The sequence below is a fragment of the Rothia nasimurium genome (assembly GCF_928381705.1).
Classification (GTDB): Bacteria; Actinomycetota; Actinomycetes; order Actinomycetales; family Micrococcaceae; genus Rothia; species Rothia nasimurium_G.
Genome location: NZ_CAKMSR010000003.1, coordinates 1 through 57671 on the forward strand (window position 1 = coordinate 1; position 57671 = coordinate 57671).

Here is a 57671-nt window from a genome sequence, read left to right on the forward strand (position 1 = left end):
GCGTCTTGGGTTGCTTGGTGGAATGCTGGTCGGTTGCATCAGAGTCTTGGTTATCGGACTCCGCAGGAGGTGGTTGATGGTGCTTTAGTGGTCTTATAATTGTCGGAACTAAAGCCAGTACATATCAGTGATAAATAGTATTTATGCTTCTAATGTAGTCGTTCGTTGAATTGATTAGGATAACCGATAAAGCTAAGCCCCATGCAAGCTCTCTAAATCGAACTCGCTGAGCTGTCTGAGTTGACTCAGAGCATCGGATGAGCCTTGGAAAGCCCGTCGCGAGCAAGTTGATGGGAATCGTTATTCATGATGTGCAACAAATGAGCTCAGCTAATCGGTAAGTTTAATGACAGTCATATCTACCACTATCTAAGGAGCCACAATGGCACTTTCCCCCAGCACCGGCGCAATCCTTGCCTGGACTCTTATCAGCGAATGCCCGCACCCTGCCAACATCGGTGAAATCCTAGCCCCAGGGGAACAACCTGTGGCCTCATTTAAGACCTTTCGCGACTCCGCGACCTTCACCAACAAGCGCATGATTGTGCGTGATGCTCAGGGGCTTACTGGCAAGAAGATTGAGATGTACTCTCTGCCTTATAAGTCCATCGATATGTGGTCTTCAGAGAACGCAGGCACTTTCGACCGCGACGAAGAGCTTGAGCTCTGGACCCGCGTAGGGCACATCAAGGTCAAGATTCGCAAGGGGCTCGACATTCGCCGTATCGACCAGCTTATCAGCGCAGGTATCTTAGGGGGTCTTTAACCCGCTCAGAGAGTTTACTGGTGGATAATTTGGAACAAATTCTGTCCTTCTTCAACAGTGGCGTGAGCGCCAACGTCTTTTCTCTACTGTCGCTCATTGTGGCCTTGGGGGCGCTATTTTTTGCTTTCAAACAGACTCGCGCTGCTAACAAAGCCAATGAGATTGCCGAGCTTGCGGCTAAGTCTGCTAAAGAAGCTAACCGGATTGCCCAAGATGCAAATGGGTATGGTGCCAAATCTCTTGAAATCTCTAAGGAGGCAAACGCTTTATCGCGTGAAACCAACGATTACACGCGCAAATCATATGAAAGGGAATTGGGGAGAGGGTTCATCTCTCTAGAATGGATTTTAGTACCTTTGCACCCTGAAACTAGGCAACGCTGCACAAACGTCCCTAACATGTATATCACAGTGCCAAATTGGCAGATTCAGCTTACAAACACAGGAATCGGCAGTGCCTACAGAGTATGCGTAAGCGTGAGGGCATTTGGGCACTTTAGTTCATACGAAGCTCTTGAACTCAGCGGCGGAGAAACAGCTACATGGAACCTGCATACCGAGCTCCAAGAAAGGCTTTATCGTTACTTTCAAGAAGTCACGAACCAATTTGACGACCTATTACCTTGGAATTTAGAAGGCTTTGGGACTTCAGTCAGATGGAAAGATTTTGATGGGATCAAGCAGTCTACCTCTGAAGAGCAAGTAATCAAGATAGCCTTCACAAACCGCCCTAATGCTGAGTAATAGACATCGAGTACCCTGAAGAACGTCACAAATGCCCCGGTTCTCATGAGTGAGCCGGGGCTTTCCTACGTTATAGAATCTAGAGCCAAGCTGGCCGGTGGAACAGGCGGTAAAAGAACTTACCCAATGTCCCCATTTGCTCGTATCGCTGAATCTCTTGGGAACGAGCGTTCAAATCATCAATTATCTGCTGGCTTTTACGCATCCGCTCTTCATGTTCTGCTTGCAGACGTGGCTTAGCTTCCTCCCAGTAGGTCAGATTTTTTGCGTTCTCTTCCCTGAGGGCGTTCATTGCTGCCTCAAGCGAGTGAGCATTGTAATCAGTTTGAGTCATTCTTCCACCTCCCAGCAATGAGATCTTCAAGTAGCTGAATCCAGCTATCTAAAGAAGCCTGGTACACTTTCAAGCTTGCAACGGATTCTGTTTCTCTAGATTCTACAGAACTAAGCAAGTAATCGAGGTTCTTTTGAGCAAGTTCACGTTGGAATTGTGCAAGTTGAGCAGGGCTAACGGTCTCAGCTAAGTCTGAGATACGATTATCATTTAATAGCTTTTTCAGTTTGACGTGGGAAGAATTTATAGAGTTCAGGAGAACTTCGACTCTTCGCCACACATCTTGTTCTATGAACTTCTTATGATCTGCCAACTCTATTGCTAGCTCGGTATCGTTTGCAGATAAACCTTTATCCTGCGCGAACTGGTCAATCATCTTCCCAGCAGCCATCGATTCCAATGAGGGGCTACCGTCGAAGCGTGAAACTGCCCATTGGATGCGATCTTTGAAGTCAGCTCGTTTTGCCTCTTCTTTTCGAGCTTTATTTGTTCCCCATGCAATCCAGGCAGCAACACTTGCTGCAAGGACAGCTAGAGCGTTTGTGTTCCTTGAAATCTCACCGATAAGTCGCCACTGCTCTGATTCCAGGTCAACAACAGACGTGAAGAACCAAACAATGATGTTGATACTAATCGCGAACGCAACAATGAACCAGAGTGTCACTCCAAGTGGGTATAGCCAGCGCCATCTAGAATTTGCCATCTTATCTACTTAGCGACTTCAATCCCACCGGGGGTCCACTGGACTGTGAGAGAGGTGGGCAGGTCACCCAGGGGGGCGGCAGAGGGTTGGGTATTGTCGTCCTGATAGAACCATTCAAGGGGGATGTCGGTAGCTTCCGCGGCTCTTTCGATTAGTTCGTCGGGCACACTGCGAGCGCCTGATTCATAGCGGGAGTATGTGACTGTTGATACGCCTACCTTTTCTGCGAACGCCGCTTGTGTAAGGTCGACGTGCTCTCGTGCTTTGCGTAGGCGGTCGAGGATGGTAAAGGTTGGTAGGGTCATGGTTCTATTTTGCCTTAGTGGATATATTTTTGCCAGAACTGAGCAATAAGAGATGGTTTTATTTCCGTCATGGTGTACTGTTTATGATTAATGGATATTGTTATATCCATTCAGGAAGACGTTTTTACTTTACGGTTCTTGATTCCTGGTCTTGAGGCTTGCGACCTCGGGCGAACATAAGCAACCGCCCGGTTCGCTAGCGCTCACAGGGGAGATTCATGCCCCGCCTTGCGGCGGATTCCGTTCGCTCTTGTGTGCTGACGCACCCGATCACTCCATCGAGCCAGATTTCGCCGAAATAAGCAATCGCCGAATAGTGTTAGTTCTCAGGGCCTAGAAGAAAATCGAAGAAACCTTGGCTTCGAAATATCCCACCTATCCCGGAACCGGGCCCTGCAACATCATAGGAACCATAAACATCATGCACACCAAAATCTATGGAACTATTTTCTATACCTTTGCACTGGTCGTAGCCATCTGGCTTTATCCTCGACACCCGGTTCTCTGCGGGATTGCAATCGGGCTCTTTGTCCTGGCGCTAGTGCTGCGGGGAATAGCCCTCATCTTGCGCCACAATAGCAAGGATAGGAAGGGCAGAAAGGAAACACTATGAAGCAGAATAGAAAAACACTGATAGCTCTCAATGTAGCCATTCTGGTGCTATCAGTAATACTGGTCATCATGCAGATAGGTCAGGGTAACTCCGGTATGGCAATTCTCTGGGGTGTGCTGGCAGCAGCTAACTCGGCAACTTTGGCACTGCATCTCAAAGCAGGCGGTCGAAATGGCTAAGACCGTCATCGTGAGCACCATCGAGCTAGCCACCTTCCTAGGTCTTACTAAGCAAGGGCTATACAAGCGAGGTGAGTTACCACCGGCTGACTTTATCTCTGTTGGAGGGCGTGAATGCTGGCTTCCAGAAACTGCTGAAACCTGGGATAAAGCCTATCGGGAAAAACACGGAGCAGGTCGTCCTGCAAGTAAAACGGAACTAAGTGAGAAATAGCGGTTATCTACCTGGTTACGACGGGGCAATATTCGGATTCTCAGCGAGGTTATGGTGCTCGTGTCAACAAAAAACCCTCTCCTGTCAACGGGAGAGGGTTTGTATCGCTCTGACGAGGCGTTTTGTAGTGCCCAAGGTGGGACTCGAACCCACACTCCGAAGAACCGCATTTTGAGTGCGGCGCGTCTGCCAATTCCGCCACTTGGGCAAGTGCGAAAGCTCTTCTACAATACACGTTTTTGCCCGCTAAAAGCCAATCGGCCCTCACCCTGGAAGAAAGGGCCCGCCCCCGACTAAGATAGGAACCGAAGAGGGTACGCACCGTCACCCGTTGCATGCACGCCCACAAGGTTGTGCGCGTGCGAAAATAGATAGCGAACCTCAACTAAACGCTGAAACGACCTAAGGAGCAGGGTATGTCAGAGCAGACCACCCAGGAGCCCGAGAACCACGATCAGCAGCCCGCACGCACCGTCGTCGTCGCTGAAGACGAGGCGCTGATTCGCCTCGACATCGTCGAAATCCTCAAAGACCAGGGCTTTAACGTCATTGCCGAAACCGACAACGGCAAGAAGGCTGTAGAGCTGGTCGAAGAGCACCGTCCTGACCTGGTCCTCATGGACGTCAACATGCCCATCATGGACGGCATCGAAGCAGCGGGTCAGATTAGCGAGCAGCAGCTGGCCCCGGTCGTCCTGCTCACCGCCTTTAGCCAGAAAGAGCTGGTGGACCGCGCCACTGAGGCAGGTGCCATGGCCTACGTGGTCAAGCCCTTCACCCCCAACGACCTGATTCCCGCTATCGAGGTGGCCATCAGCCGCTACGAGCAGATTCGGGCTCTCCAAGACGAAGTCACCAGCATCAAGGAGCAGTTTGAGACCCGCAAGCTGGTCGACCGCGCTAAGTCCCTGCTGATGACCAAGATGGGGCTCAGTGAGCCTGAGGCCTTCCGCTGGATTCAGAAGACCTCCATGGACCGCCGTCTGTCCATGCGAGAGGTGGCAGAAACCATCGTCAAGCAGGTGCAGTAGGGGGTTACCCCGCAGCCTATAGCAAAGCCCGCCCCAGCGTGAAGCTGGAGCGGGCTTTGCTGTATCAAAAGAAGGGGGCGGACGCCTGCCGGTGGGGTAGGCGTCCGCCCCTGCTTCGTGGTGCTAGAGGGCGTCCTTGTGGTCACTCTTAGTTCCGATTCCCCAGAGGGTAATGGCGGCGCTGATGGTCACAGCGGCCCACCAGAGGCCGCCCTGGCTCAGAGCCGTCACCGTGAAGATGAGGGTCAGTACCAGGAAGATATTGCCGATGAGTTTGCGGCGTGCGGTCATGGTGGGCCTTTCGTGAACTGGAGGTTAGTGGGCTGCTGCCAGGCTGCCGTCGCGTTCGTCGGTCTCGGGCAGGTCGTCCTCGTCCGCGCCGAAGGCCTTAGCCACGCGCTCGGTGAGTGAGGCGATAGCGGCGTCGCCGGTGACGTTGGTGGCGGTGCCAAAGGAGTCCTGGGCCAGGTAAAGGGCGATCATCAGGGCAATCATGGATTCATCGAAGCCCAGCATGGACTGGAGCAGGCCGATAGCGGTCATCACGGCGCCGCCGGGCACGCCGGGGGCTGCAACCATCATGAGGCCCAGAACCAGAACCACGGGGATCATGGCGGTGAAGCTGAGGGAGCCGCTGGTCATGTACACCACGGCAACCGCGCAGGAAGTAATGGTGATCATGGAGCCTGAGAGGTGGATGGTGGCGCAGAGGGGGATCGCGAAGTCCACGATCTTGCCCTTAATACCCACGTTTTTAGCGGACGCCACGGTCACGGGGATGGTGGCGGCTGATGACTGGGTGCCGATTGCGGTGAAGTAGGCGGGCAGCATACCGCGCAGCATGGTGATGGGGTTGCGCTTGGAGACGGCGCCGGCGACGGTGTACTGGATAGCCAGCATGACCCAGTGCAGGATGATGACCATGATGAAGACCTTGCCGAAGACCGCAAGAATCTGGCCGACCTGGCCTGCCATGGTCATGTTGGCGAAGACGCCGACGATGTGGACGGGCAGCAGGGGGATGATGACGTAGCCCAGGAGCTTTTCGATGATGGTCTGGAAGTCCTGGAAGAGGTTCAGCATGTTCTTGCTGTTCAGGGCGGTGATGCCCAGGCCCATGATGAAGGCCAGAATCAGGGCGCTCATGACCGACATGATGGGGTCAAGGGTGAATTCCAGGTAGCCGGCTGAGAGGGCTTCTTCGGGGTTTTCGAAGGCGGTGAGCTGCTGGCCCCTAAGGATGATGGGGTAGAGGAAGTGGGCCACGGTCACGGCAAGGAAGCCCGCTGCGATAGATGAAGCGTAGGAGAGACCTACGGTGGTGCCGAGCAGTTTGCCTGCGCCCTTGGCCAGTGAGCCGATACCGGGCACGATGAAGCCGATGATAATCAGCGGAATCGCGAAGCTCAGGAAGGCGCTAAAGACGGTGGAGAAGGAGACAAAGAGCTGGACGACGAAGTCGGTGGGAATGGCTGTTCCCAGGGCGTCGTTGATTCCGGAGATGAGGCCGGGGGTGAAAGCACCGATGAGGATACCGCCGAGGATTGCGACGATAATCCACACGAGCAGAGGAATCTTCTTCATGGGGTTCCTTGGTGTTGTGTGGTCTTGTGTGCGTTTGCACGGACTGCCAGTTTACCAGGGTGCCGCCAGGGGTGCCCGGAGTTAAGGGGCGGACGCCGGGGCTAGGGGGAGATTGCTAGGACAGGTCGATGATGTTGTTGGTAATGCGGGCGGTAGCAATGAGCTTGCCAGCTTCGTCGCTGATATCAATGGCGTGGACGCAGACGGTGCGGCCCAGCTTGACCGCCCGGCAGGTCGCGGTGACGGTGCCGGAGCGAACCGAGCGCAGGTGGGTGATGTTCAAATCAACGCCCACAGCAGCCTTCTTCTGCTCGGCCACCGAAAGAAAGGCAGAGATAGACCCCAGGGTTTCTGCCAGGGCGGCAGAGGCGCCCCCGTGAAGCAGGCCCACCGGCTGGGTGTTGCCCTCCACCGGCATAGTGGCGACGGTCAGTTCGGGGGAGGCTTCCAGAATCGTGATGCCCAGCTTCTGCGCCAGGGCCCCCGCGCCTAGCCGTTCAAGTATCTGCTGGTAGCGGGCGTCCTGCTCCTGGGTCTCGGTCATGGGTGCTCCTTAGAAAATAGGGGGAGATTGTCTGCCTTCAATCGTAGGGCAGGGGCAGGCGGTAGGATGGTAGGCGTGATGACTAGACCTGAAACTTCTGCACCTGCACCCGGTAAGCTCATGCTCATTGACGGGCATTCCCTGGCTTTCCGTTCTTTCTACGGCACCCCGGTGGATGTCTTTGTGAACGCTGAGGGCCAGCACACCAATGCGGTTCATGGCTTCCTCTCAACCCTGATTTCTCTGATTAAAAATGAGCAGCCCAGCCACATTATTGTGGCCTTTGACCTCTCTGGTGGAACCTTCCGCACCGAGGAATACGGTGAGTATAAGGGTGGGCGTAATGAAACCCCGCAGGAGTTCTTTGGTCAGATTGAGCTGATTCAGAAGGCCCTGGCGGCCCTGAATATTCCTTCGGTGACCCTGCCGCGCTATGAGGCTGACGATATCGTCGCAACCTACACCCGTCAGGGGCGGGAGGCTGGCTTCGAGGTGCAGATTGTGTCGGGTGACCGCGATGCCTTCCAGCTGGTGACCGATACCGTTACTGTGCTGTACCCGGTCACGACCGGCCCTACCAAGGGCATCCGCTACATGACCCCGGCTGCCGTCGAGGAAAAGTATAAGGTTGCACCTCACCTTTACCCCGATCTTGCTGCCCTCACCGGCGAGCAGGCAGACAATCTGCCGGGCGTGCCCGGCGTGGGCCCTGGCTTTGCCGCCAAGTGGATTAACGAATACGGCGACCTCAAGGGCGTGCTGGATAATGCCGAGAAGATTAAGGGTAAGAAGGGTGAGGCCCTGCGCGAGCATATCGATGATGTGCTGCGCAATCGCCGCCTCAATCGCCTGGTGGACGACCTTGACCTGCCGGTGACCCTCGATGATGCTGAGGGCTACGGCCCTAACGCTGAGGAGCTTGAAGAGCTCTTTGACTACCTAGAGTTCAATTCCATCCGCAAGCGCGTCGCTGAGCTTTTTGAGGGCATGCAGCAAACTACACCTGCGGTTGAGATTGATATTGAAGCGGTAGAAACCATCACCAGCGCGGACGCCCTCACCGCCTTCCTGGCAGCTGCCCCCGAAGCGCTCGCGGCGGTTGAGCGGTCGGTTGAAGTACCTGAACGTCTGGCGCAGGCCATCACCCTCTGGCCCGTGGTTGATGAGCAGGCCGGTGAAAAGGGGCTGGCCCACAGCCAGGCCCTGCACGGCCTCATGCTGGTTGCCGGTGCCCGCGCAGCCTACCTTGATTTTGAGAAGCAGGCGGACGGCGTCCGCGCGGCCCTGCGTACCTGGCTGGGGGATGCGTCCGCCCCCAAAATTACCTTCGATGTCAAGCAGAACTTTAAGTCGCTTGCGGCCCATAACCTGCCCCTGGCAGGCGTTATCGAAGACCCGGTGCTCTCCTCCTACGTCTGTGGCTTCATTCCCACCGCCCGTCGCCGCGGCCCCCGCGAAATGCTCGAAGACCTCACCCGCGACTACCTGGGGCAGACCTACCCGGCCGCCCCTGAACAGGAAGACCAGGGGGAGCTCTTCTCGCTCGAACCTGCCGTTGATACCGACTATCAGGCCCTTGCTGCCCGCCACGTACAAGAACTGGCCTACGCCCTACACCTTGACCTGGTTGCCAAAAACCAGCTCGGCCTCTATGAAGAAATTGAGTTGCCGGCTGCGTCCGCCCTGGCCCGCATGGAAATTGCCGGTGTAGCAATCGACGCCAGCGCCATCTCGGAACTCAAGGGCTACTACGGCGAACACGTCACCCGCGCCACCGAAGCGGCCTACGAGATTCTGGGTCACGAGGTCAACCTTTCGTCCCCCAAGCAGCTGCAGGGCGTCCTCTTCGACGAGCTAGGCCTACCGACCACCCGCAAGCTCAAAAGCGGCTACTCCACCGACGCCGACTCGCTTGCGGGAATCCTCGGCCAGGTAGACCCCGAAAGCCAGGGGGCCTCCTTCCTGGGCGAGTTGCAAACCTACCGCGACTACACCAAGCTCAAGCAGACCGTTGAGGGGCTGGGCAAGGCAACCGCCGCGGACGGCCGCATCCACACCACCTACCAGCAGAACGTCGCGGCTACCGGTCGCCTCTCATCAACCGACCCCAACCTGCAGAACATCCCGATTCGCACCGAAGAAGGACGCAAGATCCGCGATGCCTTTGTCGTGGCCCCCGAACCGGTTGACGGTACCGACTACACCACCCTGCTGACCGCCGACTACTCCCAGATTGAAATGCGCATCATGGTGCACCTGTCGGACGACGAAGACCTCATCGCCGCTTATCAGGCGGGGGAGGACCTGCACCGCTTCGTCGGCTCAGAGGTGTTCGGGGTAACGCCAGAAGACGTGACCCCCGAGATGCGCTCTAAGGTAAAGGCCATGAGCTACGGCCTTGCCTACGGCCTCTCACCCTTCGGCCTGTCAAAGCAGCTGGGGATCAGTGTGGACGAAGCGACCAGCCTGCGCACCAACTACTTCCAGCGCTTCGGTAAGGTCGGCAGGTTCCTGCGCTCCATCGTGCGCGAGGCCCACAAGACCGGCTACACCGAGACCATGTTTGGCCGCCGCCGCGCTCTGCCCGACCTGGCCTCGTCCAACCGTCAGCGCCGCGAAGCCGCCGAACGTGCAGCCCTCAACTCGCCCATTCAGGGAACTGCCGCCGACATCATCAAAATCGCCATGATCAACATCGACGAGCGCCTTCGCCGCGAAAACCTCGCCAGCCGTATGCTGCTGCAGGTGCATGACGAACTGATCCTCGAAGTTGCCGCGGGTGAAGAAAAGCTCGCCGAGGCAATCCTGGTTGAAGAAATGAGCGGGGCCGCCTCCCTGCGTGTCCCCCTGGACGTCCAGGTTGGCTGGGGCCGCTCCTGGCACGAGGCAGGGCACTAGCAGGGCGGGCAAAAGGTGCGCGGACGCCGGTGCAACACACCCGGGCGCGGGTTAAGACCAACATCACCCCACTTTCCCGTGAACACGCGGTGAAAACGCCCACCAAACCATTGACCGGCACCCGCACGCGCCCTAGACTTGAATCTGTGCGTGTACAGTGCCCGCTTTGGCGTGCGCCGCACCCGCACACCATATTGTCCGTATCAACGCTCAATACAGAGAACCATGCGGACCTTACCCCGCCCACAGCCACAAGCTACACCGCGGGACCCAGTAAGGCCCTGCCTGTATTGACCTAGAAAACTATCCATATTGGAGCCCTACTCTCTATGAGCACCAACGTTCCCCAGGTTGCAATCAACGACATCGGCAACGAAGAAGAATTCCTCGCAGCAGTCGACGCAACCATCAAGTACTTCAACGACGGCGATCTCGTTTCAGGCGAAGTTGTCAAGGTTGACCACGACGAGGTACTGCTCGACATCGGCTACAAGACCGAAGGCGTCATCCCCTCACGTGAACTTTCCATCAAGCACGACGTAGATCCCGACGAAGTTGTTTCTGTTGGTGACACCGTTGAAGCTCTTGTCCTCACCAAGGAAGACAAGGAAGGCCGCCTGATTCTCTCCAAGAAGCGCGCACAGTACGAGCGCGCCTGGGGCGACATCGAGAAGGTCAAGGAAGAAGACGGCGTCGTTACCGGTACCGTCATCGAGGTCGTCAAGGGTGGTCTTATCCTCGACATCGGCCTGCGTGGCTTCCTCCCCGCTTCACTCGTCGAAATGCGTCGCGTCCGCGACCTGGCACCCTACATCGGCCAGGAAATCGAAGCCAAGATCATCGAGCTCGACAAGAACCGCAACAACGTTGTTCTGTCACGCCGTGCATGGCTCGAGCAGACCCAGTCAGAGGTCCGCTCAACCTTCCTCAACCAGCTCGAAAAGGGCCAGGTTCGTACCGGCGTTGTCTCCTCCATCGTTAACTTCGGTGCCTTCGTTGACCTCGGCGGCGTTGACGGTCTCGTCCACGTATCCGAGCTCTCCTGGAAGCACATCGACCACCCCTCAGAGGTTGTCGAAGTTGGCGACGAAGTCACCGTTGAGGTCCTCGAAGTTGATCACGACCGTGAGCGCGTCTCACTGTCACTGAAGGCTACCCAGGAAGATCCCTGGCAGGCATTCGCTCGCACCCACGCACTGGGTCAGGTTGTACCCGGTAAGGTCACCAAGCTCGTACCCTTCGGCGCATTCGTTCGCGTTGAAGACGGCATCGAAGGCCTCGTCCACATCTCCGAACTCGCCGTTCGCCACGTGGACCTGGCAGAGCAGGTTGTCTCCGTCGGTGACGAACTGTTCGTCAAGGTTATCGACATCGACCTCGACCGTCGCCGCATCTCCCTGTCACTGAAGCAGGCCAACGAAGGTGTAGACCCCGAGTCCACCGAGTTCGACCCCGCTCTCTACGGCATGGCTGCAGAGTACGACGAAGAAGGCAACTACAAGTACCCCGAGGGCTTCGACCCCGAGACCAACGAATGGCTCGAAGGCTTCGAAACCCAGCGTGCAGCATGGGAGCAGCAGTACGCTGACGCCCAGGCTCGCTGGGAAGCTCACAAGGTACAGGTTGCTAAGGCTCTCGAAGCCGACGCAGAAGCAGCAGCTGCTGCCCCCGCGTCCGCTCCCGCCGAAGCTGCACCCACCTCATACTCATCCGAGAAGCCTGCCGAAACCGGCACCCTGGCTTCCGATGAGGCACTTGCGGAACTCCGTAAGAAGCTGACCGGCAACTAGTAGGTGAAGGAAGCGGAGTTCCGATTCCAGCGAAGATTTATTTCCTCGCGCGCTCGGAATCTTCGCTTCCATCCCCGCAAGAAGCTGACCGGCAACTAATTCTCTGAATTAGTCACAGCAATCAAGGGCCCCTTCCACCTTCGGGTGGGAGGGGTCCTTATCTGTAGGGTGCAACGTGCGTGCGAGGGCGTAGAGGCGGGCGTCATGCCTATAGTTCATGCTCAGGCTAGGGTTAGTTAACCTTGCGTTAACCTTTTCCCCAGACTATTAACAGGGCTCAAATTTTGCCTTAAGACCGTATGAACACAACCTCAAAGGGGGACTCGTGGATTCCAGCGCGAATTCGGGTTCACATCTCGCAACCCCCGCGTTGCAACGAGACACCACCGACAAATGGTGGCACCTCGCCTTCGGCGGCCTCATGGCTGTCTCACTGACACTCTTTACACTCTGGTCCCTCAACTACGTCGACCAGTCAGCTCGCACCCTCGTCCTTATCGCAGCCGTCCTCCTGGGTCTCTTCATGGCCTTCAACATCGGCGGTAACGACGTAGCGAACTCCTTCGGAACCTCCGTGGGCGCGGGTACCCTGACCATCAAGCAGGCCCTGCTCATCGCGGCTGTCTTCGAGGTATCGGGCGCTGTGATCGCTGGCGGTTCGGTGACCGACACCGTGCGTTCAGGCATCGTCGACCTGGGTGCTATCGACCTGGACCCCATGCAGTTCGTCTACATCATGATGGCAGCCCTTCTGGGCGCAGCTATCTGGCTGCTGGTCGCCACCAAGATGGGCTGGCCCGTCTCTACCACCCACTCCATCATCGGCGGTATCGTGGGTGCGGCCCTGACCATCGGCTTCACCACCGGCACCGGCGGCATGGACATGGTGCAGTGGAACAAGATTGGTCAGATTGCCATTTCTTGGGTTCTTTCGCCGCTCCTGGGTGGTCTGTTCGCCTGGGTTCTCTTTGGCTTTATCAAGAAGTACATCCTGGGCTACAACGAGAAGGTCGATGCGGCCATGCTCGAAATCAAGAAGCACCAGGAAGAAGAGCGCGCAGCCCACACCCCGCACGACGGCTTCCAGCGCATTACCGACTTGCAGCAGGACGCCTACTCCAACGCTATGCTGCGCAAGAAGAAGTTCAAGCTCAAGAAGCTTGACCCTGAGGCCCCTGAGAGCGAGTACTACCGCCAGGTGCACAAGCTTGACCAGAAGGCTAAGCGTGCTGACTCCCACCGGGCACTTGAGGTTTATGTGCCTATCCTGGCTGCCTTCGGTGCGGCTCTGATTGCAGCCATGCTGCTCTTCAAGGGTCTGGATAACCTGGAGCTGGGTATCTCAACCATGGGTAACGTCATGATTATGGTGATGGTTGCGGCTATCGCCTGGGTGAGTGTTTCAGTCTTCGCCCGCAGCCTGCAGAAGCAGGAACTCTCCCGCGCCACCTTTACCATCTTTGCCTGGTTGCAGGTCTTTACCGCAGCTGCCTTCGCCTTTAGCCACGGTGCCAACGACATCGCCAACGCTATCGGCCCCTTCGTGGCGATTCTCGATGTGCTCAAGACCGGTGCCATTGGTGACGAGGCCGTTGTGCCCATGCCCGCGCTGGTGGCCTTCGGTATCGCCCTGATTGTGGGTCTTTGGTTCGTTGGCCGTAACGTGATTGCTACCGTTGGTCACGGCCTGACCAAGATGCACCCCTCATCGGGCTTTGCCGCTGAGCTGGCCGCTGCCGGTGTGGTTATGGCTGCATCTGTTCTGGGTCTGCCCGTTTCGTCCACCCACATCCTGATCGGTGCAGTGCTGGGCGTCGGTATCGTCAACCGCTCAGCTAACTGGAAGCTCATGCGACCCATTGCCCTTGCCTGGATTATCACCCTGCCCATCTCAGCCGCTATCGGCTCGGTAGGCGTGTTGGCTATTTCAGCAATCTTCTAGGCTAGATCAACCCACTGGGTTTCACCCCACGAAATGTGCCCTGCGCCGGCTGTCAGCTCGGCCAGGGCCGTTTCTGTTTGGGCGCGGGTTGCTGCGTCATCAAAAACGCCCAGGGTGATGTGGGCGCCGCTGGCTGTGTAATCTGTACCCAGCACCGTGTAGCCCAGCGCGCGCAGGTCGTTCTCGAAGCGTCCGGCCTCCGCGTGGGAAGCGGTGACGGTGCCCAGTCGCAGGCGTTCGCGGGGAACGAGGGGAGCGGCGTCCAGGGTGGCGACGACTGCGTCCGTATAGGCGCGCACCAAACCGCCAGCCCCCAGCTTGATACCACCAAAGTAGCGCACCACTACAGCGCAAATATCTGAGAGGTCGGTGGTTTCACCGTCGCGTCCTTCGGTGCGCCGGGCTAACAAGGCCTGGAGCATGGGAATCCCTGCGGTGCCGGCGGGCTCGCCGTCGTCGTTGGAGCGCTGGGTCTGCCGGTCTGCCCCGATAATAAAAGCAGAGCAGACGTGGCGGGCATCGTGGTAGGTCTTGCGCTTGGACTCAATAAAAGCGCGGGCCTCTTCTTCAGTTTCCACGCGCTGAACATAGCCGATGAACTCACTGCGCTTAATTTCTAGCAGGTGCCGGGTTTGGTCTCGGCTGGCGAGTACGGTGTAGCGGTTAGCGCGGGTTTCATCAGTCATGGTGTCTATTCTAGTGTGCAGCTGGCAGGGCGCGTAGGCTGGTGGTAGGCTTCGGGCACCTGCCCGGTGACGAGAGGAAAGGACGCCTGTGGTACAGCGTATCGGTCTGACCGGTGGTATTGGGTCGGGTAAATCAACGGTAGCGAGGATGCTGGTGGAGTGCGGTGCTGTGCTGATTGATGCTGATGCTATATCCCGCCAGCTCATGCAACCGGGGCAGGAGGTGCTGGCTGAGACCGTCCGCGTCTTTGGGTCGGGTATCTTGGCACCTCATGGGGAGCTTGACCGCGCTGCCCTGGCCTCCCTGGTCTTTTCTGATGAGAACGCCCGCGCCAAGCTCAATGCCATCGTTCACCCGGCGGTGCGGGCTGAAGCTGCGCGGCAGCGTGAGGTGGCGGTGCAGAAGCTGGGGGAGGGCGCCGTTATTGTTGAGGACATCCCCCTGCTGGCCGAGACCGGCCAGGCGGCAGACTTTGATGCGGTGATTGTGGTGGAGGCGCAGCACGGGGAGCGGCTACGCCGCCTGGTTGAGATGCGCGGTATGAGCGAGGCGGACGCCCGCGCCCGCATTGCTGCGCAGGCCTGCGACGAGCAGCGCCGGGCTATTGCCACCTGGGTCATTGATAACTCGGGAAGTTTAGAGCGCACCGCTGCGCAGGTGCGCGAGGTCTTTGCCAAAATCACAGCCGGTTCGTTACATGAATAAATTTTTAGCAAGGAGTATTTGAACTTTTGGTCTAAAAAACCCGGTTGTGACCAGTGGAAACAGGCGAGAACAAGGAAAAGTATAAAAATCAAGTAGACTTACCTCTCCTGGAAAACAACCCCAAGCCCGCTTATCATTGATACGTTGCCCAGAGACCGGGCAGCCGCTGTGCGGGCGGTGGATGCAAGGGGCCCGCACGGTCACACACATACTTCCACCGGGATAATCCTGTGCTGAACAAGCTACACGACAGACTGGGGCTGCGAACCAACCCCGTCATTTTCTTCTCATCTGCACTCTTTATCATCGTCTTCACCCTGCTGATGATGATCTTCCCAACGGCCATGTCAGATGGCATTGGTGTTATCTCTGACTTCATCATCACCTACCTGGGCTGGGTCTACACCCTGGGTATCGCCATCTTCTTTTTCTTCCTGATTTACATGGCGATGAGCCGCTTTGGCCGCATCAAAATCGGTGATGACGACGCTGAACCCGAGTACTCCGGCCTTGCCTGGTTCGGTATGCTCTTCGCAGCTGGTGTTGGCGCCGTCCTGCTCTTCTGGGGCGCGGCAGAGCCCATCACCCACTACGCCAACCCGCCCTACGACGGGGTAGAGCCCCAGTCGGATCACGCGGCTCTCGAAGCACTCGCTATTGCTAACTGGCACATCGGCCTGGGCGTCTGGATTATTCTCACTATTCCCGCCCTGGCTTTCGGATACTTTACCTACAAGCGCAAGCTGCCCCCGCGCGTCTCATCCATCTTCCAGCCCCTGCTGGGCGAGCGCATCCACGGCCCTATTGGTAAGACCATTGACTCGGTTGCCATCGTTTCTACCGTTTTCGGTATTGCGGTTTCGGTGGGTCTGGGCGCTCTGCAGATCAACTCGGGTATGGGCATCATGTACGGTGTGCCCCTGGGTGGCTGGATTCAGGCCGCTATCGTTGCTGTGATTACTGCCGCCGGTATTACCTCGGTGCTGATGGGTATGGATAAGGGCGTTAAGCGCCTGTCCTACATCAACATTCTGCTGGCTATTTCCCTGATGATCTTCATCCTGATGACCGGCGCAACCCGCTTCGTCACCCTGGGCACCATCGAGTCAGCCGGCTACTTCCTGCAGAAGCTGCCCGTGATGATGCTCTTCAACGACGCCTTTGCAGATACCGGTTGGATTGGCTCCTGGACGGTCTTCTACTGGGCTTGGACCGTGACCTGGGCGCCCTTTGTTGGCCTCTTTATTGCCAAGATTTCTCAGGGCCGCACCATCCGTCAGTTTGTTGTCGGCGTGTTGGCTGCCCCTACCACCTTTACCCTGATGTGGGTTGGTGTCTTTGGCCTGAGCGCTTTCAATATCGAGCGCAATGAAAACGGAACCCTGGTGCAGACCGTAGTGGAAGAAGGCGACATTCCCGCTGCCCTCTTCGAGTTCCTGGGCCACTTCCCGCTCTACCAGCTGGTCGCTGCGGTGACCCTCGTGGTGATTACCATCTTCTTCATCACCTCCATTGACTCAGCAGCCCTGGTCATGGACGCGATTGCTAACGGACATGAGGACCCGGCCCCCAAGAAGCAGGGTATTTTCTGGGCTGCCTCCATCGGCGTTGTATCGGCTTCCATCCTGGTAGCAGCAGGCGATAACGGTCTGACCGCCCTGCAGAACGTCATTATTGTGATCGGCTTCCCGGTGTGGCTTATCGGCTTCATGCAGATGTGGATGCTGGTGCGCGCCCTGCGCGAGGACGCCGGTGAACTGCCTCCCATGCGCACCCGCCAGTGGAAGCAGGTTATCCCCATCGAGGAATACCACCGCCGTGCTCAGGAAGACTTCTCGTCGATTGAAGAGGTCACTATTCGCCCCGAGTACGAGCTGGGCACCGAACCCGAGTTCGAGGGTCTGGTTCCCAATACCGGTCAGATTCCTGTGGTAACGGCCGAAGATATTGCTGAGGACGCCGCCGCGAAGAAGGCAGCCTCCAAGCCGGCTGAAGAGCAGGGCACCCACACCGCTGTGGTAACCGGTGACCTGCCCGCTACCGATATCGACCCGAAGAAGTAAGGTCTGAGCGACCGCTTGTTAGCCCCCGATGAAACTAGTACATATGTTCTAGTTTTGTCGGGGGTTTTTCGGTAGGGTAGAGGGCATGAGCCTTGCCCAAGAAATTAACCGCGTCGTTGCACCTTTTGAAGTTGTCTCTGAGTATCAGCCGGCTGGCGACCAGCCTAAGGCAATCGCGGAGCTGACCGAGCGCGTCCAGAACGGTGAAAAAGACATCGTGCTCATGGGTGCCACCGGCACCGGTAAGTCTGCAACGTCTGCCTGGCTCATTGAGGCCGTCCAGCGCCCCACCCTGGTTATGGTGCAAAACAAGACCCTGGCTGCCCAGCTGGCCAACGAACTGCGCGAGCTGCTGCCCAACAACGCTGTTGAGTACTTCGTCTCCTACTACGACTACTACCAGCCCGAAGCCTACGTGCCGCAGACCGACACCTTCATCGAAAAAGACTCCTCCATCAACGAAGAAGTCGAACGCCTGCGCCACTCTGCCACCAACTCCCTGCTGACCCGCCGCGACGTTGTGGTGGTTGCTACCGTCTCCTGTATCTACGGCCTGGGCACCCCCGAAGAATACGTTGCCCAGATGGTGACCTTGCGACAGGGCGAAGAAATCGACCGGGACGAGCTGCTGCGCCGGTTTGTCTCCATGCAGTATGCCCGCAACGACCTAGACTTCCACCGCGGCACCTTCCGCGTCCGCGGCGACACCGTCGAAATCATCCCCATGTACGAAGAAAACGCGATCCGTATCGAGTTTTTCGGCGACGAAATCGAAGCTATCTACACCCTGCACCCGCTCACCGGCGACGTCATCCGCGAAGAAACCGAAATGTACGTCTTCCCGGCCTCCCACTACGTCGCCGGCGCCGAACGCATGGCCCGAGCCATTGCGTCCATCGAGGACGAGCTGCGCGACCGCCTGCAGGAGCTGGAGTCTCAAAACAAACTGGTTGAAGCCCAGCGCCTGCGCATGCGCACCCAGTATGACCTTGAGATGATGGAGCAGATGGGCTTCTGCAACGGCATCGAAAACTACTCCAGCCACATCGACGGGCGCGCTCGCGGCACAGCCCCGCACTGCCTGCTGGACTACTTCCCCGATGACTTCCTGCTCATTGTCGACGAATCCCACGTGACCATTCCCCAGATCGGTGCCATGTTTGAGGGCGATATGAGCCGCAAGCGCACCCTGGTCGAGCACGGCTTCCGCCTGCCCTCAGCCATGGATAACCGCCCCCTCAAGTGGGAGGAATTCCTCGACCGCATCGGCCAGACCGTTTACCTCTCAGCTACCCCCGGTAAGTACGAGCTGGCCCAGGCCGACGGGGTAGTGGAGCAGATTATTCGCCCCACCGGCCTGGTCGACCCCGAAATCGTGGTCAAGCCGACCGAGGGGCAGATCGACGACCTGCTCGAAGAGATCCGTGTGCGGGTAGAGCGCGACGAACGCGTGCTGGTCACGACCCTGACCAAGCGTATGGCTGAGGACCTCACCGACTACCTGCTGGAACACGGGGTTAAGGTGCAGTACCTGCACTCCGATGTTGATACCCTGCGCCGTGTGGAGCTACTCAGCGAGCTGCGCCAGGGCGTCTTCGACGTGCTGGTGGGCATCAACCTGCTGCGTGAGGGTCTAGACCTACCTGAGGTCTCCCTGGTCGCCATTTTGGACGCTGACAAGCAGGGCTTCTTGCGCTCCACCACCTCACTGATTCAGACCATCGGCCGAGCCGCCCGTAATGTGGGCGGTCAGGTGCACATGTACGCTGATAAAATCACCGACTCCATGCGCACCGCTATCGACGAAACCAACCGCCGCCGCGAGATTCAGCAGGCCTACAACCGCGAGCACGGCATCGACCCCCAGCCCCTGCGCAAGAAAATTGCTGACATCACCGACACCCTGGCCCGCGAGTCAGAAGACACCGCAGAGCTCCTTGCCGCCCGCAAGGGGGCATCGGGCAAGCTGGCTCCGGTCAAAAAGAGCAGCAAGTACGCGGCGACCAGCCCCGAAGCCGAAGAGCTCTTCAAGAAGGCAGAAGCCCGGGTACGCCAGGACGGCCTTGCGGCAGCTCCCGCCGAAGACCTGCTGGGTCTAATCGAAGAGATGCACGCCCAGATGATGCAGGCCGCTGAAGAGCTCAAGTTTGAGCTGGCGGGTCGCCTGCGCGATGAAATTGCCGATCTGAAGAAGGAACTACGCGCTATGCAGGAAGCCGGGCACGCCTAAGCACCCGGGGGTCTTTAGAAGCTCGCGGGCTTAGTGTAGACTGGTGCAGTTTGTGTCAGCACCACCTCGGGAGGTTCGATGAGCCAGAAAACCGCGCGTCCCAGCGTCGCCCGCATGCCGGGTATGCCCCAGATTCTGCTTACCTTCGGGCTGACCATTTGCAGCCTATCTATCCTGCTCCCTGCCTCACCGGCTTGGGCGCTCGCAGGTGGGGCAGGCTCCCTGGGTGCGGGTGCCACCAACGCGGTACTCATGGCTGTCACCGTAGCCACCCAGTTCAGCGTCCCCGCTCTCACTCGCCGCTTCTCCTGGGCGCTCGTGCTGCCGGTGGGTACCCTCTTTATGGGGCTGCCCTCCCTCATTCAGGCTCTGAGCCCCGATCTGCTCAACGTCCTTGTTACCTCGGGTCTGCGCGGTATCGGCTTCGGTATTGTCACTGTCTGTTGCTCATCGGCTATGTCCTACCTCATTCCCGTCGAGTACCGGGGGCGGGCTGTCGGGCTCTACGGACTAGCGGCAGCTGGTGCTCAGCTTTTCTTCACACCCGTTGCCCCCTGGGCTCTTGAAACCTTCGGTTACCGTTCGGTAATTTCGGCCGGAGCAATTGCCGCCATCGCAGCACCTTTTGCCCTACAGCTGGGGCGACTGGTTGATCACTTTATGGATGAACAGCGCAGCGGGCAGCAGGGGAGCGAACCCGCTCCTGTCACTTCAACAGCCACCATTATCGCCCGCATCTGGCCTGCCCTGTTAACACTCACTCTGGTCACCAGCGTTGGCGGTGCTTTCATGACCTTCTCTACCGAAATCGCCCCCACTGCCACCCTGGCAACCGGTGCCCTACTGCTACTGTGTGCCCTGGCAACTCCCACCCGCCTCTACGGGGGCTCACTGACCGACCGTTTCGGCACCCGCCTGCTCATGACACCCGTCCTGGCGCTCAGTGCTCTCGGTGTGGCTCTGGTCGGCTGGGGCAACGGTGCAAGCCTGCCCTCCATCATCTTCCTCTTGGCCGGGGCAACGCTCATCGGCTTTGGCTACGGCTTCCTACAGTCTGTCACCATGGTGCGTGCCCTGACGGACGCCGGTGGGCCGGACGCCACCCAGCGCGCCTCTGTCGCCTGGAACTCCCACTTTGATGTGGGAACCGGGCTGGGTTCTCTTGCTATCGGAGCCGCCGCGCAGGCAACTAGCTTTACCGCTGCCTGGACGGGCGCGGCCGTCCTTCTGCTGGCATGTGCCCTGTTGCTCGGCCTGAGGGATGCCCGTGCGTCTGTTCAAAAGTAAGAAGATGGGTTATAGTTGTAGACCGAGCAAGGGAGTATCCCACTAATTCCTGCATCGTCAGCACGTTGATCGAAGGCGCCCAACCGGGGCAGGAAACCACCCCTCAGCGGTGGTGGGAGAGACTTGTGGATTTTGGCAAACCCCAACCACAAGAAAGGCTCCCAATGCATATCACTGGGTTGCAGTGGGGTGTAACGATTGCGTTCATCCTGGCACTGCTTGCTTATGACTTCTTCTTCCACGTGCGTAAAGCGCATGAACCCACCATCAAGGAAGCCGCGATTTGGTCGGCCGTCTACGTGGGTATCGCCCTACTCTTTGGCCTGGTCATCCTCTTCTGGGACGGCACCCAGTTCGCCGCTGAATACTACGGCGGCTACATCACCGAGAAGGCTTTGAGCGTCGATAACCTCTTTGTCTTCCTGATTATCATGGCCTCCTTCAAGGTGCCGCGTGAGGACCAGCAAAAGGTTCTGCTCTTCGGTATTATCTTCGCGATGATCGCCCGCACCATCTTTATTCTGGTGGGCGCGGCCGCTATTGAGCGCTGGAGCGGGGTCTTCTACCTCTTCGGCCTGGTCCTGATTTACACCGCCGGTAACCTCATCAAGGGTGAAGTCACCGACAAGGAAGAAGAGGACGAAGCCAACAACTTCGTCGTTCGCCTGGCCAAGAAGATGTTCAACACCGTTGACTACTACGACGGCGACAAGCTCTTCACCGTAGAAAACGGCAAGAAGGTCATGACCCCCATGCTGCTGGTCATGGTAGCTATCGGTGGTACCGACATCCTCTTCGCCCTGGACTCCATCCCCGCAATCTTTGGTCTGACCCAGGAAGCCTACATCGTCTTCACCGCAACCGCCTTCTCCCTGATGGGTCTGCGTCAGCTCTACTTCCTGATTGACGGCCTGCTGGACCGCCTCATCTACCTCTCATGGGGCCTGTCCATCATCCTGGCCTTCATCGGTGTGAAGCTGCTGCTGCACGCCCTGCACGAGAACACCCTGCCCTTCATCAACGACGGTCACCCGGTTCACGTTGTTGAAGTAACCATCGGCTTCTCACTGACCGTCATTGTGGGTGTGCTGATTGTGACCGTCCTGGCCTCCCTACTCTCACCCAAGGGCAAGGCCCTGGCAACCATCCAGCGTGTTCAGACCCTGTCTGAGAAGTACCTGAACCTGCCCGCCGATGCTTCTGAGGCTGAGCGCGCTGAGATTCAGAGCAAGCTTGATGCTGAGGTAGCTAAGTCCCGCGAGATTCCGCAGAAGTACCGCGACGAGCTGATTGAGTCTGAGAACGAGTACCAGGACCTGGTACGTCGTGCCCGCACCGCTCACGCCGAGCGCAGCGCCTAACCGGCGGTAGGCGTCCGCCCCAATAATCAGGGGTGCGGACGCCCGCCCCGGCTTCACGACCGCTGGCCCCATCCCGAGAGGGAAGGGGCCAGCGGTCTTTGCGTGTGGCGGTGTCACAAGAGCTGGGGCTCTAGAACTAGATTTCAGGTTTGAGTAGAATTGACCTTAACCCCTGTTTCTGCCCAAGAAGGGAGTTTCCATGTCTGCAGCCGATTATCTACCCCTGGTCTTTTGCCTGCTCTTGCTGGGCGGGCTCTTTCTGACGATAGCCCGCATGGGTGCAGCCGGCACCCTGCGCCGTAACGGACTGGTGGGAATCCGCACCACAGCAACCATGCAGTCGGATGCCGCCTGGTACGCGGCCCACAAGGCGATTGCTCCAGTTCTGCGAATCTGCGCCTGGGCTCAGATTGTTGGGGCGGCCGTCGTCCTAATCCTGGGGCTGATGGCTCACAATTCTGCAGTTATTCCGGTTGGTCTCGCCTTTCTGATCCTTCCCACCATCGCCATGATGGTAGCTGCCATGACAAGAGGAACGTCCGCCGCCAACGACGCCCACCGGGCCTGGGAACAAGACCAGCAGACCTCCCCAACCCATCGCTGAACAAAAAGGCCGAGAGGTGCAGCTACACCCCTCGGCCTTCTTGTTATAGCTAAACTCAGTTAGCGCATATCAGCCAGCAAATTCTTCAGATGGCCCAGAATCAGGGGGCCGTCAGCGCCTAGACCGTCATGGTGGTGGGTCTTCGACGTCCACACGCGGGTGTTACCCACAAACTCGGCGGTCTTCATCGAGTGGGCGTAGTCCACGTACACATCGGGCACGTAGGCCGCTGCAACCAGGGGAACCTCGTTGCGGGCCAGCTGGTCGTGGTCGTAGAGGCGGCCCCAGTCCTTCTTCTCTGCCAGCAGCTGGGCAACTTCAGCTAACGGACGCAGAGCCGGGTCCTCCTCGTAATACCAGGGGAAGATATGCTCACCGGTCAGCAGCAGGGGAGAGACGTCCTCGGCAAAGTCCGGGCGCTCCGCGTACATGCGGGCAGCAGACCAGTTCGTCGGTGAAGCGGACGGCGAGGTGCCCCCCAGCTCCTGTGCGGGGCCGTCCGCATAAATCGTCTCGTGCAGCAGGCCGTAGAGGGGGCCAGCCTGGAAGCTGACCTGGGCGCTGACCTCCGTCAGGAACTGGTCAGAGAGCCAGTTTTCCGATTCAGCGAAAGCCGATTCCAGAACATAGTGCAAACCCCTAGCCCGGCCATTACCACCCAAAATATTGCCCAGCATCTGGAAGCGGTGCGGGGTGAGGCGCTCGCCGGTGGGCAGGTATTCTTCGTTCTTGGCCAGGTGCTCGCAGATGCGGACAGCCAGCTCCCTGTCTTCGGGGTACCAGCCGTAGTATTCCTCGATGCGCTCCTTCATACGGTCCAGGGTGGAGCGGTAGACCTCGTCCACGTGGGAGCGGATGGGGGCAAGCCCGGCGGTCATACGGGAGTCCTTGAGGGACTCGGGGGCGAAGGAGAGGTAGGAGAGAGTCAAGAAGCCGCCGAAGCTCTGGCCCATGGTTGACCAGCGCTTATCTTGGCGGTCGGTCAGGAGGAATTCGCGGACGACCTCGGTGTCGGCAATGATGGAGTCGGCACGGAACAGCTCACAGAACTCAGCCTGCACTTCGGGGCTGCCCTGGGCGGTGATGACGCGGGCTGAGAGCGGGGTGGAATTGCCGGTGCCGCGCTGGTCCAGCAGTATCAGGCGGTGGGTCTTGGCTAGCTCGTGGACCCAGCCGCCTTCCGAGATGGGGCGGGGGCTCTTGCCGCCGGGGCCACCCTGCAGGTAGACCATGTAGGGGCGCTCGTCCACGGGGGTGGTCAGGGCGTCAGAGGTATCAATGACTTCGCGGGCAAAGACGGTGATGGTCTGATTGGCAAAGCGGGAGTCTAGGGCGGCTGCCTCGCCCTTGCCGTAGATGAGCCCGTGGGTGAGGGGCACAGTGAACCAGTGGTCAACCAGTTTGAGGGAGTCGATGGTGTGGGTGGCGCCGACGCGGTGGGACGGCTGGGGCAGGCGGGGGTGGGTAGGCATGGGGCTCCTTTGCACGCGGTGCGGTCTTTCTTCTACCGTTAGGCTACCCTAGCTTTTCTGCCCCGGCTTTGATGTGGGGCGTAAGAAGTTCTAATGTGACCGCTTTAGAAGCGAGAATCGCTACCCCCACCTAGTAGGGACCAGATAACTACCGATAGTATGTCATGCCCATCAGGACTTCGGTAGGAATCTGGTCCCTTACTGGGAAACTAGAAAGCCCCCACGCTCTCAATCAGCACCACGGGCGCGCCTTCCTCGTCTGAGGCGGCCAGGTCGACCCGGGCGACAATCCCGAAATCGTGGTTGTCGTCGGGGTCGGCAAAGATCTGGCGGACCTTCCAGACCCCGGGGTGGGCCGCCGTGTCGTCGTCAATCTCAATCAGACGCGGGGAGCGGGCCTCGGCGTCCGTAAAGATATCCTCATACTCCTCAAAGTAATCATCCATGGCCTCGGCCCAGCGGTCGGCGTCCCAGCCCGAGCGCTCACCGTCCAGCTCACCCAGCAGGCGGTCGCGCTCGTCCGCAAAAAGCTCAACCCGGCGGAAGAGAGCATTGCGCACCATCACCTTAAAGGCGCGGACGTTGCTCGTCACCTTGGGAGCTGACTCGGCAACTAGCTCTTCAAGAGAGTCCTGAACCGGAGTGCCTTCCTCTCCGGCTGCCAGGCGCTCCCACTCGTCCACCAGGGAGGAGTCGGTCTGACGGATAACCTCGCCCAGCCACTCGATCACATCGGTCAGCTCGTCGGTCAGGGCAGATAGGGGCACAGTCTGGCGCAGGGCCTTGTAGGCGTCCGACAGGTAGCGCAGCAGAATACCTTCGGACCGCTCCAGCCCGTAAAACTGCACATAGTCACCAAAGCCCATGGCCCTTTCGTACATATCACGCACCACGCTCTTGGGCTCAACCTCAAACTCCTTCATAAAAGGAGCGCCCGCCGAATAGGTCTCAAAAGCCTGTTCCAGCAGGTCAGCGAGGGGTTGGGGGTAGGTGATTTTGTCGAGCTCAGCCATGCGCTCGTTGTAGTCCAGCCCCTCAGCCTTCATCTCGGCCAGGGCCTCACTCTTGGCCTTTTTCTCCTGGCCAATGAGCACCTGGCGGGGCTTTTCCAGAGTGGACTCAATCACCGAAACCGCATCGAGGGCATAGGACTCCGACTCCTTATCGAGCAAAGACAGAGAAGCCAGCGCGAAAGGGGAGAGCGGCTGATTCAGGGCGAAGTTCTCCTGCAGCGAGACAGTCAGGCGCACGGTACGGCCGAACTCGTCCGGCTCCGGCAGGCGCTCCACCACACCCCCGTTCAGCAGCTCCCGGTAGATACCAATAGCCTTGCGCTTGAGGGCCCGCTGCTTGATGGGCGGCTCGTGGTTAGCGGTCAAAAAGAGCATGACGGTCTCAAAGGGGTCAGCCTCACGCTGTAGCATATTGAGCATCATGGAGTGAGTCATCTGGAAAGAGGAGGTCAGCGGCTCAGGCTCAGCAGCAATAATCTGCTCAAAGGTCTTCTCGCTCCAGGCCACAAAACCCTGCGGAGGCTTCTTCTTTTTGCCCCGCAGCGACTGGGCCATCTTCTTCTCGTCCCCGTTGAACTTCTCCCGGGCCTTGGCCTCAAGGCGGTCGTTCTCAATTTCGTGTTCGGGGGCCTGGACCACCACGTAACCTGCGGTATCAAAGCCAGCCCGGCCCGCGCGTCCTGCAATCTGGTGGAACTCACGGGACTTGAGCCGGCGGGTACGCTGCCCGTCAAACTTTGACAGGGCAGTGACCAGAACAGTGCGGATGGGGACGTTGATACCCACACCCAGCGTATCGGTACCGCAGATGACCTTGAGCAGGCCCGCCTGGGCCAGCTGCTCCACCAGGCGGCGGTACTTGGGTAGCATGCCAGCATGGTGGATGCCGATGCCGTTCTTAATGTATTTTTGCAGCTGCTTACCGAAGCCCGCCGAGTAGCGGAAGCCTGCGGTCAGCTCGTTAATCCGCTCCTTGTCTTCTTTCGACGCAATGGCCAGGCTCATGAGTGAAGCGGCAGTATCAATGGCCTGTAGCTGGGAGAAATGCACAATGTAGACCGGGGCCTGGTGGGTGCTCACCAGCTCGTCTACCTTCTCCACCAGGGGCTCACGCGAATAGGTGTAGTTGAGGGGGATGGGGCGGGTTTCGCTGGTGACCAAGGACGTCTGGCGGCCGGTTAGCTCGGTCAGCTCCCGTTCAAAGCGGCTGGTGTCGCCCAGGGTTGCGCTCATGAGCAGGAACTGAGCCTGGGGCAGATCTAGCAGGGGGACCTGCCAGGCCCAGCCACGCTGGGGGTCAGAATAGAAATGGAACTCGTCCATCACTACCTGGGTCACATCTGCCCCTTCGCCCTCTCTCAAGACCACATTAGCCAGGATTTCGGCGGTGCAGCAGACAATGGGGGCGTCGGCGTTAATCGAAGAATCACCGGTGACCATACCGACATTCTCAGCCCCAAAAATCTCACAGAGATCAAAGAACTTCTCAGACACCAGGGCTTTGATGGGTGCGGTGTAGTAGGAGCGCTGACCGGTTGCCAGGCCCATAAAGTGGGCAGCCACCGCAACGGTAGACTTACCCGACCCGGTGGGAGTCGCCAAAATGACGTTGTTGCCCGCCGCCAAATCAAGCACAGCTTCGTCCTGGGCCGGGTACAGCTGCATACCGCGAGCCTCAATCCAAGCTAGAAAGGCCTTGTAGGCTTCATCGCCCGTGAGCGGGTTAGAGGCAAAATCGCCACGGAAATAGGGCTTGCTGTTATCGGCTAAAGAGGGGGAGAGAAAGGGAAGAATCTTCATGGTTCTTCTAGTTTAATAGACCGGTCAAGATAAAGATGGGTGTGACGCTTGTCAAACCTGCCCAGAGTGTTCTAAGGTAAAGGGCAGAACTTAACCGCATATCTAGCTCACGAAAGGAGGCCCACGAAATGAATAATCGACCTATTCCCTTCAACAGCCTCCCCGTGGGTAGACACATCAATGGTGCGCTCGCTTCTAGCCCGACTGCTGGTTAGACGAGTACGATAACCTGACGTAGACACACCTATCGGGGCAAACGAACCCGGTAGGTATTTTTATGCCCTGCGGGTTTTTCCCTCACACACGACCTGCACACCCGCACGCACACGCTGAAAGAGTAGCCTGATGGCTGAGATGACTGACGAGACAAAAACCAAGATACCCAAAGAAAAAGTTAAGTTCCGTATCGCCCCACCGGGCTTCCGCTGGCGACCCCTCTTCTTTCTGCCTTTCCCCCTCGATATTCTGACCTCCCTCGCCCTGGTCTTCCTGCCGGTTCTGGTAGGCACGATTATTGACCTGCATACCTCCGGCGATGAGGCAGCTGCCTGGCGGCTGGTATGGCTGTTAGTGGGCGTAGTGGTCTATTTGTCGATTGTTGAATTTGTGGGCTGGGGCATCACCTTTAGGGTGGTAGCCCGCATCGAGCGGGACTGGCGGCTCTACATTGCCAACCTCATTTCACGCAGCCCCAACCGCGATACCGGTGCCCTCATTGCGATTTTGAACAAGGACGCCCGCTCCATGGCCCAGATGTGGCAGCCCATGATTCTGTCATTTTCTGCTGTGGGGGTGACCGGTCTGGGCACCTGGCAGCTCTGGCGTATTAGCCCGGCGATCGCGGTGGTGGCTCTGGGGGGCCTGATTCTCACCATGCTGACTCTCACCTGGATTTCCAAACTCTTGGAAAAGCACGCGGATATTTTCCGTGACAAGGTAGGGGTGTCTACCTCCCGCGCCTCTGATATTGCCTCGTCTATTCGCACTATTTTGGGCTTGGGCGCCCAGTGCCGCATGATGGACCGCTACGGGGCAACGGCCCAGGATGTTTACACCTCCCAGATTCGTCTGGAGAGCGTGCAGACCTGGTCCTGCGCTGTGCGCAACCTGTTGGTGGGAACTGTGACCTGGGTAGTAATCGCCCTGGCCCTGCGTGGGGCTGCCCCTGAGGGCACTTGGATTACAGAGGTACCCGCGGGTCAGCTGGTCACGGTAGTGGGTCTGATCAACACCCTGACCGGCCCCATCTGGTCGGTTGAGATGTTGCTCTTCTCTTGGCGCAATGCCCGCATTGCCCTCAAGCGTGTAGATAGACTTGCGGCTGAGGTTGAGGCTAACTCTCAGGTAGAGAGTAAGGACGCTTCCGCCCCGGTTCCCAGCACCGCAGCAGGGCAGGCGCTGGTTGAGGTTCCCCGGGCCAGCGCCCCGGTTCACTACATCAACCCGTGCGAAGCCGGGTTGCCTGCCCAGGACTACGCCGAAGCCCTGACCGAAGCCCTGCGTCAAGCTCAACATGCCCCGGGCGGGGAACAGGCGGCAGGCGTCCTCACCGGGGGCGAGCGCGTCCTGCTCTCAGAACCCAACCCCATGATCTTTGCTGGCACCCTGGCTGAGCACCTGCAGATGGGCACGCAGGGGCTGAGCCGGGAGCATATGATCGAGCTTTTGAAGCTTACCGACTCCGAAGAAATTGCCTTCCGCCTGGGTGGCCGCGACCCCGAGAGCTACCTGGCCAGTATCCTGACCTCCGAAGGGACTAACCTATCGGGGGGCCAGCGGCAGCGCCTGGCCCTGGCCCGGGCCCTGGCCCAGCCGGCGTCCGTCCTGGTGCTCACCGAGCCCCTGAACTCGGTGGATGAACCCAGCCAAAAGTTCATCCTTAACCAGCTCGAAGCGCTGACGGGCAAACCCGGCCCCCTCGAACATATCCGCCAGATCTACCTGGTCTCAACCACCATGGAGGTTGAGCGACGACTGAAAGCAGGTGAGGCCCGTGGCTAACCTCCTCCCCATAACCGACGGTAAGACCACCTGGCGGCTGCTAGCCAGGTCTATTCTCAAGACCCCCTGGCAGCTAGCTCTCTTGGTGCTTCTGTTCGTGGCTAGTTCCGTAGCAACCCTGATTACTCCCATCATGGTGGGGCGGCTCATTGATCGGGCCACCACCGGGCAACTGACCGGCTACCCCTGGTCTGAGCTGGCGGTAATCGGTGCTGCCGTGGTGGCCGGGGCCCTGCTGGCCCGTGCCTGGACCTTCCAAGGCCAGAAAATGGGCGTGCGACTCAACCGCGATTTGGGCATAGACCTGGTTGGGGCCTCCCTACACCTGGACGCCCAGACCGTTGAGGACGCCGGCTCCGGCGACCTTGTTGCCCGCCTGACGGACGACGTCGATAGCGTCCGCCAGGTGCTGGCCACCGGCCTGCCGGAATTCGCCCATATCAGCATCTACATGGTGATTACCGCAGCTACCATCTTCACCGTCAACCCGGCTATCGGCCTGGTGACCGTGCCCATGTTTATCGTGATGACCATCGTGCTCTCGATCTTCCTACCCCGGATTGCCAAGCTCACCCGGGAAAAGACCGAGGCGGTCAGCGACCTGACCGTGGTAGCAACCGAAAACATTCGCGGTGCTGGGACCGTTGAAGAGCTGGGGATCAGTGAGGCCCGTGCCCGGGTGCAGGATGAGCGCATCTGGAAAACCTTTGAGGTCAGCGATCGCATGGTTGTGGTGCGCTCCATCTTCTGGGCCGTGGACGCCTTCAACTCCTTCCTACCCCTGGTGCTCTCCATGGTCTGGGGCGCCTACTGTGTGGAACAGGGTTGGGCGACATGGGGCGACGTTGCAACCGCCTCCATCATGCTCTTCACCATGCGCGTCAACTCAGATATCTTCACCTTCTGGCTCGACCGCCTGCGCGAAATGACCGTCACCATGGGGCGCGTCTTTGGCGTTATCGATTTGTCGAACCAGCAGCAGGCCCGCCGTGCCGCCGGGCAGGTAGCTGCCCCGGCGCACCTGCCCGAGCAGGGCGCGTCCGCCCCGGTTATCGATCTGAAGGGCGTGACCTACGGGTACGACCCGGACGCCCCCGTGATTAAGGGGGTGGACCTGCAGCTGGCGGCGGGGGAGAGCCTTGCCCTGGTAGGACGCTCCGGCTCGGGCAAGACCACACTGGCCCGCCTGATTGCCGGGTCGCTCACCGCAGATAGCGGCACCGTGCAGGTCGGTAGTCAGCTGGTGGGCAACGGTTTGTACCCCACCCAGCCCGATGCCAGCGGACGCCCCGCCCTGCTGATTTGCACCCAGGAGGCCCACGTCTTTGTCGGCTCCCTGGCCGAGAACATGACCGTGGCAGCCCCCGACGCTAGCGCCGAACAGATGCTCACCGCCCTGCGGTCGGTCGGCGCCACCTGGGTTGATGACTTGCCCGAGGGGCTGGAGAGTCGGGTCGGTGGCGGTAGCACAGAGCTCACCCGCGACCAGATTCAGCAGCTGGGTCTAGCCCGTATCGTGGCAGCCAACCCCCACGCGGTGATTCTGGATGAGTCAACTACCCAGCTAGAACTGGCGGACGCCCGCCAGTCCCTGGCTGCGGTGATGCAGGGCCGAGCCGTCATCATCATCTCCCACGACGCCCGCATCGCCTCACTGGCTGACCGGGCCGTGCTCCTGGAAAACGGTGAGCTGGTTGCAGAGGGGGCTCCGGCAGAAATCTTTGCCCGCGCCTAAGAAACCTCACAGGTCTAAGCCGTCTGGGCCACATTCGCTCTGACTAAGCCGCCGCCCCTCCCGAGACCCCGCCCGAGACCCCGGGCGGGGCGGAGCGGTGCTAATCTAGACTCGTGAGTTCATCTAAGCCCCTAATTGACCCCGTCCGCCTGCGCCGCGCCGTCCTGCTGGTTGCCGGTCTCAACCTGGCCTACTTCTTCATCGAGGGAGCTATCGCCCTGGCCATTGGCTCGGTCAGCCTGCTGGCCGACAGCGTAGATTTCTTCGAGGACTTCGCGGTCAATACTCTCATTGCAATCGCCCTGGGCTGGTCACTGACCTGGCAGGCGAGGGCGGGGAAGGCGTCCGCCCTCATTATCCTGCTCCCGGCCCTGGCCGCTGTCTGGCAGATTGTGGCTAAATTCCCTGACCCTGGCGCCCCCGATGCGCTCACCCTCTTCATTACCGCAGGTGGGGCTGTGGTGGTCAACCTTATCTGTACCCTGATTCTGGCCCGTTTCCGTGCCGGTGCCGGGTCGCTCACAGCAGCCGCCTTTTTGGCAGCTCGCAACGATGTACTCATTAACCTCGCTATCATCGTTGTAGCCGGTCTCACCGCCTGGGTAGGAAGCGGCTGGCCTGATCTGGTACTTGGTGCCCTCATCCTGGTGCTGAACCTGGGGGCTGCCAAGGAAGTATGGGAAACCGCCCATGAGGAATCGCTGGCCGCCAAGGCCTTAGCTGGCGACCTCGACGACGACTAAGGCCCTGCTCTGAACTCGCGGGGAGCTGTCAGGGCAGGGCCTCTGGTCTTTAGCTAAAAAGCGCCAGTGAACGAATCACGGTCTGGGCCAGGCCATAGACCAAGCCACTTGTGACGAGTAGGGTCAGGGCCCAGGCTGCCAGGGTATGCAGCGGGCCACCGGCGTTGACCCTAATTTGTTGGTCGGAGGTACCTAGCTTCCCGTGGCCCGCCAGCTTGGCCATGTCTTTCTCTGAGGCATGGTGCTTCTCGTTCACCGGCTTGACCAGCAGGTTGGCGATGAACCCGATAGCTAGCACGCCTACCATGATGAAGAGGGAGGGCTGGTAGAGCTCGGCGCCAGAGGCATCGGGGTTGCCACCGCGCACGGTGTCCTGAACCAGGTTGACGATGAGCGGCCCAGCAATACCCGCAGCTGACCAGGCGGTTAGCAGGCGGCCGTGGATGGCCCCTACCTGTAGGGTGCCAAACATATCGCGCAGGTAGGCCGGGATGGTGGCAAAGCCACCGCCGTAGAAGGAAATAATGATGAAAGCGGTAGCGATGAAGAGCACCAGACTGACGTTGCCGAAGAGTGCCCAGATGATGTAGAGGGCCAGCCCTACACCCAGGTACATGACGTAGATATTCTTACGGCCGATGATATCTGAGGTTGATGACCAGACGAAGCGGCCACCCATGTTGCCCAGGGACAGTAGGCCGACAAATCCGGCTGCCGCCGCGGCGGAGATGGGGAAGTAGGACTGAATCATGGGGGAGGCTGATTCAAGCAGACCGATACCGGCGGTGACGTTGGTGAACAGTACCGTCCAGAGCAGCCAGAACTGGGGCGTGCGGATAGCCTGGGCTGCGGTGACGTTCTTATTGGTACGCATGGTGTTGGGCTTCTGCTGGGGCGGGTCGAAACCGGCGGGCTTCCAGTCGGGGTGGGGGACCCTAATCACGAAAGCGCCCAGCAGAATAATGAGGGCGTAGGAAGCAGCGAGAACTAAGAAGGAGGGGACGAGCGCTGATGCCTGTTCTGTCTTTTCCGCTGAGCCTGAAAAGAGTTCCATGAGCTGGGCCGATACGGGGGAGGCGATGAGCGCACCGCCACCAAAACCCATGATGGCAAGCCCGGTGGCCATGCCCGGGCGGTCAGGGAACCACTTCATGAGGGTAGATACCGGGGAAATGTAGCCCAGGCCAAGCCCAACGCCGCCGAGTGCACCGTAACCCAGGAAAACTAACCACAGCTGGTTGGTGGTCACACCGAGAGACGCGATAAGAAAGCCTAGAACCCAGCAGGTTCCCGCCGTTAGCATCGACTTGCGAGGACCAACCCGCTCCACCCAGGTGCCGCCGATGGCCGCTGAGATACCCAGCATGGCGATGGCGAGAGAGAAGACCCAGCCCACCGCGGTTTCGGTTGAGCCAAAGTGGGTGACCAGCTGGGTCTTGAAGACTGACCAGGCGTAGACCTGCCCGATGCAGAGATGAATGGCAAGTGCCGCTGGGGCCATGAACCAGCGGTTAAAAGTGACGGGTGCTACGATAGCTGACCTATCAAGAACTGACATGAAGCTTTCCTCTGAGATGTGTGTCTGCTGGCGAAATTTAATGTGTAGTGATGCGCTCAACATTACCCCATGCCGGCGGCTGGCGTATGCTGCCTTTTCTAGGGGTGGCAGGCCTGGTAGCTCTTCTAAAATTTTGAGTATTCCTTGAGATGTATGAGTGTGCTGGCTCTACAAAACATGACTCAGGGCACTAAACTGGGTGGTGGCAGATAAGCTAGTAAACAAGGAAGTTCACATTATGAGCAAGCCCTTCCCCTCTGATCTTGAAATCGCCCAGGCAGCGACCCTGCAGCCGATTACCGAGATTGCCGCAGCGTCTGGCATCAATGAAGATCGCCTAGAGCCCTACGGCAAGTACGTTGCCAAAGTGCAGTTGACCGACGACACCACCGCAGAAAAGGCCCTGGCCCGTGGCTCCAAGTACATCGTGGTCACAGCCGTTACCCCCACCCCTCTTGGTGAAGGTAAGACCGCAACCTCGGTCTCCCTGGCCCAAGGTATGGCAGCAACCGGCCGCAAGGCCATGCTGACCCTGCGTCAGCCCTCCATGGGCCCCACCTTCGGCATCAAGGGCGGCGCAGCAGGTGGCGGCTACTCCCAGATTGTCCCCATGGAGAAGCTCAACCTGCACCTGACCGGTGACTTCCACGCCGTTACCGCAGCCCACAACCTGCTTGCTGCCATGATTGACAACCACCTGCACCACGGCAACGAGCTGCGCATCGACACCCGCGCCATCACCTGGCGCCGCGTCATCGACATGAACGACCGCGCCCTGCGCAACATCGTTATTGGTCTGGGTGAGCGCATGGACGGTGTGCCCCGCGAAACCGGCTTCGATATCACCTCAGCCAGCGAAATCATGGTGATTCTCTCGCTCTCCACCAGCTTCGCCGACCTGCAGGAGCGCCTGGCCAAGATCGTGATTGGCCTCAACGTGGACGGTGATCCCGTCACCGCTGCTGACCTCAAGGCTGACGGGGCCATGGCCGTCATTCTGGCGGACGCCATCAACCCCAACCTCCTGCAGACCCTGGAGAAAACCCCCGCCCTGATCCACGCTGGCCCCTTCGGCAATATCGCTACCGGCAACTCCTCGGTTGTGGCTGACTATGTAGGACTGGAGCACGCCGATTATGTCATCACCGAGGCCGGCTTCGGTGCTGATATGGGTGCTGAGCGTTTCTTCAACGTCAAGTGCCGCGTCTCCGGTCTGAAGCCGGACGCCGCCGTCCTGGTGGTCACCGTCCGCTCCCTCAAGTCCCACTCGGGCCGCTATAAGATTGTGCCCGGCAAGCCCCTGCCCGAGGGCCTGCTGGCAGAGAACACCGAGGACGTCGAGGCAGGCGCCGCTAACCTGCTCAAGCACATCGAGATTGTGCGCTCCTTCGGTGTGCAGCCGGTGGTTGCTATCAACGCCTTCCCCACCGATTTCGAGTCAGAACACGAGACGATCCGCCGCATTGCCGAGGAGGCTGGCGCTCGCGTGGCGATTCACCGCGGCGTTGCCGAGGGCGGTAAGGGCGTGACCGAGCTGGCGGACGCCGTCGCCGCAGCCTGCGATGACGTGAGCGAGCTGACCTACACCTACGAGGACGAAGACAGCCTGACCACCAAGATCGAGAAGGTTGCCACCAAGGTCTACGGGGCGGACGGCATTGAGGTCGCCCCGGCTGCGGCCAAGCAGCTGGCCCGCTACGAGGAGCTGGGCTACGGCAAGCTGCCGGTTGTCATCGCCAAGACCCACCTGTCCATCTCGGCTGACGCCTCGCTGAAGGGTGCTCCGACCGGTTGGACCCTGCCCGTGCGCGAGGTGCGCCTGGCCGCCGGTGCCGGTTATGTGTACGCCATCTGCGGTACCATGCGGACCATGCCTGGCTTGGCCAAGTCCCCGGCTGCCGAACGTATCGGTTTTGACGAGAACGGCACCATGGTCGGCCTCTTCTAAACCGCCTTTAAACAGGTAGGTACCATTTAAATCAGAAAAACCCACCAGTCAGGTGGGTTTTTCTGATTTAGATGGTACCTAGTCCCTTAAGGGCGAGGTTACTGCTGTTCGGGGGCGTCCTCACCCGGGGCATCCGGCTGGCACACGGTACCGTCCTTGGGAACGGTGCCGTCGACCAGGTAGGCGGTCGCCAACTCATCGACGCAGGTAGAGCGGCCGGAGAAGGACGCCCCGTGGCCCGTACCCTCCAAGGTTACGAAGGAAGCCTTCCCCAGCTGGCGGGCCAGCTCCTTGCCGTGCTGGTAGGGGGTGGCGTGGTCACCGGTAATGCCAATGACCAGCAGGTCGGTTGAAACCTTCGAAGCGTCGAAAGACGTCGTGATATCGGTGCCGGTCGCGGGCAAAACCGCACAGTCGAACTCGGTAAACTCAGCCAGCACCTCATCGGTGATCTCAGGGCCGCCAATGAACTCGGGAACGCCCACCTCCTTCATATGAGCCAGCAGGGCCTCTACGTCCGGAGTCTTAGGCTTAGAGGGGCACACCACCAGCTGCCCGGCCGTATCAATCTCAGCGCTGTTATGCGCAATCATCTGGGCAAGGGCGTCTACCGCTTCCTTATCCCCGGCCTTGGCTTTACCCAGCAGGTCTAGGCCGTCCCCTTGCATGACGTCCGGCCCGTAGAGCTGGCTGGTCAGGTAATCACGCAGCTCTAAACCGGTAATCTCGGTGCCGTCACTGGCCACCAGGGGCTTGTCGGTTAGGGACTTCTGGTAGTCGAGCATTTCGCGCTCGCTGGTGAAGGGGCAGGTCACGGCTGCACCTTCTGAGGTGGTGAGGTCGGAGCATCGGTCTGCCAGGGCACCCACAGCTTTCGATACCGCCACCATCTGGTCGTAGTTGTGGGTCAGGGCACCCCACTGGGCATTTTCAGCCGAGTCGAGCACCATGCGTCCTGCCTTCTCGGGGAAGAGGGTGGCGTAGGTGGCCCCCAGCATGGTGCCGTAGGAGTAGCCCAGGTAGTCGAGGCGCTCGCCCCCGGCTAGGGAGCGGAGCAGCTCCATATCGCGGGCTACCTGGGAGGTGCCCATGTAGTTGGCAACCTCTGAGCTAGCGGCGCATTCGGCAAGCTGTACGGCGGCAACTTCAGAGTCTGACTCGCATACCACGGGGGAGGACGCCCCAATACCGCGCGGGTCAAAGCCCCAGAGCTGGTGGCTTTCCAGTACGGGTGCAAAAGAGGGGTCGGTTGCCAGCGACATGGCGTGCTGAATACCGCCGATGCCCGGCCCGCCGGGGTTGGTGAAGAGGGGCATCTGCTCCTTACCCCCGGTTGATACAGTGCGGCTGACGGCCAACTCGACGGTGCGGTTGTCCTCGGGGTCGCCCCAGTTCAGCGGAGCGGTGACGGTGCCGCACTCGTAGTTGGCATAGTCAAAGCCGGTTTCCTTCAAGATTTCTTCGTTCTCGGGTGAGAAACCGCTGTGCTCGGCAGTGCACTCACCCCAGGTGATGGTCTGGTCGTAGAAGTTCTCAAAGTTTTCCCGCTGCCAGCTTGCCCCGTTTGCCCGGTCGGCGGCAGGAGCAAGCGCCTGATCGGAGGGCTCCTGGGCTGAGGGGATACTGAGGCTACAGCCTGCTAGCGCCAGGGCGCTGATGGTGAGGACGGCTGTGGTTAGGTAGGTGGTGCGGGGGATCGGGGTGGGCACGGTTAACTTCTTTCTGTGACCGCTTGTGCGAGCCTGCCCTATATCGACGGTAGGCCCGCACAAGCAGTCAGGTGAGAATGGCTTTCATATGTCTGTGAAAACCAGTGTACTCTCACGCCTGTCTTAAGAAATCAGCCGTCAGGATGAACCTGCCACCCCGCCGCTAGGCGGAGAATTTACTCAGCCCAGTCCCTCTTGGGGGAGGTGCCGCCAATACCAGCGTTGAAGGTGTTAGTGGGATCCAGTTCCTTGAAGTGCTCCACCATAGCCTCAGGCATGTGGTAGAGACGGCCGTAGTTGTGTTCAGCCGGCAGCTTGGCGCCACGGGCCTCGAGCAGCTCCTGGATATCGTCGTGCAGCTTATGGGGGTCAACGCCCTTCTTGGCAACGTAATCCTGGTGCATGACGTGGCAGAAGAAGTGGCCGTAGTAGGCGGTAACGTCCAGCTGGCTAGCAATTTCAGGGGGCAGTACCTCTAGCCAGTCCCAGTCGTCCCGGCGCAGGGCAACATCGATGGGAATGAGCTCGCCCAGCTCCTTGCGCTTCATGCTGGCGTAGCGGGTGGCCGCGCTGGCAGCGCCGAAGCGGTGAAGGTTGGCGCTCTGGGCCTCGTCCGCCGTGCAGATGAAGAAGTCGCCCTCATGTTCGGGAGCTGCGAAGAAGTCCTTGAGCATGGTTTCGGTCGCCTGCTTCTGGGCTTCGCTGACGGTGAGCAGCAGGTGGTGTTCGAAGCGGTCGCGGTACTCCAGCATACGCTTGGGCAGCTGGCTGGGGACCAGGTCGAAGAAACGCTGGGAGACGGTGTCTGCGAAGGTGGGGCCGATGCCCGGAACCTTACCGAAGACCCCGTTAGCCCAGGTCTTGAAGGCAAACATGCGGGTCTGCAGTGCAGAGCTCATGTACTTGAGGAAAACGAAGGTGTCTTTGCCGTACTTTTCTGCCAGGTCGAAGGCGCTGCGGCCCATGTACTCACCCGAGATGGGCAGGGGCATGTCAGCTTCGAGGAAGATGCGGCGGATTTCTTCGAGCTCGCGGGGGTTGTGGGTGCCGATGTAGAACATGGCGGGGTTCTTCTCGAGCGGGAAGGTGCGGGTTCGCACGGCAAAGACCATGATTTTGCCAGCGGATCCGGACGCCTCAAACAGGTACTCGGGGTTGGAGTTGTAGCGGGCGGGGGTCGGCTCCATCTTGCGGAGGTGGGCGGCGTACTCGGTCTCGCTGCTGTCGGCAGGGGCGGGGGTGACATCGTCCGCCGACCAGGCGCCGCGCTGCAGGCGGTCGAGGGCGACCTCGGGGTCATCGCCCAGGGAGATGCCCAGGTGGTTGACCAGCTCGACCTTGCCTTCTTCGGTGACGCGGGCGTAGATGGCTTCGCGTGTGAAGGCCGGGCCCTTACGAATCTGGCTGCCGCCGGAGTTATTGGCGATACCGCCGATGACCGAGGCACCGATGGAGGTGGACCCGATCACCGAGTGGGGTTCGCGGCCGTGTGGTGCCAGTTCTTCGGTCAGGTGGGTGAGGGTGGCGCCCGCCAGGGAGATGGCCTCGTGGGCGTCGTTAATCAGGTGCACCTGGTTGATGAGGTGGGTTGAGATGAGCACGATGGGGCGGTCGTAGTCCTGGAAGCCGGGGCCGGAACCGCCGGTCAGACCGGTGTTAGAGGCCTGGGGGATGACCATGAGGTTGTGGTCGACGCAGACCTGGAGCGCCTTCCACATCTGCACCAGGGTGGTGGGGCGGAGGACGGCAAGCAGGGGGCCGCCGCCGAAGCGGTAGCCCTTGCTGTAGGGCATGGTCGCGTGCTCTGCGGTGAGCACATGGTCAGAGCCCACAATGTCCTTGAATGCCGCGAGGGCCTGCTGATGGGCTCCTGAGTTTGCTGGGGAGGTCATCTCACATTTTTCTGTCGAGGGTTAGTGCTTTCACTTTGATTCTACTACCAGCCCCGCTCCTTCCACGCAGGCAGCTGGAGGCGTTCCCTGCCCAGGGTGGTGGAGTCGCCGTGGCCCGGCAGCACCAGGGTGCTATCGTCAAAGCGGGCGAAGATACGTTCTGAAACATCGGCAAAAAGCTGCTCAAAATCCTGGGGAGAGTTGGTCTTGCCCACCCCGCCCGGGAAGAGCGAATCCCCGGTGAACAGCAGAGCCCGCTTACCGGCGTCCGCCCCCTCAGATACCCGCAGGGCAAGGGCAATTGAACCCGGGGTATGCCCGCGCAGGGCAATCACCTCAAGCTCAATACCGGCTAAGGTCAGACGCTCGCCGCCCACCAGGCGTTCTTCAACCTCTACGCCTTCCTGCTCGGCGATAGCCTCAGCATCGGGGGCACCGCAGTAGGTTGCCGGGTCCCAAGCTTCAACAGCCTCGGGCAGGGCACGGATATGGTCCCAGTGGGAATGGGTGGTCACCAGGGCGCGGACGCCAGCCCCCGCCTGGCCGTGGGCAGCGGGGGAGTCGGCGGCGGCAGCCTGCTGAGCGAAGGCGTTGATGGCGGGAAAATCGTCCGCGGCATCAATCAGCACCTGCCCACCGCTCGCCCGGTGGGTCAGCAGGTAGACGTTGTTTTCCATCTCCGATACCGCAATGGACCGCACGGTCAGGGCATCGGACTCAAAAATTAGGGTATTGGCTAGGTCACTCATGGCCCCATTCTAGGCTCTCACACCACTTTGTACCATGCCCTGCCCGTTTTAAGACCCCAGAATGAGCAGGAGGCGGTACAAACCGGGAGGGGGAGACGCTTTCATCAGCCACTCAAAGCCTATAGAATATATCTTCGAAACATTCTCTTAGATAGGTGACTCATGGCAGGCTCAGCCACACAACCCACCGGCAACGACCTCACCCATATCCGTGTGCAGGGCGCCCGCGAAAACAACCTCAAAAACGTCGACCTCGACATCCCCCGCGACGCCATGGTCGTCTTCACTGGCCTCTCCGGGTCGGGCAAATCCTCCCTCGCCTTCGACACCATCTTCGCCGAGGGCCAGCGCCGCTACATCGAATCCCTCTCCTCCTACGCCCGCATGTTCCTGGGCCAGGTCGACAAACCCGATGTCGACTTCATCGAGGGCCTTTCACCGGCTGTCTCCATCGATCAGAAATCTACCTCTAAGAACCCGCGCTCAACTGTCGGCACCATCACCGAAATCTACGACTACATGCGCCTGCTCTGGGCGCGTGTGGGCCACCCCCACTGCCCCGAGTGCGGCGAGGAAATCTCTAAGCAGTCCCCCCAGCAAATCGTTGATACCCTCATGGACTACCCCGAGAAAACCCGCCTGCAGGTGCTCGCCCCCGTGGTCTCAGCCCGCAAGGGCGAGTTCGTCGACCTCTTCAAAGAACTCTCCACCGCCGGCTACGCCCGCGCCCGCGTGGACGGCGAGGTCATCCAACTCACCGACCCACCCAAACTCGAAAAGCAGTACAAGCACACCATCGAGGTCGTCGTTGACCGTATCGCCATTAAGGAGAGCGTCCACCAGCGCCTGACCGACTCCGTCGAAACCGCGCTGGGGCTCGCCGACGGCAAGGTCCTCATCGACTTCGTGGACGAGGACGCCGACGCCCCGGGCCGCACCCGCTCCTTCAGCGAAAACCTGGCCTGCCCCAACGGCCACCCGCTGGCCGTCACCGAGGTAGAACCCCGCGCCTTCTCCTTTAACTCGCCCTTCGGCGCCTGCGCCGCCTGCGACGGTATCGGCTCCACACTTGAAGTAGACACCGACCTGATTGTGCCCAACCCCGACCTTTCCCTGGCCGAGGGAGCGGTCGCCCCCTGGGCCACCGGCAAGGCAACCAGCGAATACTGGCTCCGCCTGCTCGCCGGCCTCGCTGAAGAACTCGACTTCGACCTTGCCACCCCCTTCAAAGACCTTCCCGCCAAGGTCAAAAAAGCTATCCTGAACGGCAAGGACTACAAGGTCACCGTCGCCTACAAAAACCGCTTCGGCCGCGAACGCCGCTACACCTCCGGCTTCGAGGGTGCAAGCGCCTACATCAAACGCAAGTACGAAGAAACCGAATCAGACTGGTCAAAAGACCGCTACGAACAGTACATGCGTAAGGTCGCCTGCACCTCCTGCAACGGCGCCCGCCTCAACCCCACCATCCTGGCCGTCACCGTCGGCGGCAAGTCCATCGCCGACGTCACCGACATGCCCATGCGCGATGCCCTCACCTTCATGCGCTCGCTGGCCCTGAGTGAGCGCGAGGCTAAGATTGCTGAGCTGGTGCTCAAAGAAATTGATGCCCGCCTGCAGTTCCTGCTCGATGTGGGCCTGGACTACCTGAACCTGGCCCGCTCTGCGGGTACCCTCTCGGGCGGTGAAGCCCAGCGTATCCGCCTGGCAACCCAGATTGGCTCCGGCCTGGTGGGCGTGCTCTACGTGCTGGACGAACCCTCCATTGGCCTACACCAGCGCGATAACCGCCGACTGATTGAAACCCTCACCAAGCTGCGTGACATGGGCAATACCCTCATCGTGGTGGAGCACGACGAAGACACCATGAAGGAAGCTGACTGGATCGTGGACGTTGGCCCCGGCGCTGGCGAGCACGGCGGGCAGATCGTGCACTCGGGTACCTTTGCCGAGCTCCTTGAGAATAAAAACTCCGTGACCGGTGACTACATGGCCGGACGCCGCGCCATCACGGTGCCCGCCACCCGCCGTCCGGTTGACCCCAAGCGCACCATCAAGGTCATTGGGGCTCGTGAAAACAACCTCAAGAACGTAGATGTCGAGTTCCCCCTGGGTGTGCTCACCGCCGTCACCGGCGTCTCCGGTTCGGGCAAGTCCACCCTGGTCAACGATATTCTCTACACCTCCCTGGCGAATAAGCTCAACGGGGCCAAGCAGGTGCCGGGCCGTCACAAGACCATTACCGGCCTGGAGCACCTCGACAAGATTATCCACGTGGACCAGTCGCCCATCGGCCGCACCCCGCGTTCAAACCCGGCGACCTATACCGGCGTCTTTGACCACATCCGCAAGCTCTTTGCAGAAACCACCGAAGCCAAGATGCGCGGCTACCAGCCCGGTCGTTTCTCCTTCAACGTCAAGGGCGGACGCTGCGAAGCCTGCTCGGGCGATGGCACCCTCAAGATTGAGATGAACTTCCTGCCCGATGTCTACGTGCCCTGTGAGGTCTGCAAGGGCAAGCGCTACAACCGCGAGACCCTCGAAGTGCACTACAAGGGCAAGACTATTGCCGACGTCCTTGAAATGCCGGTCTCTGAAGCCGCAGAATTCTTCGCCGCTTTCACCAAGATTTCGCGCTATCTTGACACCCTGGTGGACGTGGGCCTCGGCTATGTGCGTTTGGGCCAGTCAGCGACCACCCTCTCCGGCGGTGAAGCCCAGCGCGTCAAGCTGGCTACCGAACTGCAAAAGCGCTCCAACGGCCGCTCCATCTACGTGCTCGATGAGCCCACCACCGGTCTGCACTTTGAAGATATCCGCAAGCTCCTTGGAGTGGTACAGGGCCTGGTGGATAAAGGCAACACCGTCATTACCATCGAGCACAACCTGGACGTCATCAAGAGCGCCGACTGGCTCATCGACATGGGCCCCGAAGGCGGCGACGGCGGTGGCACCGTGCTGGCAACCGGTACCCCCGAGCAGCTGGCAACCGTTCCCGAATCCCACACCGGCCGCTTCCTAGCTGAGATGCTCTAGGGCAGCAGCACCCCGCCGGGGTATGCTAAATAGGTCAAAACAGCCCTAAAATTTCAAAAAGCATACCCCGGGTGGGGTGCCTGCCACGGTAGGCCCCGCCAGCTGTGCACCAAGGAGTTCTCATGTCCCTCAAATACAAGGCAACTCAAAAGACCGTCGAAGCCCTGCTCCGTACCGTCTTCCGCGCCCGCGTGACCGGCCTTGAGAACTTCCCCGCTGAGGGCCCCGTCATCGTGGCCTCCAACCACCTGGCCTTCCTTGACTCGGTGATTATCTCAGCCCTCATGCCCCGCCGGGTTGCCTTTCTCGCCAAGTCTGAGTACGTCAACTCACCGGGCTTTAAGGGCAAGGCCATGAAGACCCTCTTCCAGGTCATCGACATTATTCCGGTCAACCGCACCGACAAAAAAGAGTCCATGAAGGCCCTCGAAACCGCCCTCGACCGCCTCAACGAGGGCAAGGTCTTCGGTATCTACCCCGAGGGCACCCGCTCCCGCGACGGCTACCTCTATAAGGGAAAAATCGGGGTGGCCTGGCTGGCTCACATGACCGGGGCCACCGTAGTGCCCATCGGCCTGATTGGTACCGATAAGATTCAAAAGCCGGGCTCCAACATGGTCTACCCTCACCGTTTTACGGTGCGGGTGGGGGAGCCCATGACCTTCGAAAAACTGGGGGAGCGTATGAGCGGCAAGCAGCGCCGCCAGACCACCGACCAGATTATGGACGCTATCGCCCAGCTCTCTGGCCAGCCCCGCAAAAACGAATACAACGTCTCACCGTCAGCAGAACGCGACGGGGGAATCTAGCCCAGCACCCAGCGCGGGCTAGAGGCTCCTGCCGCTCCTGACCTAGCTCAAAGGACCTGATACACGTGGCCGATCCTGCCTCCTACCGCCCGGCGTCCGGCGAAATCCCCACCAACCCCGGGGTCTACCGCTTCCGCGACGAGGTGGGGCGTATTATCTACGTGGGTAAGGCCAAGAATCTGCGCAACCGCCTGAACTCCTATTTTGCCCGCGTAGATTCCCTGAGCCCTAAAACCTACGCTATGGTGCACACGGCCGCCTCGGTGGAGTGGACGGTGGTGGGCAGCGAGCTCGAATCGTTGCAGTTGGAGTACACCTGGATCAAGGAATACAAGCCCCGTTTTAACATCGCCTTCCGCGATGATAAGTCCTACCCCTACCTGGCTGTCACCCTGAAAGACCGCTTCCCGCGCGCCCAGGTCATGCGCGGGGAAAAGAAGAAGGGGGTGCGCTATTTCGGCCCCTACTCCCAGGCATGGGCTATCCGCGAAACCCTTGACGCCCTCTTGCGGGTCTTCCCGGTGCGCACCTGCTCAGCCGGCGTTTTCAACCGGGCGCAGGCGTCCGACCGGCCCTGCCTGCTGGGCTACATCGACAAGTGCGCCGCCCCCTGCGTGGGTAGGGTGAGCCGCGAAGACCACCAGAAAATCGCTGAGGACCTGTGCTCCTTCATGGCCGGGGGAGCCGAGAAGTTCATTGCCGACCTGACTCGGCAGATGAAGGACGCCGCCGCCGACTTTGATTTTGAAAAGGCTGCCCGCCTGCGCGATGACATCGAAGCCCTGACCAAGGCTTTTGAACGCAACGCCGTGGTGCTGCCCGATTCGGTGAATGCCGACCTGTTCAACTTTGTTGAAGATGACCTAGAAGCTGCGGTGCAGGTGTTTTATGTGCGCGGCGGACGCATTCGCGGCCAGCGGGGCTGGATCGTTGAGAAGGTCGAAGACTCCACCCCCGAAGCCCTGGTCGACCACCTATTGGTTCAGGTCTACGGCGAGGCCGCTGCCGCCCTGGCCGCTGGGTCAACCGAGGAAGAAATCAACCACAACCTCAACGAGATACCCCGCCATATCAACGTGCCGGTTCTACCTGAAAACCACGAGAAGCTCGAAGAATGGCTCTCGGGTGTGCGCGGGGCCAAGGTGACCATTAGTGTGCCCCAGCGCGGCGACCGGGTTGAGCTGATGGCAACCGTTGCCGAGAACGCCAAACAGGCCCTGACCCTGCACAAGACCCGCCGGGCAGGGGACCTCACCACCCGCTCAGCCTCCCTGGTAGAACTCCAAGAGACCCTGGAACTGCCCGAAGCCCTCATGCGCATCGAGTGCTACGACATCTCCCACGTACAGGGCACTAACGTGGTGGCCTCCATGGTGGTCTTTGAGGACGGCCTGCCCAAGAAGAGCGATTACCGCAAGTTCTCCATTACCGGGGACGCCGCCCGTGACGATACCGCCAGCATGTACGACGTCATCTACCGACGCTTCCGCCGCTATCTCACTGACGAGGCCCCAGGGGCCCGGGTGCGGGCGTCCGGTCAAATCAGCGACGAGGACCTGCACACCAAGGAGCCGGCCAAGTTCGCCTACCCGCCCAACCTGGTGGTGGTGGACGGTGGCCAGCCCCAGGTTGCCGCCGCCACCAGAGCCCTCGAAGACCTGGGAATTACCGATATCTACGTGGTCGGTATCGCCAAGCGACTCGAAGAGCTCTGGCTGCCGGGCGACGACTTCCCCGTCATCCTGCCCAGAACCTCTAACGCCTTGTACCTAATTCAGCGTATTCGCGATGAGGCCCACCGCTTCGCTATCACCTTCCACCGCTCTAAGCGGGGTAAAGAAATGGTCAAATCAGCCCTCGACACCGTACCTGGGCTGGGCCCTGCCAAACGCGAAGCCCTCATCAAACACTTTGGCTCCCTCAAACAGCTTTCTGAAGCAAGCGCCGAAGAACTTCAAGAGGTACCGGGCATTGGCCCCGCTATGGCCCAGAAAATACGGGAACGCTTTGCTCCGGGGCCTGGGAATGAACCCGAGAGTGAAGCAGTGCACTAAGCTAGAAGTACCAACCGAATGATTCGTGGAAGCGAGAGACCCCCACCCATGTCACCCCACTCCAGCGAGCAGACCGTCAAGCCGCAAATTCTTGTGATCACCGGTATCTCGGGCGCCGGCCGATCCACCGCAGCCAACACCCTCGAAGACGAGGGCTGGTACGTGGTTGATAATATTCCCCCTCAGATGCTCGGTTCCCTGGCCCAGCTCGTCAAGGATTCACCGGGCAAACTCCCCAAGGTAGCTGTGGGCATCGATATTCGTGCCCGCCGACAGCTGGCCGACCTGCCCGAGGCTATTAACAAGCTCCGTGCCTCAGATATCGATTTCTCCATGCTCTTCATGGACGCCGCCGATAAGGACATCATCGCCCGCTACGAGGCTCAGCGCCGCCCCCACCCCCTGCAACAGGGCGGTCTTGTAGCTGAGGCAATTGCCGAAGAACGCCGCATCTTCGCTGGCTTGCAGGAGGAAGCCGACTACGTTATCGACACCTCCGGCATGAACATCCACCAGCTGGCAAAAAAGGTGCGCGAAACCTACGCCCCGGGTAAGGAACGCCTGGTCAACATCACCGTCATGAGCTTCGGCTTTAAGTACGGCACTCCCTCCGATGTGCACTACATGGCCGATATGCGCTTTATCCCCAACCCCCACTGGGTACCCGGCCTACGGGCCCAGACCGGGCAGGACGCAGGCGTCCGCGACTTTGTCTTCGCCCAGGATGGCACTGAAGAGTTCATCAGCAACTACATCGCTGCCCTGCAGCCCGTTATCGCTGGCTACCGCCGTGAGGGTAAGCTCTACGCTACCTTCGCTATCGGTTGCACCGGCGGTAAGCACCGCTCGGTGGCCGTAAGCGAAGAAATCGCCCGCCGCCTGAGCGAGATGGAAGATGTCAACATCTCCGTGCACCACCGCGACATGGGGCGAGAATAATGTCTGAGGCAACCCGCATGAGCCGGTTCCCCGAAACCGGACTACTGCCTGTCACTGCCCAGGGGCACGACCTACCCGTGCGCGTCACTGCTCTGGGTGGCGGACACGGCCTCTACGGCTCCCTATCTGCCCTCAAGCTCATTACCACCGCTCTGACCGCCGTGGTGACCGTGGCGGACGACGGTGGCTCCTCGGGTAAGCTCCGCGAAGAGCTGGACGTGCTGCCACCCGGCGACCTGCGCATGGCCCTCTCGGCCCTGTGCGACGACACCGACTGGGGGCGCACCTGGCGCGATGTTATGCAGCACCGCTTCACCTCCCGCAGCCCCGAACGTCCCACCGCCCTTGAAAACCATGCCCTGGGCAATCTGCTGATTGTCACCCTCTGGGAGCTTCTGGACGACACCATCGCCGGGCTGGACTGGGCCGGGGCCCTGCTTAACGCCCGCGGGCGCGTGCTCCCCATGGCTACCTCGCCCCTGATTATTGAAGGCGATATCGTCACCACCAACGACCACGGGGTGACCTTCCGCGATACTGTCCAGGGCCAAGCAACCCTCGCCAAGGCAGGGCGTGTGGACAAGGTCCGCCTGCTCCCCGAGAACATCGAAGCCTGCCCGGACGCCGTCCGCGCGGTGCACGAGGCCGACTGGGTGGTCTTGGGGCCAGGTTCCTTCTATACCTCTCTACTCCCGCACCTGCTCCTGCCCGGCCTACGCGACGCCATACTCAACACCAGCGCCCAGATTTGCCTGGTGATGAACCTCGAACTTGACGCCAAAGAAACCCGTGGCATGAGTGCCGCAGACCACCTGCTCGTTTTGCGTGAATACGTTCCAGAAATTAGGGTTAATACAGTCATCGCTGATCCCGCCGCCGCAGGAGAAAGCACGACATTTGAAGATGTAGCAGCCCAGCTAGGGGCGAAGGTGCTCTGGGCTGATGTGGCAGAAGCTGACCAACCCGGCGTGCACGACCCCCTCAAACTAGCAGCTGCCTACAAGCACGTCTTCAAACACTAACGCCGACCACACACCGGCACCCCGCGCTTACGAGAGCAGACACAACTTTGGAGGAAGACCCGCATGGCCCTGACGGCATCGGTCAAAGAAGAGCTGGCACACTACGAAGCCACGCGCTCATCCGTGCGCAAAGCTGAGGTAGCCACAATCTTGCGCTTCACGAACGGTCTGCACCTCGTGCAAGGCAAAATCGTGGTCGAAGCTGAAGTTGACCTCGAAACCACCGCAGAGCGCCTGCGCTACAACATCGCCGAAATGTACGGCCATGAGGCTTCCATTACCTCTATCTCGGGTGGTGGACTGCGCCGGGGCGGGCGCTACCTTGTTCGCGTTGATCAGGGCGGTGAAGCGCTGGCCCGGCAGACCGGTTTGTTAGACGGACGCGGCCGCCCCGTCCGCGGTCTACCCCCTGCCGTGGTGAACGGCTCCCTGGCCGATGCTGAAGCTGTCATGCGCGGGGCCTTCCTGGCTCACGGTTCGCTGACCGAGCCCGGGCGTTCGTCCGCCCTGGAATTTACCTGCCCCGGCCCCGAGGCTGCCCTGGCCCTGGTCGGTGCCGCCCGCCGTCTCGACGTCATCGCCAAGGCCCGCGAAGTGCGCGGGGTAGACCGGGTGGTCGTGCGCGACGGTGAGACCATCTCCCTGCTGCTAGAGCGAATGGGTGCTGTTGACGCCCTCGACAACTGGCGGGAACGCCGCGCCCGTAAAGAGGTTCGCGCGACCGCTAACCGCCTCGCCAACTTCGACGACGCCAACCTGCGCCGTTCAGCCCAGGCCGCTGTCGCCGCCGGTGCCCGCGTTGAACGGGCTTTGGAAATCCTGGGTGATAAGGTACCCGAGCACCTGCGCTACGCCGGTGAGCTGCGTGTTGCCCACAAGCAGGCTTCCTTAGACGAACTGGGCCGCCTGGCTGAACCACCCATGACCAAGGATGCTATCGCCGGCCGTATCCGCCGCCTGATTGCCATGGCCGATAAACGGGCCGCCGAGCGTGGAATCCCCGGCACTGAAGCGGGCGTGAACGGCACAAACCACCTCAACTAGGCTGTGTGGGTTTTTGTTGGTTTGCCCTTTACTGGGTGGTCTTCCTCATGCTCTCACCCGACAAAACCCATATTTCCAGGTCAAAACTGGGGTCAAGCGTCCATAAACACACGCAAGTCCACTTAAAAAACCGACAGAAACACACCAAAACTCACATAAACAGGGTATGATGGTTAACGAACCGGACGAGAGCTCACCCGCTTGAGCTGAAGGAACCACGTTTTCCCAAGTTCGGCGATGAAACGCCAGAACCGGCGTCTCGTCCACCAACGTCACTAACTGTATCTAGGAGTTTGATTTCAGTGACTGTACGCGTAGCTATTAACGGCTTTGGCCGCATCGGTCGTACCTTCTTCCGCGCAGCACAGCAGCACGGCGAAGGCTTCGAAATCGTTGCTATCAACGACCTGACCGACGTCAAGACCCTCGCACACCTGCTCAAGTACGACTCCATCATGGGTCGCTTCGACGGCGAAGTTGCTGTTTCTGAGAACGGCCTGACCGTCAACGGCAAGGAAATCAAGGTTCTGGCTGAGCGCAACCCCGCAGACCTGCCCTGGGCAGACCTCGGCGTAGACGTTGTTCTCGAATCCACCGGCTTCTTCACCGACGGTGAGAAGGCAAAGGCTCACCTCGAAGCTGGCGCCAAGAAGGTTATCCTCTCTGCACCCGGTAAGAACATCGACGGCACCTTCGTCATGGGCGTCAACGACGACCAGTACGATTCAGCCACCATGAACATCGTTTCAAACGCATCCTGCACCACCAACTGCCTGGCACCCATGGCTAAGGTACTGAACGACAAGTTCGGTATCGAGCGCGGTCTGATGACCACCATCCACGCCTACACCGCTGACCAGCGCCTGCAGGACGCCCCCCACTCAGACCTGCGCCGTGCCCGCGCCGCAGCCCTGAACATGGTTCCCACCTCAACCGGTGCAGCAGCAGCTGTTGGCCTGGTTCTGCCCGAACTCAAGGGCAAGCTGGACGGCTTCGCAGTTCGCGTCCCCACCCCCACCGGCTCCATCACCGACCTGACCTTCACCGCTTCACGCGAAGTTACCGTTGAAGAAGTCAACGCAGCCGTCAAGGAAGCAGCAGAGGGTGCCATGAAGGGCATCATCACCTACTCCGAGGAGCCCATCGTCTCCAAGGACATCGAAGGTGAGCCCGTTTCAACCGTCTTCGACGCACCCCTGACCAAGGTCATCGGCAACCAGGTCAAGGTTATCGCCTGGTACGACAACGAATACGGCTACGTTTCACGCCTCGTCATGTTCACCAACAAGGTAGTTGCAGCTCTCTAAGCTGTCATCCACCGGTCTTTCATGAGACAGCAATAGGATAGGGTTAGCGAATCGACGCGCACACGCGCGGTTCGCTAACCCTTACCTATACCCGGCACCACCCTGGTGCCCACCCCATTTACCCTCACAAACAATGGAGATGAAAACTCCCATGGCAAAGACTCTCGCAGAGCTCATCGACGGTGGCGTAGCAGGCCGCCGCGTTCTCGTCCGCTCCGACCTGAACGTACCCCTCAAGGACGGCGTCGTCACCGATGACGGCCGCGTCCGTGCCTCCCTGCCTGTACTCAAGAAGCTCACCGATGCCGGTGCCCGCGTCATCGTCACCGCCCACCTGGGTCGCCCCAAGGGTCAGGTAGACCCCCAGTACTCCATCAAGCCCGCCGCAGAACGCCTGGCAGAACTGGCAGACTTCCCCGTCATCATCGCAACCGACCTGGTGGGCGAGGACGCCAAGGCTAAGGCCGAGGCACTGAAGGACGGCGAACTGCTCGTTGTTGAAAACGTACGCTACGACGCCCGCGAAACCTCCAAGGACGACGCCGAGCGCGCCGAATTCGCAGCAGAGCTGGCAGCCCTGACCGGCGAGAACGGCGCCTACGTGAATGACGCCTTCGGTGCTGTGCATCGCAAGCACGCTTCGGTGTACGACATCGCTAAGGAACTGCCCGCCTACCTGGGCGACCTGGTCAAGACCGAAGTTGACGTCCTGCAGAAGGTCATCAAGAACCCCGACCGCCCCTTCGTCGTTGTTATGGGTGGCGCTAAGGTCTCAGACAAACTGGCAGTTATCGACAACCTCATCGGCAAGGCAGACACCCTGCTGATCGGCGGCGGCATGGGCTACACCTTCGCCAAGGCCATGGGCTACGAGATCGGCCAGTCCCTGCTGGAAGAAGACCAGATCGAAAACTGCAAGCGCTACATGGAAGAAGCTCCCAAGAAGGGTACCGAACTCATCATCGCCTCAGACATCGTCTGGTCAGATGACTTCTCCAACGACGCTAACACCGAAATCCGCCCCATCGAAGACCTCACCGGCGGCAAGCTGGGCGCCAAGGCAGAGGGTCTTGACATCGGCCCCGCCACCCGCGAACTCTTCGCCCAGAAGATCAAGGAAGCCAAGCTGGTCTTCTGGAACGGCCCCGTAGGCGTCTTCGAAATTGAAGCCTTCGCAGGCGGCACCAAGGCAGTAGCCGACGCCCTCGTCGAGTCAGAGGCATTCTCCATCATCGGTGGCGGCGACTCAGCATCAGCAGTGCGCAACCTGGGCTTCTCAGACGACCAGTTCGGCCACATCTCCACCGGCGGCGGCGCTTCCCTCGAATACATCGAAGGTAAGACCCTGCCCGGCCTCGAAGCACTCGGCGCCTAAAACAACACCACGTGGCAGTAAGCCACCCGGCGGTTAACCCGCCAGCGGGCAGGACGGGCGCACCCGCCGCGTCCTGCCCACCCACCTCAAGATTTCGCGAAAGGAACGAGCCCATGACTCGCAAGCCCCTCATCGCAGGCAACTGGAAGATGAACATGGACCACACCGAAGGTGTGACCCTGCTCCAGAAACTGGCCTGGACCCTGGACGACACCAACTTCGACTACGACACCGCCGAAGTTGCCGTTTTCCCTCCCTTCACCGACATCCGCTCCGTACAGACCCTCGTTGACGGCGACAAGCTCAACATCGTCTACGGTGGCCAGGACCTCTCAGACCAGGACTCCGGCGCCTACACCGGCGACATCTCCGGTGTCTTCCTCAAGAAGCTCGGTGCAACCTACGTGCTGGTCGGTCACTCAGAGCGTCGCACCATCCACGGCGAAACCGACGCCGTCTGCGCCGCTAAGGTACAGGCTGCCTACCGCAACGAGCTCACCCCCGTACTCTGCGTCGGTGAAGGCCTCGACAAGCGTGAAGCCGGCGAACACGTCGACTTTACCCTGGACCAGCTGCGCGGCTCCATCGAGGGCCTGACCGCAGAACAGGCTGAGACCCTGGTCGTAGCCTACGAGCCCGTCTGGGCTATCGGTACCGGCAAGGTTGCAACCGCAGCTGACGCCCAGGAAATGAGCAAGGCTATCCGCGAGGAACTGACCAAGCTCTACTCCGCAGAGGTCGCCGATAAGGTTCGCGTTCTCTACGGCGGCTCCGTCAAGGCAACATCAGCCCCCGAGATTATGGCTGAGGCAGACGTCGACGGCGTACTGGTGGGCGGTGCATCCCTCGACGCCACCGAATTCGCTAACATCGCTCGTTACAAGGCCTAAAAAATACCCTAACTAGGGGTATAGTAGATTGATGGCGCTTCGAAACGCCCTTCAACCCGACTGAAAGGTTCTGCGTGGAAACCCTCAAGATTATCCTGATGGTCCTCATCGCTATCGCGAGCATTCTTACCATCCTGCTGGTTCTACTGAACCGCGGTAAGGGCGGCGGCCTCTCAGATATGTTCGGTGGTGGCATGACCACCTCCCTGAACTCTTCGGGCATGGCATCTAAAAACCTAATCCGTCTGACCGTCACAGTGATTCTGCTCTGGGTCTTTGCGATTATCGGTTACGCCCTGGTGCTGCGTTTCTCTGAGGTTGCTGTTATCTAGGCTTACATCAAAAATTCCCGCCTACCGGTTCACCGGTAGGCGGGAATTTTTTTATCTCTGAATACCTGAACTCTAGGAAGCTGAGCCGATGGCGTCCTCGGTTGCCAGAATCAGGGTTTCAAGCAGACCGCGGGCCCCAGCTGCCGGGGTCTGAGTGAGGATTTCGGCGGTTAGCTGGGTTTCAGGCAGAGCGGACGCCGCCCGCAGGCGGGCAGTTGCCTCGGCCTTGTCGCTACCGGCAACCAGGAACCAGATGCGCTCTGAGTAGTTAATCACCGGCAGGGTCAGGCTTACGCGGGTGGGTGGGGGCTTGGGGGAGTCGTGCACCGCAAGGGCGGTGGCCTCAGCCTCTAGAATCTCGGCCCGGTCGGGGAAGAGGGAGGCGATGTGGCCATCGGGCCCCATACCCAGCAGGGTCAGGTCAAAGAGGGGGGACGCCTCACCCTCGGGGGCGTAGCGAGCCAGCTCAGCGGTGTAGGCTTCGGCCGCTGCCTCCGGGGTGTCAAAAACATCTGAGGCACCCATGACGTGCAGGTTCTCCTCCGGTAGCCCCAGGGAGGTGAGCCAGGCGTCCTTGGCTTGCTGCTCATTCCGGTCAGCGTGGCCACTTGGTACGAACCGCTCATCTGACCACCAGAAGTGAACCTTTGACCAGTCCACGGTCTCTTTGAGCGGGCTTTCTGTGATACCCGCTAGCACCGCAATACCCATGGTGCCGCCGGTCAGCGACAGGTGGGCAATGCCGCGGGTGGCAACAGCGGTAGCAGCCACATTGATAATGCGGGTGGCGCCGGCCAGCTGGAGCTGGGCCTTATCGCGGTGGGGAACCACTACAGGGTTAGGCATCGTAGACCTCCGTGTAATCAGCGTTGTCATCGTGAACGTCATTGACATTAACATCCACCACGATGTTGCCACTAGAGACTACAGACCTGAGCACCTCACCGTAGACCTCATCGGGGTCAAGACGGCGAAGCTCTTCGGCCAGACAGTCAGCCAGGGAGCGGGCCGGCAGAGAAATCTGCTGGTCGGGCACGCCGGGGGAAGAAATGGTAGCAATGTTACGGCCAGGGCGGTGGATGATGATGGAACCGTCTTCACGTTCTAGCTCCACCTTGTAGAGGCCCCGCTGCACATCGGTGGTGCGCAGATGAACCTCAGCACCCAGGCGGTCACCTAACCAGGCACCGAGCAGGACCACCGAGGGGCTCATGGATGAACCCGAAACTACCACGCGCTTGACGGGGGCAGGCTCAATCTGGTCAAAGACCGCAGCGATTTGAATGCGCCAGAGGGTTAGACGAATCCAGGCCAGGTCGGTATCGCCGTCCTTGTAGCTGGCAGCCAGTTTCTCTAACACACCCAGGGGGTCGTAGGCGCGGGCTGAGTCGGTAATACGGCGCTGGGCGATCTTGCCAATGGAGTGTTCAGCCGGGTTTTCGGGAACCGAGTGGGGCCACCAGGCAACGATGGGGGAGTCGGGTAGCAGCAGCCCCGAAATCAGGGACTCGGTGGCAATAGCCGCCGAACCGTAGCCGCGCAGAATGATGAGTTCTGAGGCGCCTGCGTCGCCACCCACGTAAATGCGGGCATCGAGGCGGTCCTCGGCGTCCTGACCGTAATCAATGTGCACGATAATGCGGGAAGGGTGCTCGTAGGAGGCCTTCAGGGCCGCCTCAACCGCGGTCTTTGAGTGGCCCTTCTCGGCCAGAATGACCAGGGTGAGCACACGAGAGGACGTGGTCGCCCCCTCCTCACTGCGCAGGCGGGAGAGCTCCTTGGCAACTTCGCCCACAGTGGTGTCTTTGAGTTTCTTCATCATGGGCGCCTCCAAGCACGGCCGTCGCGTTCCAGCATTTCGTGGGCTGAAGCCGGGCCCCACGAGCCGGGGGCGTAGGCTTCGGGTTTGATTTTGTTTTCTTCCCAGTATTCTTCGAAGGGGTCAAGAATCTTCCAGGAGAGCTCAACCTCTTCGTGGCGGGGGAAGAGCGGGGGCTCACCGAGCAGCACATCGAGAATCAGACGCTCGTAGGCCTCGGGGGACTCTTCGGTGAAGGAGTGGGAGTAGCCAAAGTCCATGTTGACGTCGCGGATTTCCATCTGGGTGCCGGGCACCTTCGAGGCAAAGCGCAGGGTCATTCCCTCATCGGGCTGCACACGAATCACAATCGCATTCTGGCCGGAGCTATCGGCGCTGCCGACAAAGAGCAGGTTGGGAGCCTTCTTGAAGACCACGGCAATTTCGGTGACGCGGCGACCCAGGCGCTTGCCCGCGCGCAGGTAGAAGGGCACGCCCGCCCAGCGGCGGGTGTTTATGTTCAGCTTGAGGGCGGCGAAAGTTTCGGTGCGGGAGTCGGCGGGAATGTCGTTCTCGTCAAAGAAGCCGTTGACCTCTTCACCGCCCTGGTTGCCGGCAGCGTACTGGCCGATGGCAAAGGCTGAGGCAATATCATCGGGAATCTGGACTGCCTCAAGCACCTTGGCCTTCTCGGCGCGCAGGTGCTCAGCGTTGAAGCTGACGGGCTCTTCCATGGCAGTGAGTGCCAGCAGCTGCAGCAGGTGGTTCTGAATGACGTCGCGGGCAGCGCCCACGCCGTCGTAGTAGCCAGCGCGGGTACCGATGCCGATGTCTTCGGCCATGGTGATCTGCACGTGGTCGACGTTGGTGGCGTTCCACAGGGGCTCGAACATCTGGTTGGCAAAGCGCATGGCCAGAATATTCTGCACGGTTTCCTTGCCCAGGTAGTGGTCGATACGGAAGACCGAATCGGCGGGGAAGACCCGCTCAACAATGGCGTTGAGCTCGCGGGCGGTTTCGAGGTTGTGGCCGAAAGGCTTTTCGATAACCACACGGCGCCACCCCTCGTGCTGGTTGTGGTTGGCCAGGTCGTGATCGGCTAGCTTCTGTAGTACCTGGTCGAAGTCCTTGGGAGGAATTGACAGGTAGAAGGCGTGGTTGCCGCGGGTGCCTCGGGTTTCGTCGAGCTCTGCCAGGGTTGCCTTGAGCTTTTCAAAGGACTCATCGGAGTCGAAGGTGCCGGTGACAAAGCGAATGCCGGCAGCGAACTGGTTCCAGACGTCCTCGCGGAAGGGGGTGCGGGCGTGGGCTTCAACGTGCCCGCGCACTTCGTTCTGGAAGTCCTCGTGGCTCCACTCGCGGCGTCCGAAGCCCACCAGGCCGAAACTCGGTGGGAGCAGGCCACGGTTGACCAGGTCGTAGACGGCTGGGAGCAGTTTCTTGCGCGCAAGGTCGCCGGTGACGCCGAAGAAGACCAGGGAGGACGGGCCTGCCACGCGGGTTAGTCTGCGGTCGCGCGGGTCGCGCAGGGGGTTTGAATCGTGAGTGTTGGCCACCGCCGTGAATCCTTCACAGGTTGGTTGGGGCGGCAGCTGCGAAAGGCGTGGGGGCTGCCGCGGTTCTCTTGTTCTAGTGTACTAGTGCCCACCGGGCCGGCAGGTGCTTGCCGCCGGGCTGGGGTGATGGTGAGCGGGTGCAGTGAGGGTGGGGGATACGACCCCCACCCTCAGCGTGAAACGGTACTACTTGCTGTCAGCCAGTGCGGCGGTGACGGTGTCGAGCAGTTCCTTCCAGGAGACCTCGAACTTCTCAACGCCTTCGGTTTCCAGCTTTTCTACCACGTCGTTGTAGGAGATACCTACAGCTTCGAGCTGGTTGAGGATCTCGGTGGATTCCTCGTAGGTGCCCTCGATAGCGTTACCCGCAACCTCTGCGTGGTCGAAGGTTGCGTTGAGGGTTGCCTCGGGCATGGTGTTGACGGTGCCGGGGGCTGCAATTTCGGTGACGTAGAGGGTGTCGGGGTAGGCGGGGTTCTTCACGCCGGTGGATGCCCAGAGCGGACGCTGGCGGTTGGCACCTGCGGCTTCCAGGCGGGCCCAGCGCTCGGAGGAGAAGGCCTGCTCGTAGACTTCGAAGGCCAGGCGGGCGTTAGCTACACCGGCCTTGCCGCGCAGGGCGAGGGCTTCGTCGGTGCCGATGGCCTCAAGGCGGGCATCGATCTCTGTGTCGACGCGGGAGACGAAGAAGGAGGCAACGGAGTGGATCTTTGAGAGGTCCTTACCGTTTTCCAGTGCCTTTTCGAGGCCCAGCAGGTAGGCGTTGATGACGGCGCGGTAACGCTCCAGGGAGAAAATCAGGGTTACGTTGACCGAGATACCTTCAGCCAGGGCCTCAGCGATGGGCTCTAGGCCCTCTTCGGTGGCGGGAATCTTGATCATGACGTTTTCACGGCCAACTGCTGAGTAGAGTTCCTTAGCCTGGGCCAGGGTTGCAGCTGATTCGCGGGCCAGCAGGGGAGAGACCTCGATGGAGACGCGGCCGTCAAAGCCCTGGGTTGCCTCGTAGATGGGGGCAAACACGTCGCAGGCGTCGCGTACGTCGTCAATCATGGCAGCAAAGCCAGCTGCCTCTGCTTCGGTGCCCTCTGCTGCCAGCTTCTTCATCTGCTCGGCGTAGGCTGCGCCGTTCGACAGAGCGGCAGCGAAGATGGAGGGGTTGGTGGTTACGCCGACCACGTTCTTGGTGTCGATGAGCTCCTGCAGGTTACCGCTGGTGAGACGCTCGCGGGAGAGGTCATCGAGCCAGATGGAGACGCCTGTGTCTGAAAGCTTCTGGGTGGGGGTAGTCATAATGTTTTCCTTAACTTGAAGTTCTGTTAGCGGGCAGCGGCGATGGACTCGCGGGCCTTGGCTGCGACGTTCTCGGCGGTGAAGCCGTAGTCGGCGAAGAGTTCCTCGGCTGAGGCTGAGGCACCGTAGTGTTCCAGGGAAACGGCGCGGCCTGCTTCGCCCAGAATGTCCATCCAGGGCATGGCCAGGCCGGCTTCAACGGTCACGCGGGCCTTGACGGCGGAGGGGATAACTGACTCGCGGTACTCGGCAGACTCGGCTGCGAACCACTCGCGGCAGGGCATGGAGACAACGCGGGCGGCGATACCCTCTTCTGCTAGCTGGGTGCGGGCAGCTAGTGCAACCTCGACCTCAGAACCGGTGGCAATGAGGATGACGTCGGGGGTGCCCTCGGTGTCAGCCAGTACATAACCGCCGCGGGCAGCACCGTTAGCCGAAGCGAACTTCTCGCCCTCGGCGTCCGCGTGCAGGTCTTCACGAGCCACGTTGGTCAGGTTCTGGCGGGAGAGCACCAGGCCGGCGGGGTGGTCCTTGATGTCCAGAATCTTGCGCCAGGCTACAGCGGTTTCGTTACCGTCAGCGGGGCGCACAACATCGAGGTTGGGGATTGCGCGCATAGCGGTCAGGTGCTCAACGGGCTGGTGGGTGGGGCCGTCCTCGCCCAGACCGATAGAGTCGTGGGTCCAGACGAAGATGTTGGGCACACCCATGAGCGCTGCCAGGCGGACGGCCGGGCGCTGGTAGTCGGTAAAGACGAAGAAGGTTCCGGAGAAAGGACGGGTGGGCGAAGACAGCGCGATACCGTTGGTGATAGCTGCGGCGGCATGCTCGCGAATACCGAAGTGCAGCACACGACCGTAGGGGTGGCCGGTCCAGCTCTTGGTGGAGCGGGACTCGGGGTTGAAGGACTTCTCGGTATCGATGGTGGTGTTGTTTGACCCAGCCAGGTCAGCAGAACCGCCCCAGAGTTCGGGCAGAACCGGTGCAATTGCGTTGATGACCTTGCCCGATGC

At 60.0% G+C, this 57671-nt stretch carries 46 protein-coding genes and 1 tRNA gene (1 of these 47 running past the window's edge); 28 read left to right on the forward strand and 19 right to left on the reverse strand.

Going from position 1 to position 57671, the window contains the following annotated elements; genetic code table 11:
• Positions 1-382: 382 nt before the first annotated feature.
• Positions 383-766 (forward strand): PH domain-containing protein, encoded by a 384-nt coding sequence (locus tag L6762_RS03300; protein WP_237185568.1) that lies wholly within the window; start codon positions 383-385, stop codon positions 764-766.
• Between the two features lie 20 nt (positions 767-786).
• Positions 787-1509: a hypothetical protein gene (locus tag L6762_RS03305; protein WP_237185569.1), complete on the forward strand. Its 723-nt coding sequence runs from the start codon at positions 787-789 to the stop codon at positions 1507-1509.
• Positions 1510-1588: 79 nt separating this feature from the next.
• On the opposite strand, the gene L6762_RS03310 is transcribed toward L6762_RS03305, so the two are convergent.
• Genes L6762_RS03310 through L6762_RS03320 form a run of 3 tightly spaced genes read right to left on the reverse strand, consistent with a single transcriptional unit; the run spans position 1589 to position 2851 of the window.
• A complete protein-coding gene (locus L6762_RS03310; protein WP_237185570.1) occupies positions 1589-1843 on the reverse strand; it encodes a hypothetical protein in 255 nt (84 codons plus the stop codon).
• The gene (locus tag L6762_RS03315) at positions 1830-2546 is read right to left on the reverse strand and encodes a hypothetical protein (protein WP_237185571.1); all 717 of its coding nucleotides are present in this window, start codon (positions 2544-2546) and stop codon (positions 1830-1832) included. The genes L6762_RS03310 and L6762_RS03315 overlap by 14 nt, the downstream gene beginning before the upstream one ends.
• Positions 2547-2551: 5 nt before the next feature.
• Positions 2552-2851, reverse strand: coding sequence for a helix-turn-helix domain-containing protein (locus L6762_RS03320; protein ID WP_237185572.1), 300 nt, complete (start codon positions 2849-2851; stop codon positions 2552-2554).
• A 609-nt stretch (positions 2852-3460) separates the two neighbouring features.
• Between L6762_RS03320 and L6762_RS03325 the strand changes: the two genes are divergently transcribed.
• Both L6762_RS03325 and L6762_RS03330 read left to right on the forward strand, forming a co-directional pair.
• Positions 3461-3643: a hypothetical protein gene (locus L6762_RS03325; protein WP_237185573.1), complete on the forward strand. Its 183-nt coding sequence runs from the start codon at positions 3461-3463 to the stop codon at positions 3641-3643.
• A complete protein-coding gene (locus L6762_RS03330) occupies positions 3636-3857 on the forward strand; it encodes a hypothetical protein (RefSeq protein WP_237185574.1) in 222 nt (73 codons plus the stop codon). Before L6762_RS03325 ends, L6762_RS03330 begins: the two co-directional genes overlap by 8 nt.
• A 128-nt stretch (positions 3858-3985) precedes the next feature.
• On the opposite strand, the gene L6762_RS03335 is transcribed toward L6762_RS03330, so the two are convergent.
• Positions 3986-4065, reverse strand: a tRNA-Leu gene (locus L6762_RS03335).
• 208 nt (positions 4066-4273) lie between these two features.
• On the opposite strand from L6762_RS03335, the gene L6762_RS03340 reads away from it, so the two are divergent.
• Positions 4274-4888: an ANTAR domain-containing response regulator gene (locus tag L6762_RS03340; RefSeq protein ID WP_237185575.1), complete on the forward strand. Its 615-nt coding sequence runs from the start codon at positions 4274-4276 to the stop codon at positions 4886-4888.
• A gap of 123 nt (positions 4889-5011) precedes the next feature.
• On the opposite strand, the gene L6762_RS03345 is transcribed toward L6762_RS03340, so the two are convergent.
• From L6762_RS03345 to L6762_RS03355, 3 genes are all read right to left on the reverse strand, one after another.
• Positions 5012-5179 (reverse strand): hypothetical protein, encoded by a 168-nt coding sequence (locus L6762_RS03345; RefSeq protein WP_185173005.1) that lies wholly within the window; start codon positions 5177-5179, stop codon positions 5012-5014.
• A 24-nt stretch (positions 5180-5203) separates the two neighbouring features.
• Positions 5204-6472 carry a dicarboxylate/amino acid:cation symporter gene (locus L6762_RS03350; protein WP_237185576.1) on the reverse strand — a complete coding sequence of 423 codons (1269 nt, stop codon included), beginning with the start codon at positions 6470-6472 and terminating at the stop codon, positions 5204-5206.
• 115 nt (positions 6473-6587) lie between these two features.
• Complete coding sequence (locus L6762_RS03355; RefSeq protein ID WP_237185577.1) at positions 6588-7016, reverse strand: PaaI family thioesterase; 429 nt, start codon at positions 7014-7016, stop codon at positions 6588-6590.
• A 78-nt stretch (positions 7017-7094) separates the two neighbouring features.
• On the opposite strand from L6762_RS03355, the gene polA reads away from it, so the two are divergent.
• The 3 genes from polA to L6762_RS03370 all read left to right on the forward strand — a co-directional run bounded on the left by polA (position 7095) and on the right by L6762_RS03370 (position 13646).
• Positions 7095-9914 carry a DNA polymerase I gene (gene polA, locus L6762_RS03360; RefSeq protein ID WP_237185578.1) on the forward strand — a complete coding sequence of 940 codons (2820 nt, stop codon included), beginning with the start codon at positions 7095-7097 and terminating at the stop codon, positions 9912-9914.
• A 329-nt stretch (positions 9915-10243) separates the two neighbouring features.
• Complete coding sequence (gene rpsA, locus L6762_RS03365; RefSeq protein WP_237185579.1) at positions 10244-11704, forward strand: 30S ribosomal protein S1; 1461 nt, start codon at positions 10244-10246, stop codon at positions 11702-11704.
• 325 nt (positions 11705-12029) lie between these two features.
• Positions 12030-13646, forward strand: coding sequence for an inorganic phosphate transporter (locus L6762_RS03370; protein WP_237185580.1), 1617 nt, complete (start codon positions 12030-12032; stop codon positions 13644-13646).
• Here the strand turns inward: L6762_RS03370 and L6762_RS03375 are convergent.
• Positions 13643-14332, reverse strand: coding sequence for an IMPACT family protein (locus L6762_RS03375; RefSeq protein ID WP_237185581.1), 690 nt, complete (start codon positions 14330-14332; stop codon positions 13643-13645). The two genes, L6762_RS03370 and L6762_RS03375, sit on opposite strands and share 4 nt — an antisense overlap.
• 88 nt (positions 14333-14420) lie before the next feature.
• Between L6762_RS03375 and coaE the strand changes: the two genes are divergently transcribed.
• The 6 genes from coaE to L6762_RS03405 all read left to right on the forward strand — a co-directional run bounded on the left by coaE (position 14421) and on the right by L6762_RS03405 (position 22583).
• Positions 14421-15038 carry a dephospho-CoA kinase gene (coaE, locus tag L6762_RS03380; protein ID WP_237185582.1) on the forward strand — a complete coding sequence of 206 codons (618 nt, stop codon included), beginning with the start codon at positions 14421-14423 and terminating at the stop codon, positions 15036-15038.
• 230 nt (positions 15039-15268) lie between these two features.
• A complete protein-coding gene (locus L6762_RS03385) occupies positions 15269-17101 on the forward strand; it encodes a BCCT family transporter (RefSeq protein ID WP_237185583.1) in 1833 nt (610 codons plus the stop codon).
• A gap of 85 nt (positions 17102-17186) precedes the next feature.
• On the forward strand, positions 17187-19331 hold the full coding sequence (gene uvrB / locus L6762_RS03390) for an excinuclease ABC subunit UvrB (protein ID WP_237185584.1): 2145 nt from the start codon (positions 17187-17189) through the stop codon (positions 19329-19331).
• 78 nt (positions 19332-19409) lie between these two features.
• Positions 19410-20618: an MFS transporter gene (locus L6762_RS03395; RefSeq protein WP_237185585.1), complete on the forward strand. Its 1209-nt coding sequence runs from the start codon at positions 19410-19412 to the stop codon at positions 20616-20618.
• 164 nt (positions 20619-20782) lie between these two features.
• Positions 20783-21979 carry a TerC family protein gene (locus L6762_RS03400; protein WP_237185586.1) on the forward strand — a complete coding sequence of 399 codons (1197 nt, stop codon included), beginning with the start codon at positions 20783-20785 and terminating at the stop codon, positions 21977-21979.
• A 199-nt stretch (positions 21980-22178) separates the two neighbouring features.
• Positions 22179-22583 (forward strand): SdpI family protein, encoded by a 405-nt coding sequence (locus L6762_RS03405; RefSeq protein WP_237185587.1) that lies wholly within the window; start codon positions 22179-22181, stop codon positions 22581-22583.
• Positions 22584-22642: 59 nt separating this feature from the next.
• Here L6762_RS03405 and L6762_RS03410 read toward each other — a convergent pair whose 3' ends face one another.
• Positions 22643-24055: an alpha/beta fold hydrolase gene (locus tag L6762_RS03410; protein ID WP_237185588.1), complete on the reverse strand. Its 1413-nt coding sequence runs from the start codon at positions 24053-24055 to the stop codon at positions 22643-22645.
• 209 nt (positions 24056-24264) lie between these two features.
• The gene (locus L6762_RS03415; protein ID WP_237185589.1) at positions 24265-26868 is read right to left on the reverse strand and encodes a DEAD/DEAH box helicase; all 2604 of its coding nucleotides are present in this window, start codon (positions 26866-26868) and stop codon (positions 24265-24267) included.
• A gap of 345 nt (positions 26869-27213) precedes the next feature.
• On the opposite strand from L6762_RS03415, the gene L6762_RS03420 reads away from it, so the two are divergent.
• The 3 genes from L6762_RS03420 to L6762_RS03430 all read left to right on the forward strand — a co-directional run bounded on the left by L6762_RS03420 (position 27214) and on the right by L6762_RS03430 (position 31347).
• Positions 27214-28869, forward strand: coding sequence for an ABC transporter transmembrane domain-containing protein (locus L6762_RS03420; RefSeq protein ID WP_237185590.1), 1656 nt, complete (start codon positions 27214-27216; stop codon positions 28867-28869).
• Positions 28862-30604 carry an ABC transporter ATP-binding protein gene (locus L6762_RS03425; RefSeq protein WP_237185591.1) on the forward strand — a complete coding sequence of 581 codons (1743 nt, stop codon included), beginning with the start codon at positions 28862-28864 and terminating at the stop codon, positions 30602-30604. The genes L6762_RS03420 and L6762_RS03425 overlap by 8 nt, the downstream gene beginning before the upstream one ends.
• Positions 30605-30717: 113 nt before the next feature.
• Entirely contained in the window at positions 30718-31347 is a 630-nt protein-coding gene (locus L6762_RS03430) for a cation transporter (protein ID WP_237185592.1), read from the forward strand.
• A 49-nt stretch (positions 31348-31396) separates the two neighbouring features.
• Here the strand turns inward: L6762_RS03430 and L6762_RS03435 are convergent, their stop codons facing one another.
• Positions 31397-32905: an L-lactate MFS transporter gene (locus L6762_RS03435; RefSeq protein ID WP_237185593.1), complete on the reverse strand. Its 1509-nt coding sequence runs from the start codon at positions 32903-32905 to the stop codon at positions 31397-31399.
• 238 nt (positions 32906-33143) lie between these two features.
• Here L6762_RS03435 and L6762_RS03440 point away from each other — a divergent pair, with 238 nt between their 5' ends.
• Positions 33144-34853: a formate--tetrahydrofolate ligase gene (locus L6762_RS03440; protein ID WP_237185594.1), complete on the forward strand. Its 1710-nt coding sequence runs from the start codon at positions 33144-33146 to the stop codon at positions 34851-34853.
• A 98-nt stretch (positions 34854-34951) separates the two neighbouring features.
• On the opposite strand, the gene L6762_RS03445 is transcribed toward L6762_RS03440, so the two are convergent.
• The 3 genes from L6762_RS03445 to L6762_RS03455 form a co-directional block, all read right to left on the reverse strand.
• Positions 34952-36562 carry an alpha/beta hydrolase gene (locus L6762_RS03445; RefSeq protein WP_237185595.1) on the reverse strand — a complete coding sequence of 537 codons (1611 nt, stop codon included), beginning with the start codon at positions 36560-36562 and terminating at the stop codon, positions 34952-34954.
• Positions 36563-36738: 176 nt separating this feature from the next.
• Positions 36739-38454, reverse strand: a complete 1716-nt coding sequence (gene dld, locus L6762_RS03450) for a D-lactate dehydrogenase (RefSeq protein WP_237185596.1) — start codon at positions 38452-38454, stop codon at positions 36739-36741.
• A gap of 44 nt (positions 38455-38498) precedes the next feature.
• Entirely contained in the window at positions 38499-39203 is a 705-nt protein-coding gene (locus tag L6762_RS03455; RefSeq protein WP_237185597.1) for an MBL fold metallo-hydrolase, read from the reverse strand.
• 162 nt (positions 39204-39365) lie between these two features.
• On the opposite strand from L6762_RS03455, the gene uvrA reads away from it, so the two are divergent.
• The 10 genes from uvrA (at position 39366) to secG (ending at position 52011) form a co-directional block, all read left to right on the forward strand.
• Positions 39366-42239 carry an excinuclease ABC subunit UvrA gene (uvrA, locus tag L6762_RS03460; protein WP_237185598.1) on the forward strand — a complete coding sequence of 958 codons (2874 nt, stop codon included), beginning with the start codon at positions 39366-39368 and terminating at the stop codon, positions 42237-42239.
• 122 nt (positions 42240-42361) lie between these two features.
• A complete protein-coding gene (locus L6762_RS03465) occupies positions 42362-43048 on the forward strand; it encodes a lysophospholipid acyltransferase family protein (RefSeq protein ID WP_237185599.1) in 687 nt (228 codons plus the stop codon).
• A 65-nt stretch (positions 43049-43113) separates the two neighbouring features.
• Positions 43114-45102 (forward strand): excinuclease ABC subunit UvrC, encoded by a 1989-nt coding sequence (uvrC, locus tag L6762_RS03470; protein WP_237185600.1) that lies wholly within the window; start codon positions 43114-43116, stop codon positions 45100-45102.
• Between the two features lie 48 nt (positions 45103-45150).
• Positions 45151-46041: an RNase adapter RapZ gene (gene rapZ / locus L6762_RS03475; RefSeq protein ID WP_237185601.1), complete on the forward strand. Its 891-nt coding sequence runs from the start codon at positions 45151-45153 to the stop codon at positions 46039-46041.
• On the forward strand, positions 46041-47063 hold the full coding sequence (locus L6762_RS03480; protein ID WP_423817078.1) for a gluconeogenesis factor YvcK family protein: 1023 nt from the start codon (positions 46041-46043) through the stop codon (positions 47061-47063). Before rapZ ends, L6762_RS03480 begins: the two co-directional genes overlap by 1 nt.
• 63 nt (positions 47064-47126) lie before the next feature.
• Positions 47127-48107 (forward strand): DNA-binding protein WhiA, encoded by a 981-nt coding sequence (whiA, locus tag L6762_RS03485; protein WP_237185602.1) that lies wholly within the window; start codon positions 47127-47129, stop codon positions 48105-48107.
• Positions 48108-48409: 302 nt separating this feature from the next.
• On the forward strand, positions 48410-49414 hold the full coding sequence (gene gap, locus L6762_RS03490; protein ID WP_237185603.1) for a type I glyceraldehyde-3-phosphate dehydrogenase: 1005 nt from the start codon (positions 48410-48412) through the stop codon (positions 49412-49414).
• Between the two features lie 151 nt (positions 49415-49565).
• Positions 49566-50789, forward strand: coding sequence for a phosphoglycerate kinase (locus tag L6762_RS03495; RefSeq protein ID WP_237185604.1), 1224 nt, complete (start codon positions 49566-49568; stop codon positions 50787-50789).
• Between the two features lie 113 nt (positions 50790-50902).
• A complete protein-coding gene (tpiA, locus tag L6762_RS03500; protein ID WP_237185605.1) occupies positions 50903-51679 on the forward strand; it encodes a triose-phosphate isomerase in 777 nt (258 codons plus the stop codon).
• A gap of 74 nt (positions 51680-51753) precedes the next feature.
• Positions 51754-52011 (forward strand): preprotein translocase subunit SecG, encoded by a 258-nt coding sequence (gene secG, locus L6762_RS03505; protein ID WP_237185606.1) that lies wholly within the window; start codon positions 51754-51756, stop codon positions 52009-52011.
• Positions 52012-52083: 72 nt separating this feature from the next.
• Here the strand turns inward: secG and pgl are convergent, their stop codons facing one another.
• The 5 genes from pgl to tkt all read right to left on the reverse strand — a co-directional run.
• The gene (gene pgl, locus L6762_RS03510; protein ID WP_237185607.1) at positions 52084-52857 is read right to left on the reverse strand and encodes a 6-phosphogluconolactonase; all 774 of its coding nucleotides are present in this window, start codon (positions 52855-52857) and stop codon (positions 52084-52086) included.
• The gene (locus L6762_RS03515; RefSeq protein WP_237185608.1) at positions 52850-53833 is read right to left on the reverse strand and encodes a glucose-6-phosphate dehydrogenase assembly protein OpcA; all 984 of its coding nucleotides are present in this window, start codon (positions 53831-53833) and stop codon (positions 52850-52852) included. The genes pgl and L6762_RS03515 overlap by 8 nt, the downstream gene beginning before the upstream one ends.
• Positions 53830-55365, reverse strand: a complete 1536-nt coding sequence (zwf, locus tag L6762_RS03520) for a glucose-6-phosphate dehydrogenase (protein ID WP_237185609.1) — start codon at positions 55363-55365, stop codon at positions 53830-53832. Before zwf ends, L6762_RS03515 begins: the two co-directional genes overlap by 4 nt.
• 186 nt (positions 55366-55551) lie before the next feature.
• Positions 55552-56658: a transaldolase gene (tal, locus tag L6762_RS03525; RefSeq protein WP_237185610.1), complete on the reverse strand. Its 1107-nt coding sequence runs from the start codon at positions 56656-56658 to the stop codon at positions 55552-55554.
• A 26-nt stretch (positions 56659-56684) separates the two neighbouring features.
• Positions 56685-57671, reverse strand: the final stretch of a protein-coding gene (gene tkt / locus L6762_RS03530) for a transketolase (RefSeq protein WP_237185611.1). The gene runs 1125 nt beyond the window's last position; 987 of the gene's 2112 nt are visible here — the last part of the coding sequence; its start codon lies off the right edge, out of view — the gene reads right to left on this strand; its stop codon occupies positions 56685-56687.

Excerpts from the sequence above, each read along its gene's own strand:
- L6762_RS03375 (WP_237185581.1), bottom strand. The coding sequence starts at position 14,332 with ATGACTGATGAAACCCGCGCTAACCGCTACACCGTACTCGCCAGCCGA.
- L6762_RS03340 (WP_237185575.1), top strand. The coding sequence starts at position 4,274 with ATGTCAGAGCAGACCACCCAGGAGCCCGAGAACCACGATCAGCAGCCC.
- L6762_RS03320 (WP_237185572.1), bottom strand. The coding sequence starts at position 2,851 with ATGACCCTACCAACCTTTACCATCCTCGACCGCCTACGCAAAGCACGA.
- L6762_RS03455 (WP_237185597.1), bottom strand. The coding sequence starts at position 39,203 with ATGAGTGACCTAGCCAATACCCTAATTTTTGAGTCCGATGCCCTGACC.
- L6762_RS03495 (WP_237185604.1), top strand. The coding sequence starts at position 49,566 with ATGGCAAAGACTCTCGCAGAGCTCATCGACGGTGGCGTAGCAGGCCGC.
- L6762_RS03345 (WP_185173005.1), bottom strand. The coding sequence starts at position 5,179 with ATGACCGCACGCCGCAAACTCATCGGCAATATCTTCCTGGTACTGACC.
- L6762_RS03315 (WP_237185571.1), bottom strand. The coding sequence starts at position 2,546 with ATGGCAAATTCTAGATGGCGCTGGCTATACCCACTTGGAGTGACACTC.
- L6762_RS03515 (WP_237185608.1), bottom strand. The coding sequence starts at position 53,833 with ATGATGAAGAAACTCAAAGACACCACTGTGGGCGAAGTTGCCAAGGAG.
- whiA (WP_237185602.1), top strand. The coding sequence starts at position 47,127 with ATGGCCCTGACGGCATCGGTCAAAGAAGAGCTGGCACACTACGAAGCC.
- L6762_RS03420 (WP_237185590.1), top strand. The coding sequence starts at position 27,214 with ATGGCTGAGATGACTGACGAGACAAAAACCAAGATACCCAAAGAAAAA.
- L6762_RS03330 (WP_237185574.1), top strand. The coding sequence starts at position 3,636 with ATGGCTAAGACCGTCATCGTGAGCACCATCGAGCTAGCCACCTTCCTA.
- L6762_RS03440 (WP_237185594.1), top strand. The coding sequence starts at position 33,144 with ATGAGCAAGCCCTTCCCCTCTGATCTTGAAATCGCCCAGGCAGCGACC.
- tpiA (WP_237185605.1), top strand. The coding sequence starts at position 50,903 with ATGACTCGCAAGCCCCTCATCGCAGGCAACTGGAAGATGAACATGGAC.
- L6762_RS03480 (WP_423817078.1), top strand. The coding sequence starts at position 46,041 with ATGTCTGAGGCAACCCGCATGAGCCGGTTCCCCGAAACCGGACTACTG.
- dld (WP_237185596.1), bottom strand. The coding sequence starts at position 38,454 with ATGACCTCCCCAGCAAACTCAGGAGCCCATCAGCAGGCCCTCGCGGCA.
- uvrB (WP_237185584.1), top strand. The coding sequence starts at position 17,187 with ATGAGCCTTGCCCAAGAAATTAACCGCGTCGTTGCACCTTTTGAAGTT.
- uvrA (WP_237185598.1), top strand. The coding sequence starts at position 39,366 with ATGGCAGGCTCAGCCACACAACCCACCGGCAACGACCTCACCCATATC.
- pgl (WP_237185607.1), bottom strand. The coding sequence starts at position 52,857 with ATGCCTAACCCTGTAGTGGTTCCCCACCGCGATAAGGCCCAGCTCCAG.
- L6762_RS03355 (WP_237185577.1), bottom strand. The coding sequence starts at position 7,016 with ATGACCGAGACCCAGGAGCAGGACGCCCGCTACCAGCAGATACTTGAA.
- L6762_RS03410 (WP_237185588.1), bottom strand. The coding sequence starts at position 24,055 with ATGCCTACCCACCCCCGCCTGCCCCAGCCGTCCCACCGCGTCGGCGCC.
- polA (WP_237185578.1), top strand. The coding sequence starts at position 7,095 with ATGACTAGACCTGAAACTTCTGCACCTGCACCCGGTAAGCTCATGCTC.
- L6762_RS03310 (WP_237185570.1), bottom strand. The coding sequence starts at position 1,843 with ATGACTCAAACTGATTACAATGCTCACTCGCTTGAGGCAGCAATGAAC.
- L6762_RS03405 (WP_237185587.1), top strand. The coding sequence starts at position 22,179 with ATGTCTGCAGCCGATTATCTACCCCTGGTCTTTTGCCTGCTCTTGCTG.
- L6762_RS03465 (WP_237185599.1), top strand. The coding sequence starts at position 42,362 with ATGTCCCTCAAATACAAGGCAACTCAAAAGACCGTCGAAGCCCTGCTC.
- L6762_RS03325 (WP_237185573.1), top strand. The coding sequence starts at position 3,461 with ATGAAGCAGAATAGAAAAACACTGATAGCTCTCAATGTAGCCATTCTG.
- rapZ (WP_237185601.1), top strand. The coding sequence starts at position 45,151 with ATGTCACCCCACTCCAGCGAGCAGACCGTCAAGCCGCAAATTCTTGTG.
- L6762_RS03350 (WP_237185576.1), bottom strand. The coding sequence starts at position 6,472 with ATGAAGAAGATTCCTCTGCTCGTGTGGATTATCGTCGCAATCCTCGGC.
- L6762_RS03435 (WP_237185593.1), bottom strand. The coding sequence starts at position 32,905 with ATGTCAGTTCTTGATAGGTCAGCTATCGTAGCACCCGTCACTTTTAAC.
- L6762_RS03415 (WP_237185589.1), bottom strand. The coding sequence starts at position 26,868 with ATGAAGATTCTTCCCTTTCTCTCCCCCTCTTTAGCCGATAACAGCAAG.
- L6762_RS03400 (WP_237185586.1), top strand. The coding sequence starts at position 20,783 with ATGCATATCACTGGGTTGCAGTGGGGTGTAACGATTGCGTTCATCCTG.
- L6762_RS03395 (WP_237185585.1), top strand. The coding sequence starts at position 19,410 with ATGAGCCAGAAAACCGCGCGTCCCAGCGTCGCCCGCATGCCGGGTATG.
- tal (WP_237185610.1), bottom strand. The coding sequence starts at position 56,658 with ATGACTACCCCCACCCAGAAGCTTTCAGACACAGGCGTCTCCATCTGG.
- rpsA (WP_237185579.1), top strand. The coding sequence starts at position 10,244 with ATGAGCACCAACGTTCCCCAGGTTGCAATCAACGACATCGGCAACGAA.
- L6762_RS03300 (WP_237185568.1), top strand. The coding sequence starts at position 383 with ATGGCACTTTCCCCCAGCACCGGCGCAATCCTTGCCTGGACTCTTATC.